Genomic DNA, 56,797 nt, shown 5'->3' with positions numbered 1-56,797 from the left:
TGGAACAGTGCGTGGCGCAAGGTGGTCAGCGCATCGCCCTGATAGATGTTGAAGATCCACAGGCCGCCGGCAATAAAGCCCACATACAAGGTCAGCATGCCGACAAAGAAGCGGAACTCCGGGTCCATGATGTAGGCGGCGACGCTGCGCCCGCGCCACACGGCAAAATGCAGCGCAAAGCTCACCGCCCCGAGGAAGATGAACAGGCAGGCAATCAGGTCGATTACCGCGCTGTCGAAATGCGCCATGCTGGCGTCGTACATGCCGAAGCCGCCGGTGGAGACCGTGCTGAAACTGTGGCCGATGGCATCGAACCAGCTCATGCCCGCCCAGCGATACAGCACGGCGCAGGCAATGGTGAAGGCAACGTAGATGATCCACAGGGCTTTTGCCGTTTCGGCAATGCGTGGTGTCAGCTTGGCCTCTTTCATCGGCCCGGGAATTTCTGCCTTGAACAACTGCATGCCGCCGACGCCGAGCATGGGCAGGATGGCGATGGCCAGTACGATGATGCCCATGCCGCCCAGCCATTGCAGTTGCTGGCGGTAATAGCGCAAGGCATTGGGCAGGTCTTCAATGCCGGTCAGTACGGTGGCGCCGGTGGTGGTGAGCCCCGAAATGGCCTCGAAGACCGCATCGGTCACGGTCAGATCCAGCGCCGGGCTGAGCAACAGGGGAACGGCGCCAATGCTGCCCAGCACGGCCCAGAACAGGGTGACCACCAGGAAGCCGTCGCGGGTCTGCAACTCGGCCTTGTGCCGCCACACCGGCAACCACATCAGCAGCCCGAGCACAAAGATGATGCCGAAACTGCCGAGGAACGCCAGCTCGCTGCCGTCCTGGTAATACCAGGCGACCACCACCGGCGGCACCATGGAGAAACTGAACACCATCAGCAGGATGCCGAGAATTCTGGCGATCAGCGCGTAATGCATGGCGGCCCGTCCGGATGCCTAGAAAAAAGTGAAGCCCACCTGGAACAGCTTTTCCACATCGATGATGCGGCGCCGGTCCATGAGGAACAGAATCACGTGGTCGTCCTGTTCGATGACGATGTCATCGTGGGCGATCAGTACCTTTTCACCACGCACGATGGCGCCGATGGTGGTGCCTTCGGGCAGGTCGATATCCTCGATCATGCGCCCCACCACTTTCGAGCTGCGCGCGTCGCCATGGGCAATGGCCTCAATGGCTTCGGCGGCGCCGCGACGCAGGGAATGCACACTGACCACATCGCCGCGGCGCACATGGGTCAGCAGATTGCCGATGGTGGCCTGCTGCGGTGACACGGCGATATCGATGTCGTGCCCCTGCACCAGATCCACATAGGCGGGGTTGCTGATCAGCGTCATCACCTTGCGCGCGCCAAGCCGTTTGGCCAGCAGCGACGACATGATATTGGCTTCGTCGTCGTTGGTCAGGGCGCAGAACACATCGGTGTTTTCGATATTGGCTTTCAGCAACTGATCGCGATCGGTCACCAGCCCTTGCAGCACCACCGAGCGTTGCAGATTCTCCGACAGCCAGGCGCAGCGATCCGGCATGCGCTCGATCAGCTTGACGTTGTAACGGTGCTCCATGCCCTTGGCCAGGCGATAACCGATGTTGCCGCCGCCGGCGATGACGATGCGCTTGTAGTTGTGCTCCAGTCGCCGCAGTTCACTCATGACCGCGCGAATATCGTTGCGCGCGGCGACGAAGAAGACTTCGTCGTCGGCTTCGATCACGGTGTTGCCTTCCGGCAATATCGGTCGGTTGCGGCGGAAGATGGCCGCCACGCGGGTGTCCACGTTGGGCATGTGCTTGCGCAGTTCGCGCAGTTCGTTGCCCACCAGCGGGCCGCCGTAGTAGGCGCGCACCGCCACCAGCTGCACGCGCCCGCCGGCAAAGTTCACCACCTGCAAGGCGCCGGGCAGATCGATCAGACGGCGGATGTAATCGGTGACCACCTGCTCGGGGCTGATGATCACATCAATGGGAATGGCGTCGTTGCGGAACAGCTTTTCCTTGTGCACGTAATTGGCCGCGCGAATCCGGGCAATCTTGGTGGGCGTGCGGAACAGCGAATAGGCCACCTGGCAGGCCACCATGTTGACCTCGTCACTGTTGGTGACGGCAATCAGCATGTCGGCGTCTTCGGCGCCGGCCTGGCGCAGCACATTCGGGTAAGAGCCGCGCCCGGTGACGGTGCGGATATCGATACGGTCGCTGAGTTCGCGCAGACGGTCGGCGTCGGTGTCGATGACGGTAATGTCATTGCGCTCGCCGGCCAGGTTCTCCGCCAGCGTGCCGCCCACCTGCCCGGCGCCGAGAATGATGATCTTCATCGGCGCGCGTCCTCAGTCTGCCTTGCGCAGGCGGGCCAGATAGAAACCGTCGTGCCCGCCTTCGCGGGGCAACCACTGCGCGCCTGCCTGCACTGCCACATCACCACTGACCTGTGCCGTGTCATCCCGTGCATCCCCCTGCCGGGCAAGGAAGGCGCTGACCTGTGCCGCATTCTCCTGCGTCAGTGTCGAGCAGGTGGCGTAGACCAGCAGACCCCCGGGTCTGATAAGCGGCCATAATGCATCCAGCATGCGGGCCTGTAAACCGGCCAGCGTCGGCAGGTCGGTGGCGCGACGATGCCATTTCACATCCGGCTGACGCCGCAGGATGCCGGTGGCGGAACACGGCGCGTCCAGCAGGATGGCATCAAAGGGCGTGCCGTCCCACCAGGCTGACGGCACAACCGCATCACCGGCGAGCACTGTCGCGTTCGCGCCCAGCCGCGCCAGATTGCTGCGCACCCGGTCCAGGCGCGCCGCATCGTTGTCCAGCGCGATCAATGTCGCGCCGGGAAAACGCTCGGCCAGTTGTCCGGTTTTGCCGCCCGGTGCGGCACAGGCATCCAGCAGGCGACCGTCGTCCGGTGCGTCAATGAGTTCGGCGGGCAGTTGCGCTGCTTCGTCCTGCACCGAGAAGACGCCGTCGTTGAAGCCGGGCACCGCGTTTACCGGTACCGCCTCGTCCAGATAGAAGGCATAGGGCGCCAGGCTGCCAGCATGATGCGGCAATCCGGCGGCTTCCAGGCGTTGTGCCAGCGCCGCCGCATCACCGTGCAGGCGATTGCCGCGCAACGTCATGGGCGCGGGCACGATGCTGGCGCGGGCCATGGCGGTGGCCTGATCGTCGCCCCAATCGGCACACCACTGTTGCCACAGCCAGTCCGGCAACGAGCAGGCGATGGCGACCGGCAAGGCGGCGCGGACCTCGTCGATCTCCGTGCGTCCGGCCTTGCGCAGCAGGGCGTTGCTCAGCCCGGCCGCCCAGGGGGCGTTCAGGGTCCGGCACAGATCCGGGTAGGCATTCACCACCGCATGGGCGGGGCGCTCGGTAAACCAGAGTTCATACAGGCCGCACAGCAATGCCAGCCGCACGCCCCGGGCACTGGGTTTGAGGGGCTTGTCCATGGCGCTGTCCAGCCAGTGGTCCAGCAGCCGGTAGTGGCGGCACACGCCAAAGCACAGATCACTGACCAGGCCACGGTCCGCCGGGCTGAGGCCGTCGCGGACTTCACCCAGGGCCTCGCGCAGGCTGCGGCCCTGCTCGTCGGCGGGCAGTATCTCGCCCAGCAGGACCACGGCCAGATGACGCGGATCTGTGGGCCGGGTGGGTCGGCGGGCGGCCGGGCGGCGGCCGGCAGAACGCGGCCCGGAAGCGTGTCGGGCAGTACGGGGTGAGGCGCTGCGCGGGTGGCGGCTCATGCCGCACCACCCAGGGTCTGCCCGGTGTGCAGCGCATCCGGTCGCCCGCGCAGCAGATCGGCGACGGGCATGGCTTTCTTGCCGGGCAGTTGCAGGGTGACCAGCCGAAGCACGCCCTGGCCGCAGGCCACATCCACGCCCGCCGGGCTGACGGCCACGACCGTTCCGGGGGGCTCCCGGCGTTGATCATGGATTGCTTCGCTGGCCCACACCCGCAGGGTGTCCCCCGCCAGCGTGGTCCAGGCCACCGGCCAGGGATTGAAGGCGCGCACCTGGTCGTGCAGCGCCCGGGCATCGCGCGACCAGTCCAGGCGGCCTTCATCCTTGGTCAGCTTGTGGGCGTAGGTCACGCCCTCTTCGGGCTGTGCCTCGGCACGGGCGAGCGCAGCAGGCAGGTCATCGAGCACCGTGACCAGCGCCTCGGCGCCCAGGGTGGCAATGCGCTGATACAGGCTGCCGCCGGTGTCCTCCGGCGTGATCGGTGTGCGGACCTTGTGCAGCATCGGCCCGGTATCCAGGCCCACATCCATTTGCATGATGGTGACACCGCTCTCGGTATCCCCTGCGGCGATGGCCCGATGCACCGGCGCCGCACCGCGCCAGCGCGGCAGCAGCGAGCCGTGCACGTTCAGGCAGCCATGGCGCGGGATCGCCAGCACGGCTTGCGGGATGATCAGCCCGTAGGCCACCACCACCATGACATCAGCCTCGAAGGCGCGCAGCTGCGCCTGGACGGCAGGGTCTTTCAGCTTTTCCGGTTGCAGCACCGGCAGCCGGTGCTGCTCGGCCAGTTGCTTGACCTCACTGGCGACCGGCTTGCGGCCGCGCCCGGCGGGGCGATCGGGCTGGGTCAGTACCGCCACGACCTGATGACCGCTGGCCAGAAGGGCCGCCAGCGAGGTGGCGGCGAAATCCGGCGTCCCGGCAAAGATAATGCGCAAGGGTCAGGCTCCCTGGGGTGATTGGAACGCGATTCGGGGATGATCAGGCGCGCTGGCGGTGGACCTTTTCCAGCTTCTTCCTGATCCGGTCGCGCTTCAGGCGCGAGATATGGTCGACAAACAGCTTGCCGTCCAGATGATCGATTTCATGTTGCAGGCACACCGCCAGCAGGCCATCGCATTCCATTTCGAAGGGTTCGCCATCGCGGCCCAGGGCGCGCACCTTGATGCGGTCCGGGCGCTCCACGGTTTCATAGAAGCCGGGCACCGACAGGCAGCCTTCATCGTAGGTCTTGGTCTCGCCGGTGAGCGGCGTCACTTCCGGGTTGATGAACACCATCGGCTCGTTGTGATCGTCGGACACATCCAGCACCAGCAGGCGCTTGTGCACGTTCACCTGAGAGGCGGCCAGCCCGATGCCGGGGGCGGCGTACATGGTTTCAAACATGTCGTCGATCAGTTTGCGAAGCTCGTCATCCACCTTTTCCACCGGCTTTGCTACCGTGCGGAGCCGGGGATCCGGGAATTCGAGAATATCCAGTAGCGCCATAGGGTGTGTCCAGTTGTTCCAGTAGTACTCGAAATTTGGTTGCTAAATATATGATCGTGTTGCTAATATCGGTTGAAATTCGTACAACGAACGGGTCGGCCTGTGGGGGACGATCCAGAACAATGATAAAAGGAATCCGGCAATGATGAAATCGCTGCTGCGCGCTGTATCTACTGCCGCTCTGCTTGCTGCATGGGGCTGGGCCAGTGCCCAGGTCGCGCTGCGCGACAACCACCCTGATGTCTACTACGTCAAACCGGGTGACACCCTGTGGGATATTTCCAGCACGTTTCTCAGCAATCCGTGGCAATGGCCGGAGCTGTGGCACGGCAATGACAAGATCGACAACCCGCACCTGATCTACCCCGGCGACGTGATCCGCCTGCGCATGGTGGAAGGTCGTCCGCAACTGGATGTGGAGCGTGCGGTGCGCGTGGCGCCGGATGAAGACGGCGTGGTGCGCCTGTCGCCGCAAGCGCGGATTCTGCCGCTGGCCACCGCCATTCCCGCCATTCCGCTGGGCAATATCCAGACGTTCCTGCGCGAAGCGCTGGTGCTCAGCCGTGAAGAGCTGGCCCAGTCGCCCTATATTGTCGGCGGCACGGACCGCCGCGTGATCTACGGGCAGGGCGATCTGGTGTATGCCCGCGATGTGGTCAGCCAGTGGGAAGACCTGATTCAGGATTACGGCTTCTACCGGGCTGGCGAGCGTTACGTGGACCCCGAGACCAACGAGATTCTGGGTTACGAAGCCCTGCAGATCGGTTCTGGTCGGGTGACGGCGCACGATGGCGAGATCCTGACCCTGCGTGTGCAGCGCTCCACCGAAGAACTGCGTGCCCAGGACCGGGTGCTGATCAGCCCCGAGCGACGCCTGCAATCCACCTTTTACCCGGCGGCGCCGGATGAGGAAGTGGGGGCTCGCATCATCCGCTTCTTCGACCGCCTGAACAGCGTGGCCCGCAACGACGTGGTGGTGATCAACCGCGGTTCCCGCGAAGGTCTGCGCGAAGGCCATGTGCTGGATATCTTCCAGCAGGGTGAGGCCGTACGCGACCGCGATCGCAACGAGATGATCCGCCTGCCGGATTCCAAGTCCGGCACCATGATCCTGTTCCGCGTGTTCGAGAAGGTCTCCTTCGGCCTGATCATCGAGTCCACCAAACCGATTTACATGCAGGACCTGGTGCGTAACCCGTCTACCCTGTAAGCCTGAACCTCTTCTGAACACCCGGGCCGCGCACGGATCGCGCGGCCTTCCACATTCTGAAGCATTGCTGGAGAGCACCATGGATGGTTTCACCCGGCGCCTCGCGCTGTCACTGGCCTTTGATACGGCCGCCCCCCGACTTGGCCCCCTGCTCAACGCCCACCGTGACGACCCGGTCAGCGATGCGGGCGACGGGTTGCCGGTTTCGCTGCTGGACGATGCCGGTCTGCCGGATCCGCAACGGTTGAACCCCTGGTTGCCCCCGGCGTTACGCCAGCGCCGGCCCGTGGCGACGGCCCGGTTGCACGGCTGGGCCGATCAGCTGCGCGCCGACGGTTGGCAACTGCTGGCGCTGACCGATGCGCACTATCCTGCCCTGCTGGCCGCCCTGCCCGATGCGCCGGGGCTGCTGTTCGTGCGTGGCGACAGCGCCTTGCTGCACGCGCCGCAACTGGCCATGGTGGGCGCCCGCAACGCCTCCCCGGAAGGGCTGGGCCATGCGCATCGCTTTGCCGCCGCGCTGGCGGAAAAAGGTTTCGTCATCAGCAGCGGCCTGGCCCTGGGCATCGATGCCGCCGCCCACGAAGGCGCCCTGAGCCGCGGCCATACCCTGGCGGTGATGGGCGGCGGCCCGGATCGCATCTATCCCCCGCGCCACGCGGCGCTGGCGGCGCGCATCGTTGAGCAAGGCGGTGCGCTGGTCACCGAATACCCGCCCGGCATGGCGCCGCGCAAGGAACACTTTCCGCTGCGCAATCGCATCATCAGCGGCTTGTCCCTGGGCGTGATCGTGGTGGAGGCCGCGCTGCGTTCCGGCTCGCTGATTACCGCCCGGCTGGCGGCGGAACAGGGCCGCGCCGTGTTCGCCATCCCCGGCGCGTTGAACAATCCCCTGAGCCGAGGCTGCCACCGGCTGCTGCGTGACGGCGCCCACTGGCTGGAGAGCCTGGACGATGTGCTGGCGCATTTCAGCGACTTCACCGCCCTGGCGGGCAGCCTGAACCCGCAAGATGGCGGTGCGCAGACGAGCCTGCCACTGGCGCCCGCCTCCGGCCTGCTGGCACACCTGCACAGCGGCGTGAACACCCTGGACGACCTGGCACGCCGCACCGGGCAGAGCGTGGCCGAGCTGGCCGCCGAACTGGCGCGGCTGGAGTTCAGCGGTCAGGTGCGTCGGGTGCCGGGCGGTTACGCGCGCTGCTGACGCTACCGTTTGCCCCACACGTTCCCCGGCTGCGGCGTTGGCATTACACTGGGCGCGACTTTTCTTCCTGCCCGAAGCGATGCCCACCATGTCTGAGACCGCAGTCCCCCCGTCTGTCGCCCTGGCCGCCCGCGTGGTGCGTGGCGGCGGCGTGATCGCCTATCCCACCGAAGCGGTTTACGGCCTGGGTTGCGACCCGGCCAATGAAGAGGCGGTGCTGCGCCTGCTGGAGATCAAGCAGCGCCCGGTGCACAAGGGGCTGATCCTGTTGGGCGCCGATGCAGAACAACTGCGGCCCTGGATCAAGGTGAGCGACGCGGAGCTGGCGCGCATGACCGAGCGCTGGCCCGGCCCGGTGACCTGGGTGGTGCCCGCCAGTGCGCGTGTGCCGGGCTGGGTGCGCGGTGAGCATGCCACTGTGGCGGTGCGTGTGAGTGGCCACCCGCTGGCCCGTGCCATCGCCGCTGCCGCTGGCACGCCGATCATTTCCACCAGCGCCAACCTCAGCGGCCGCCCCTCGGCGCGCAACCGCTTTCAGGTGGCGCGACAACTGGGCGACCAGCTCGACCTGATCGTCAACGGCGACTGCAACCTGGCACAGCGCCCGTCTGCTATCATTGACCTTGCCAGCGGCGCGCACCTGCGCCGCTGAGCCCGGGCCACCCGGGCACCGCCGACACCGCAACAAGAGATCACACCTCCATGCCCCAGATTGACCCGAACGCCGTCAAAGCCTATCTGCTCGACCTGCAAGATCGCATTTGCGCCGAGCTGAGCGAGGAAGATGGCGGTGGCCAGTTTGTCGAAGACAGCTGGACCCGCGAGGAAGGCGGCGGCGGTCGCTCCCGTGTGCTCACCCAAGGCGCCGTGATCGAAAAAGGCGGCGTCAACTTTTCCCATGTGTTCGGCACGCAACTGCCGCCGTCGGCCACCGCCGCCCGGCCCGAGCTGGCCGGGCGCAGCTTCCAGGCCATGGGCGTGTCGCTGGTGATCCATCCGCACAACCCTTACGTGCCCACCAGCCACGCCAACGTGCGTTTCTTCATTGCCGAGAAGCCCGGCGAAGCGCCCGTGTGGTGGTTCGGTGGCGGCTTCGACCTGACGCCCTATTACGGTTTTGAAGAAGACGTGCGCCACTGGCACCAGACCGCCCATGACGCCTGTGCGCCGTTTGGCGACGACATCTATCCGCGCTTCAAGCAATGGTGCGATGACTACTTTTTCCTGAAGCATCGCAACGAACCCCGTGGCGTGGGCGGGCTGTTTTTTGATGACCTGAACGCCGCCGGTTTCGATGACAGCTTTGCCCTGATGCGCAGCATCGGTGACGCCTACATTCAGGCCTACCGGCCGATCATGGCGCGGCGCAAGGACCAGCCGTTCAGCGAGCGTGAGCGCCAGTTCCAGCTGTATCGCCGGGGCCGCTATGTGGAATTCAATCTGGTCTATGACCGCGGCACCCTGTTTGGCCTGCAATCTGGGGGCCGCACCGAATCCATCCTCATGTCCCTGCCGCCGCTGGTGCGCTGGGATTATGACTGGCACCCGGAACCGGGCACGCCCGAAGCCGCGCTGTATGACCAGTTTCTGATTCATCGGGAGTGGCTCTGATGGCGCGCTACGCCGTATTCGGCAACCCCGTTGCCCACTCGAAATCGCCACAGATTCATCAGGCGTTCGCGGCCCAGCGTGGTGCTGAACTGGTGTATGAACGCATTGCTGCCCCGCTGGACGGCTTTGCCGAGGCGGTTGCCGACTTCTTTGCGGCGGACGGTGCCGGGGCCAACGTGACGGTGCCTTTCAAGGAACAGGCCTTTGCCCTGTGTGCAGAGCGCACCGAACGCGCCGAGCTGGCCGGTGCCGTGAATACTCTGTGGCAGCAGGACGGGCGGCTGCACGGCGACAACACCGACGGCGCCGGGCTGCTGGCGGATATCCGCGACAATCTGCGCTGGCCCGTGGCGGACCGTCGCGTGCTGATTTTGGGTGCCGGTGGCGCCGTGCGCGGCGTACTGGGCCCCCTGCTGGCGGCATGTCCGGCCAGCCTGACCATCGCCAACCGCACCGCAGACAAGGCCCACGCGCTGGCCGCACTTGCAAAAAAATCCAAAATTGGTGGCCCGCCGCCCCCGCTTATCGAAAGCTGCGGCTATGATCAATTGCATGACGGCTTTGATCTGGTGATCAACGGCACCTCGGCGGGCCTCAGCGGCGCCATGCCCGACCTGCCCGACACGCTGCTGACAGCGCATGGCCAGGCCTATGACATGGTGTACGGCAACGAGCCCACCGTGTTCCTGCGCTGGGCGGCGGCACGCGGCGCCGCCACCGCCGACGGCCTGGGCATGCTGGTGGAGCAAGCTGCCGAAGCCTTTGCCCGCTGGCACGGCTGGCGCCCGGCCACGGCCCCGGTGATGGCCGCCCTGCGCTGAGCGCCGTCAGGCTGGCTTGCCCGAAAAGGACTGCCCATGCACCGCACAAGGATTCGCCCCGCGTTAGCCCTGCTGTGTCTGCTCAGCGCCCCCACGGCCGCCCTGGCGAGCACGCTCAATATCGCCTGGGACAACGACCTGCTGACCGGCGAAGACAAGGGCTACACCAACGGCGTGCGGATCTCCTACCTGAGCAGCGCCGCCGAACGTAACGACACCTGCCGCCTGTGCCTGCCGCGCCGCGCCCGTGACAGCTTCGGCTGGTTGCCGGGCATCGGCAGCCCCGATCGCGACCATGCCCTGAGCGTGTCACTGGTCCAGCTGATGGTCACCCCGGAAGACATCGAGGCCGAGGCGCCACAGTTTGATGACGTGCCCTATGTCGGCCTGGCCGCCATCGAGGCCACCCTGTTTTCCTGGAATCGCCAGCACCTGGTGGGCTACGGCCTGATGGCAGGGCATACTGGCCCCGACTCCGGCGCCAAGCGCAGCCAGGAATGGGTGCACAAGGTGACCGGCAGCACCAACCCCAATGGCTGGGACAACCAGCTGGGTCCCGATGTGGTGGGCGGTGTTCACGCGCTTTACGCCAACCGGTTTCATACCAGCGGTCCGAACGGCTTCCAGAGTGAACTCGTGTGGTCGGCGGGTACCCGCCTGAGCAGCTTTATCACCAGCGCCGAAACCGGCCTGTTCTGGCGCATGGGGCATAATTTGCCGGGTAACTTCGTACCGGAATACGCCGGCCTGTCTTCCACCATCGGCCTGCCCGGTCTGCTGGATATTCCCGGCCGTGGCTGGTCCCTGTTTGCCGGCCTGATCGGTGAGGGCATCGCCTACAATTACATCGAAGATCGCGGCAGCGACTACGCCTTTCGCCAACGCCACTTCACCGGCGGCCTCAGCCTGGGCGGCTCCGTGCACACCGAAAACTTCCAGTTTGCCCTCACCCTGCGCGCCACCACCTCCCAGCAGGAAACCAACAAGGACCCCATGAGTTTCGGTACCCTGTCGTTCACCTGGCGGTTGTAGGGTTCACGCATCCTCGGCCAGATACTGGTCCTTCAGCTTTACGTAGTTGCCAGCTACATACGGCAGGAACTCCAGCTCCTCCTGCGTCAGCGGGCGCACCGACTGGGCCGGTTTGCCGCGATACAGGTAGCCCGGGCGCAGCGACTTGCCCGGGGGCACCAGAGAGCCCGCGGCCAGGATTACGTCGTCGCCGATGCGGGCGCCGTCCATGACGATGGCCTGCATACCGATCATCACCCGGTTGCCGATATGGCAGCCATGCAGCATCGCCTGGTGAGCAATCGTCACATCATCGCCGATAGTGAGCGCAAACCCACCCGGGTTAAACCGAGAGTCGTGGGTGATATGCAGCACGGCGTTGTCCTGCACGCTGCAGCGCGCCCCCAGCTCGATAAAGTGCATGTCGCCCCGGATCACCGCGCAGGGCCACACCGAACAATCCGGCCCCAGGGTCACATCCCCGATCACCTGCGCCGACGGGTCCACCCACACCCCTTCCCCCAGTTGCGGGGTCTTGCCAGCGAATGTGCGTACAGCCATGGGGACTCCTCCGGATAATGATCTCCGCTGCAAGGTAGACCGGGCGCCGCGCCCCGGCAAGCCCGGTCACATGACGAGCACGCCGCCGTGATAGCATGCTGGCTTGAACCCCGGGGCCCCTGACCCCATCCAAAGGGTATCGAAACGTCCCGATTTGCCGAGGAGCCCCGCATGTCCAGCAACCCCCTGATCGATTACCCCGGCCTGCCGCCGTTTTCTGCCATCAAGCCCGAGCATGTGGAGCCGGCGGTGGACGCGCTGATCGAATCCGGCCGGGCGCGGATCAAGGCGCTGCTGGCGGAGGGTGGCCCCTGGACTTGGGCCTCGCTGGTGCAGGCGCTGGATGAAGAAGATGACCGCCTGGGCAAGGCCTTCGGCCCCGTGGGCCACCTGAACGCCGTGGCCCAGAACGAAGCCCTGCGTAATGCCTACAACGCCTGCCTGCCCAAGCTGTCGGAATACGGCACCGAGACCGGCCAGAACGCCGACCTGTTTGCCGCCTACCAGAGCGTGCGCGACAGCGAGGAATACGCCCGCCTGACCCCCGCCCAGCAAAAGGACCTGGACGACACCCTGCGTGACTTCCGCCTGTCTGGCGTGGACCTGCCCGTGGAGCGCAAGGCCGAGTACATGGCCAACAGCAAGCGGTTGTCTGAACTGACCTCGCGCTTCTCTGACAATGTGCTGGACGCCACCCAGAGCTGGCGCAAGCACGTGACCGACGAGCGTGAACTGGACGGCCTGCCCGACGTTGCCCGCGCCGGCGCCGCCGACAAGGCCAAGGAAGAAGGCCTGGACGGCTGGATGCTGACCCTGGACTTCCCCTGCTATTACGCCGTGATCTGCCACGCTACGAACCGCGCCCTGCGCGAAGAGATGTACCGCGCCCACTGCACCCGCGCCTCGGAAGAAGGCCCGGATGCAGGCAAGTTCGACAACAGCGCCCTGATGCGCGAGATCCTGCGCCTGCGCCACGAACAGGCCCGCCTGCTCGGCTTCAACCACTATGCCGAAAAATCCCTGGCCACCAAGATGGCCCGCGACGTGGACGAAGTGCAGACCTTCCTGCGCGACCTGGCCCGCCGCGCCAAGCCCCAGGCCGAGAAAGAGCTGGCCGAACTCAAAGCCTTTGCGGCTGAAAACGGGGCCAGCGACCTGCAACCCTGGGATATCGGATTCTGGAGCGAACGCCTGCGCGAAGCCCGCTACAGCATCTCTGAAGAAGAGCTGCGCCCCTGGTTCCCCGCCGAAAAAGTGATCCACGGCATGTTCGCCGTGGTGGAGAAGCTGTTCGCCATCCGCATCCAGGCCAAAGACGGCGTGGACACCTGGCACAAGGACGTCCTCTATTACGACGTTGTCGATGAATCCGGCACCCTTATCGCTGGCTTCTACCTGGACATGTACGCCCGCACCGGCAAACGCGGTGGCGCCTGGATGGACGACTGCCAGGTGCGGCGCCGCCGCCTGGACGGCAGCCTGCAACTGCCCGTGGCGTATCTGAGCTGCAACTTCGCCCCGCCCGCCGGCGGCAAGCCCGGCCTGCTGACCCACGACGAAGTGACCACCCTGTTCCACGAATTCGGCCACGGCCTGCACCACATGCTGACCGAACAGGACGTGAGCGGCATTTCCGGCATCAACGGCGTGGCCTGGGACGCCGTGGAGCTGCCCAGCCAGTTCATGGAGAACTGGTGCTGGACCGAAGAAGGCATCCGTCTGATCTCCGGCCACTATGAAACCGGCGAACCCCTGCCCCGCGAAAAACTGGACAAGATGCTCGCCGCCAAGAACTTCCAGAGCGCCATGATGATGGTGCGCCAGCTGGAGTTTTCCCTGTTCGATATGCGCATCCACGCCGAATACAACGACCAGCTGGACATCCAGACCGTGCTCGACGAGGTGCGCGACGAAGTGGCCGTGATCAAGCCCCCCGCCTTCAACCGCTTCCAGAACGGCTTCGGCCACATCTTCGCCGGGGGCTACGCCGCAGGCTACTACAGCTACAAATGGGCCGAAGTGCTCTCTGCCGATGCCTACGCCCGCTTTGAGGAAGAAGGCGTGTTCAACCCCGACACCGGCCGCGACTTCCGCCAGCACATCCTGGCCATGGGCGGCAGCCAGGAGCCCATGGAGCTGTTCAAGGCCTTCCGCGGCCGCGAACCCAGCGTGGAACCCCTGCTGCGCCACAGCGGCATTGCCGCATGAGCGTGAAACGCCGCTTTATCGCCGGCGCCACCTGCCCGGAGTGCGGCGCCCTGGACAAGATCGTGCGTGTCCAGGACGGCGACAGCCTGTGGATGGAGTGCGTGGCCTGCGATATGCGCAAGGATCTGGACGCTGAACCGGCGCCCGCCCCGACATCGCCAGAGGGCGGTGATGGGGGCGGGAGCAGCCCGGTGGTGTGGAAATCGGGCAAATAGGCCGATGATGGCAAAGTGCCATCACTTGAAATAAATCTTCCTTCCGGTATTACTTACCTCACAGAAGAAATGAGACAGGGGTCACGCTGGGCGTGGCGCTTGTTTGTGGGGGGATCGTGCTTGGGGGAGTGCGATTTCTGGCGGTAGCGTGGGTGGGTTTGAATAGATGAGCATGCTTCCTGTCATTGTGCCCTCCGTCATGTTGGCAAGTTCGTTCTCTGTTTTTAGAGAGATATAAAAGCCATTTGGAGTGAATTGATATCTGGATAGGCTGCGGGCGTCGTTATTCAATATATGCTCCGGCGTCCTAATACCTGTTATGGAGCTCTGCCTTTTGCATTTAATTGGGCGTAGGTTTGTCCGGCTGCGTCGTGCCACAAGTCGGCTTCACCGGTATTGAAATTCACCGGCTCATCGCAGGCTCGGCAGTTCCGTTCCTGGTGGCAGTCGGAAAGTAAACGGTAATCGGCCACATCATCGCTATCGGCGTGGTGAGCCAGTAAGAGGATTTTGGGGCGGCGGCAAGCCATAGTTCTTGCCCCGCATTGTTCGGGCTGTGGCTCCGCTAGCGCTTCGCAAAGTGCTAATAGAAAGTCGGGAGCGTCGCAGCCATAACCAAGCGCAGCACTACACAGCCTTCGGCTGTCGGACGCGCGCAAGCTCGCGCCGGTGTGCGCGGCGTTAAGCGTAAATATCAATGAGCATTTTCAAATTCCAGCCAAGATGGAAAGAAGAACTGGTCGTTTCCGGGCCTGGTGGTTCGTTTGTTCTTGAGCTTCCGATGGGAATACTATCTGCTTATCTTCCAACAGAATCAGCATGGGAACGGAGGGCTCCGGCTTGGGCAAGAGATGTTTGGCCTCAGTTAAAGCAGGAGCTGGAGGAATGGTGTGCCGCTAATAAGGCTCAATTCATCATTGATGAATCTGCAGGTGTCTACTAATGAGTAAAGAGGCCCCCACACTTAACAAGTTGCATCAGTACGCGCCTGTGGCGCCGGACGTTCGTTCCTCGCATCGCTGTGCAAAGCGTTACGTCTACTGGGAAGCATCTGAATGCGGGAAGTAAGATCAAATTTGTACCCCTGTCGTCACTGCGACGAAACGGGTGTCTGCAAATCGGGGACGAATGGCTCGAGTTGTTTGGCTTGCGCGAAATATCACGAATTAAAAGGAAAGGAATTTGTTGGGCTAGCTTGTGGCACCTGTGGCGGGCTAGGGAAGTCGGAACCAATGACTGAGCGATTAGATAAGCGAACCAAGCCATTGCTAGCAATGGGTATTGTTTTTCTGGTTCTGCTTTTTGTTTTTGTTCTGGCTCTGAGTAGAAATCCGTATTTTACTGAATTCCTCGCTTTCGCAGGTACCTTGATTGGCGGCGTCACTGCCTTCTACTTCAACAGCCGGAATAACACATAAGAATGTGGTCAATGAAACGCGCAAATACGCTGCGCTTCATTGTTGCCCATTACCGTTGGCGTTATGCGATAAGGAGTCCGGGGTGAGAATCAGCGAAAGATTTAGTTTAGAAGCCACTCAGTTCGAGCTAGATTTTGTTGATATAGATACAGATTATGACACGCCTTTGTTTGTCGATCCATTTTTTCTTGGCTGCCGCACCGACTTGTGGTCTTTGAATGCCACACGAACACTTCGAAGCTTCTTCCAGACCTTTGTTAATTTTATTCGAGATGACGAAAGGAGGAGAGCGAGAGCTCTTTTTAATTATCTACACGAACCCAATGAAACATGTTTGGGCCTATCCAGGGGAAAGCCTCGTGGCAATGCTATTGGCTCCATCGACAGCGAGAAGCTTTTTAATAGCATCGCTCAGAGCAAGGCTGTGGCCACTGGAATTGTGGAGGACCTAGAAGATTTCCGTCTCTTTATTGACGGCATCGATAAAGACAAAATATCAGATATGACTACGAATATAATTCGTGGTCATCTTGTAACTTACACGCAAGAGCAGTGTAAGTTATGGGGGATCGCGTTACAACAAAACGTGCAGTCTGGATTCTATTGGGAGCGCGCTGCAAATGAGTGGAGAAATCGGCATGAATCAATGCTTGTTATAGAGGGGCGAAAGATACTATTAGTGCCTAAAGGAATTGTCTCCTACTCCAATAAATACACGCCTCAAAAGTATTACAATCAATTTGTTCTCGAATACCTGCAACATGAGCATCTTCGAAACTATTCAGCCCTTGTTCAACATCGCGTAAACGGTATGCCATATGTAACAAAGAAGTCCTTAAAGGAGTCCGGGGAGTCCGCCTATTCGAAAGACTTTCTTGCTACTTTTACAGATGCCCATCCTGAGGTTTTTCGTGATTTTAAAGAGTGGATCCAGCACACAGCTACAGCCATCTCTAACGAAGAATTAGACGATAGTGATCCCGCGATTATTGCGCAGTACTTAATCAGAAAGCTTGGTCAGATTGCCGCGGGTGGAGAAGGCGCAACCAGATATCATAGATTGGTGGTCGGCATTTTGGAGTTCCTTTTTTACCCTGATGTTGTCTCACCTATAGTTGAGAATGAGATCCATGATGGTAGAAAGCGGGTAGATATCACTTTTGATAATGCAGCACGCGGAGGGTTTTTCTATCGACTACATACCACTTATCAAACTCCCGCCCAGTTCATTTTTGTGGAATGCAAGAACTACTCCCGTGAAGTTGCCAATCCAGAGATAGATCAGCTGTCTGGCCGTTTCTCAATGAATTTGGGCAAGTTTGGTCTGCTTCTTTGTAGAACGGTAGATGATATGGATACTCTACTGGCAAGATGTAACGATACGTATGTGGATGGCAGGGGGATCATGCTTCCAATAATTGACGACGATTTAATCGTAATGCTCAACAAGGTTATAGAGGGTGTTCCAAACCCCTATGAGGAATTTCTATCCCAAAGATTCCGCGCAGTGGCATTAAATTGAGTACGCCTGACAAGCGCAATCAAGCAGAAAAAAATTCTGCCCGCAACGCGAATCCTATAGTATCGCGGGCGTTTAACTTCCCCGAGACCATTTTAAGGAGTTAAAATGGGAAAAATAGTAGCCTTGTATAACAATAAAGGCGGAGTATCTAAAACCACTACCAACTTTAACTTGGGAGCTTATCTCGCATCTACTGGAAAACGCGTCTTAGTAGTTGATTGCGATCCACAGTGCAACATGACTGAGCTTTTCTTGGCTGCGCGGGAGGATATTGATGATCCTGATTGTTCGTTGCCCGGAACATCAATTTATGAATCAATGCTACCGAGATTTAAGGGCCAGCAAGGTGAAATAAACCAGGCTGATATAGAACTTGTTGAGCATAATTTATATAAGTCATTATTTTTATTTCGGGGTGATCTAGAATTCTCGAGAGCAGAAACGTACTTCGGCACGGCCTGGAACCAAGCTGTTACCGAAAATATACATGAGAAAAACACTTACATTGTTGTGCACAGATTATTGCGTTCGCTGATTGACGCACGCGGATTCGATTACGTTCTGTGTGATGTTGGCCCTAGTACAGGTGCAATTACTAAAACTATCGTTATAGCATCCGATGAGATTGTTGTTCCACTTGTTCCAGATCGTTTTTGTTATCAAGCTGTAAAGTTGTTAGGTAATGTCATTAGCGAATGGATTGATCGCCATCGAATAATTTCTCAGTCTTTGGTGCCGTTTGGCATTGAACCCTTTGAAGGTAAGCCTAAATTGGCTGGAACAATTCTCCAGAACTTTAAGGTTCATGCAGGTGCAAGGGTGAAGGAGTCATATATAAAATGGCAAAAGAAAATATCAAATGAAATTTCTACATCTCTTTGCAAGGAAGGACTTTTTGAGCCAAAATTTGGATTTGACGTAGATAATCCATACGTTGCATCCATAAAGGACGTGGCGGTGTTGGCGCCGATTGCACAACTATTTGGAAGAGCCATATTTGATATTCAGCAAGAACATACAAAGGAGGCTTCAAGTGATGGCAGGATGTACTACGGCTCAGTTTGGGAGCCTTGGGTAGACAGGATGAACGATTATAAGCATGAAATTTCACTGATAGCAGAGTCAATTTCATGAGTTCTGAGTTTGTTTACACCGCGCTGCTTGATGTTCTCTCTTACCGCAACAGGCTAAATCAAGATGTACAGAGCGGTAAGGAAAGCTTTAAGGATGATTTGGTTCAATCCTTATCAATCTTCAATACAGTAAATAACGCCATTTTTAGTGTTCAGGCTATATCGGACACAGTTATCATTACTTGTAACAATCACGATAGGTTTGTGGAGTTTATTGCGCTACTAAAAAAGGTTTTTATATCCTTTATGGAGAGGGGTTTGTTTATTCGGGGAGGGGTGGCTTACTCAAAGCACTTTCACAGCGGTAGAATTACTTATAGTCACGCGGTTGCGCGAGCATACGAGCTAGAAAGCAAGGAAGCGATATACCCGCGCATAGTTATAGATAAGAATATTTTGGATATGTACGTGGCCGGAAGAGGGCTTCCAAAGATATTCGATGAAGGGTTCCTGGTTAAACAAAATGGCATTGTTTTCCTGAATATTGCTGATCCAAAGAACTGGGATAAAGTATATGGCATGGCAAGAGAAATATACTTAAGAGACATAGCGGAATTGGATGGAAATGAAGTTGCATTTCAAAAACATTCTTGGTTTGAACAGTATTTGTTTTCCTGCGATTGCGCGAGCCAAGGATTCGATCGCTATATACCTATGCCGGAGTTAATTTAATTGAAGAAGGCGTTACGTTACGCTGTCGTATGGCCTAGAGCACCGCATTCATAGGGCGATGAACATAACGTTCTTGGATTGCTGGAGGAGCTCCAAACGGCTCATACACAGGTTGTTGTGCTGTGGAGACGATGCACTTTCATTCGCAGGATTTATTTTAAGAGTAAGCACTTTGTGGGCCTGTCAGCATCGTTCAATCGCGACTCTTATATTCGAATGATAAGATCTGCCTCTATGACCTTTGAGGCCTCCGCTATGGAGGCCGGCTTCAATGAGCATGTCGCTGTTTCAGTTACGCCTGCAGAAGATCAAATTGGTATCTGGTCTGAACTAGAGAAGAGACTCCGGCGACCCCGTAAGGAAAAAGACGAAATTATTTTTTTGGAGGCAAAGAAAACATCAAGAGTCTAATAGATTAACTCCTAATCTTATGAAGACGCTGGCTGTTTCTTCCTCCACCATTTTCATGAAGGGTGATTCTTATAGCTGGGTAAGAGCCGCTCTGAGAGCTCAATCATTAGGCGCCTATGCATTTGAATCTGTTTAATTGTTGTGGAATGCAATATATGACTTGCTCTACTAAAAGCACAGACAAAGATGCGCTGAGCGGTTGCTGGAGCGATTAGCTTCGCTTCAGCACCCCCAAACGTAAAATTGAATGATATCGAAGGATTTTAAATTGGAAGACGAACATAGATCTTACTTGTTAGAGTTAGATTATGGTAACAGGAAAGGAGAAAGAGATTTCATAAAGGATATTTTGTCTCGGTATGACAGGGATGTCTTGGTTGGATCACTCATCTTCGTTAATAATAATCCATATCACTTCGAGTTGCTGTGGTTTCTAAACTTCGAAAAATCACACGAAGACTTTGACAGGTATTTGGCAAGTAAGTACCCATCCACAAAAAGAGCATACAACAGATTCGTTAAAGACATTATGGCCTCAATGCGAAATAAGTCATACAACTTTATTTCGTTAAATAACCCGGAAGACGTGGATATAAATATGACGTCTGGAACAAACGAAATATTCTTCTTCCCAGACAGAGAAGTGTTGTTCAGAACGTGGGGTAGGCCAATTACCATGAGTAAGTTCACTGTATTCTTATCGCATTCCAGTAAAGATAAAAAATTCGTGGATAATGTGTTTAACGAGCTCCAAAAATCTGAGATTCGAGCTTGGTATGACAAGGAGGAAATTGCCCCAGGAGATAGCATTACTGAGAAAATTAATGACGGGCTAAGAAAGTGCGACTTTGGTCTTATCTTCCTTTCGAGTAATTTTTTAAATGGGAAATCGGGTTGGACGATTGCGGAAGCAAATTTCTTCATGCAGCAGAGAATGAGAGATAAGTCAAAAAAATTCGCCATTATAAATATTGATATTGATCATGCTGAAATGCCTCCTCTTATGCAGGACTATAGATATGTTGACGCCTCAGACGTTGGGTTTATGGAGGAAATCAAAAGAGCCATTTTCCATCATCAAAATGAAGTGTAAGCAACACGTTAATTAAGAAGGTCGCGTGCTCATGCTTATCATGCGAGTGTTGGGTTCATGGCTATCGCTGAGATTCGACGATGTAGCGGAGCAAATATATGGTTGGGAGAATAACGCTTGTTGGAACGGTGCATAGAGAACTTGGAAAATGCAATGAAGCTCAGCTATTGGGGCTCTTGAAGGCGGTTGATCCAGACGTAATATTTGAAGAAATTCGTCCAGAAGATCATGATCGACTCTATAAAGACGAGGCTGCGAGTACGGTAGAAATAAGAGCGATTAAATCGTATATGAAAATGAAGGCAGTGCGACAAGTGCCCGTTGACGACTTCGCGACGCCACAAGGCTTGAAGGCAGGAGCTGACGAAATATTTGCATATGCCGAGCAAAGCTCCAAAGAGTACTGCAGAGCAGTATCGAATATTGATCGCATGGCTTTCAATCATGGTTATAACTTTTTGAGCGGTTTGGCGCAGATTGAGCTCCGAAACAAAGCGGATGCGTTATTAGAGACATGTATTTCCAGTTCTGGCAACGCACGTCTGCAAGGTCTTCTTTCGGCATGGTACATACAATTAAGAAATCGAGAGGAAGCAATGCTGGAAAACATTTACGGCTTCTGTCGTATGAATTCGTTCAGTAGAGGTGTGTACCTTGTCGGGGCTGGTCATATGTCATACATTGCCAGAGGGCTGGAAGAGCGTTTGGAGGCGGAACCCAAGCCTGTCGAGTGGTGCGTTTGGAGCGGGTAGCGCCGCTTATCACCAGATATGTTGCCGTGCCTTGATCTGCAACGGCTTTCGGGACCAAGTATTTCTATGAATCAGAGATCTCCAGCAGGGGGCAGGAGAGAAACCGTGACCGCCACACAAATATCAACAATCGGAAGTCGGCCATTAGCACCTTAGGGGCTGGGAATAGGGAAGATAACCGGAATATGTTGGTATGGTTCGGGCCGAATCGCCACCTTAAACACAATAATAATCGAAATATGAGGGCATGCAATGCGTAACATCCTGAACTTCATCCCGCCCCAAGTATTGGCAAGGCTTATTTACTCTTATCTGCTTATATCTCTTTTGCTGAAATTCTTTTTTCGTACAACGTACGGGCTGCTGATAATCGCTGTTCTTATATATTTTAATGCCGAATTGATTTTTGGGTGCTCTCCTCTGAACAGCGAAGAAATTTTTTCCGTCTTAGTTTCCTTGGAAAAAGAGTACAAGGTGGCACTGATATCCTCATCGGTAACAATTGTTGGTTTTGCGGTCGCCTTCCACACCGCTACCATAAACTGGCGTAGCCAGATGCGGTCCAATATCATGCTAGGTGTTGCCACCGAAATAGAAGATTTTTTCTCAAACGCATTAAAATCAATTACTACGGTGCAATTATATGCGGAGGAGCTAATTCGAGATGTAAGTGGAGTTCAGGCCGCGACGACTATGCAAGAGGCGGCGTTTATAGTGAATTTTAATATCAGTCGACAGCAGGAATTTTATCAGGCAAGACAAGCTATTTCGGAGTCTTCGATAGAGGTTCATAGATTCCTTGCTAGAGGCCACAATGCACTAGCGTCCAACTGGGGTGCGTTGCCGGCAATGCATAGAGCTGAGATGGCATTATCTGAAATAGCCACAAAAATGTGGATCTCTATCCCTAATATAGATGCTGGAGATACTCATAAGGTCCAGGCCTTTATAAAACAGGTTAGCCTGGAAGAGTGTCATTCTCTTATTAAATGTTGTGACAGAAATGCAAGGATAATAAGTTCTCTCTATGGTGGTGTAAGAGGTCAGCTCGAATCGACCATTATGGGGGTTAATGTGCCGATGTTCTTTAGCTTTTTGGCCCAGCGAAAAGGCATGATGAATGCTATCGAAAATCTGCATGAAAGTTTAAGATAAGGCATGGCGCCCAGTGCCACTAAAATCGAATTAAAAATTTCTTGTGTTGGATACGCTTTGCGATGGTTTTACATGGCGAACTTGAGTTATATGGTGCTCATAATGAAAGTAACACTTGATGGCTTGAATATTGGTAATTCATACGAACGCCCCTTTCTTGCCGAGCTGTGGGGGTACAAAGGCTTCCAAGCCATATCCCGCGGCGTAGTCACCCCATCCGGCACGAACTTCATCATCCTATTCGTGACCAAGGAAAAGCAGCAAGCCCTAACACAGTACAACGATTACCTCGACGGCGGCTTCTTGCATTGGGAGGGCGAGGAGAAGCATTCTTCGGATGCCAGAATCATCAACGCCAAGCAGAACGGCGATCAGATCCATCTTTTCTATCGAGACATCCACCACTCGCCTTTTGTTTATCACGGCGAAATCTCCCTGGAGAGCTTCCAGCTACACACTACCAAACCCAGTGAGTTCGTATTCTCTATAGGCTCTACAAATGAGTTGGCCGATCCCCTCGACGACATCGAGAAGCATAAGCAAGAATATGACGTTCTGGAGCAAACAGAGCGCGAGTCCATAGTCAAAAGCCGCATAGGCCAAGGGTTGTTCAGAGAACGCTTGATTCGGCTATGGGGTGGCTGCTCCGTTACGGGTCTATCGAATCTCTCGCTGCTTCGAGCGTCACACATCAAGCCCTGGCGAAGTTGCACCAACGAAGAACGTCTCGATCCTATGAATGGCTTGCTTCTGCATCCAACGCTGGATCACCTCTTCGACACAGGCTTTGTGACGTTCGAGGAGAGCGCCAAGATTCGCATTTCCGAACGGCTTTCCGAAGCCGATGCAAAGATCTTGCAGATCGACCCTTCAGTTCGTTTGAGGAAGGCGCCCGCCAAGATTGGTGACTATCTGGCATTCCATCGGGAGCATGTCTTCAAGAACCATTGAGTGGTCGTCATCGATGTACCCTGCTCACGACCACTCAAACACCAACACCTCATCCTTGCTGAACCGCTGCAAATGATCCGCCACAACCCCCTTCAGCTTGTCCACACCCGTCTGATCCGGGTGCTCAATACGGATCTCCAGCACCGCATCTGACGCCTGCAACCACGCCCGGGCGTCGTCGCTAAAGGGCACCAGCAACCGCCCCGCTTCCATCTCTACCTCAAACTTGTGCCCCCAATGCCGCCCCAGCCGGGTCAGTAGCCGCTGGGGTTGGGGTGTCTCCAGCCGTGCATGAACGGTCGCCATGGTCTGTCCCCCACTGTATCCACACATGCACCTTAGCGCCGCTATAGATGATATTGAATCTCATTAAACTTATGAATTTGATCAATTCCCCGGATGGTAAGAAGATCAGGAGTATTCAGCTGAGGGACAAGCGATGAACAAATGCGGGAAGTACTGGGACAAGGTCAGCGCCCTGGACGGCGAGATCTCGGCACTGCGGCAACAACTGGCCGATCTGGACAGGCATCTGAAATCCCCCATCCCCAACCCGGCCCTGCACGAACACCGCCAGGCGCTGGACACCAAACTCAAGGCGCTGGGCAGCAAGCGTAATGCCGCCGAGCTGGCGGCAGCGGCCTGTGAAGAGCGTGAGTATCAGAAAAAAGAGCCCATAGGTTAGGGGGCACGGACCGGGTCCGTGGCCCCCTTCCTTACTGGCAGGTCTGTTATTTTCTGCCTGATTTCCCCGGCAGGTCCGCAGCAGCAACCTCCACGGTGTAGACGTTACAACCACGCCGGTCGAGTCGCCCGGCCACCCAGTGCTTGCCATCCAGTGCACTGAAGCCGCCATGCGGCAAGCCGTCCCGCCATTTCTCGGGCAGTGTCATGCTGCCGATCACCGCCAGCCCGTCGTCCGTCAGGCGCAGCACATGCCCGGCGCCTTTGCTGTCGAGCACCCACACATCCACGCCGTTGCTCACCATGCTGGCGACGTCTGTCGGCACCTTGGTGGCGCCGAGTGAGCGCAACCGCCCCTGTTGCCAGGCCAGGATCTCCACGGTGTTCTGGCTGGCCAGCACCATATGTTGCCCGGCGAGTTGACCGCGATCGGGCTGGCCGCTGACTTCCGCACGATCAATGATCCGCGGCGCCTGCGGGTTGCGCAGGTCCAGCACTTGCAGGTGCCCGGCTTGCAGGCCCACCAAATAATGCCCGGGTTTGCCGTGGTACTGGTTCAGCGTCAGCAGGCCGTTGAAGGCCGGGGCCTCGATGGGCATGGGTTTGCTGGCGGGCGATGCGGTGTCCAGCAGTTGCAGGCCCTGGCGGTCGCTGATCACCAGGCGTGCGCCCAGCGCGCCCAGGCTTAGCGGTGGCTCGCGCAGTGCCATCGGGTCGCCGCCTTGCAGGCCGCCTTTCTCATCCAGGCTCAGCAGTGTCAGGGAGGCGCCGGAGGTCAGTGCGATGCGCCCACCGGCGGCGGTCACATGGTCAACGGGCGTGTCCTGTGTCCAGCCGGCGGGGCGTGATACTACCCAGCGGCGCATATGGCCTTCGAAGGTGTGGCCTTTGGTGTCGCGGATATCCAGGGCCAGTGTGGGCGCTTCGCCGTGGGCCACCGGGGCCATGATGCGGTCGCTGCCGCCCAGCAGCTTCTGTTCCAGCAGGGCGCCGGTGCCGCCGTGAATGCGGGCGCCGCCGGGGGGCAGGTTCATCAGGTCCATGCTCAGCCAGTCCTGGCACAGGCACATGGGCTGTTGCGGGGGTGGGCAGCAAATGGGCTCGACACCACCCCAGATGCCCTGGAAGTCCTGGTTGATCTTGTCGATGAAGTCCAGCGCGCGGTTGAGATCGTCTATCCGGAAACACAGGCGTGTGCCGCCCAGCCCGAAGGCGGCGAAATCGAGCCCGCCGATCACGGTGCCGGGTGGCATATAACCGCGAGCGGCAGAACGGACCCGGGCGGTAATGGCGACGTGGTGCTGGGCGCCGTCGGGTTGCGTGTTCAGTGTCAGCGTGGCGTTATGCCAGGCGTCCAGTTCGTTGGCGGCGAAGGTGACGGTGACCTGGCGCTGTTCGCCTGCCGGAATCAGATCCCCGGACTGGATACCGGACAAGCTCCATTGGCCGCCAGCACCCGCCAGTTGCACGTTGCAGACGCGCACGGCGCCGGTGCCGGTGGCCTGCAAGGTGATCACTTTGGACACGCGCTGGTCGCGGGCGCCTTCGCACCAGTTGCGGCGTTCGCTGGCGTCCATCTCCAGGGTATCCGGCAGCGGGGCCAGCGTGGCATTGCCCTGGTACAGCGACAGCGCCACCCGTTTTTCCCCCGCGTTGGTGCGAATCACGAGTTCGGCTTCGTGATACCCGTCGCCTGCGCCAGTAGCTCGGCCGACACGTATCAGGCGCTGCTGACCTGCCTGAAGGACCACGCTGTGCTGGCCGCTGACAAAGCGGAAGGCCTCGGCATCGTCCCCTTCCAGGGTATGGTGGTTGGCGGTCAGTGGCGCATGGGTGTCGTCGCTGGTGGCCGGGTTGGAAACGATCACGGTGCCGTTGGAGATGCCGCCAGTGCATGCCGGCCCGAGCGCCAGGCTGTCAGTGCTCACCTGCATCAGCGGATCGGCGATGGCGCTGGCCTCGCCCTGCCCGAGAAAGTCCACGCGGGCATCGGCGGTGCGTGCTTCGAGCACATGCAGCGCGCCGGTCGGTCCGTCGCCACTGGAAAAGCTGGCCGGCTTCAGGATTTCCACATTGCCCTGGCCGTCATCGCCGATGGCGCTGTCGATAAAACCGAATATCCCGTCAAGGAAGCTGCCGAAGGAGGAATCCAGCTCCACATTCTCCAGTGTCCAGTCGGCCACTACGCGGGAATTGCCGGCGCCCGGGTTTTCCACATTGAAGGTGGCGGTGGCGTCGAAGGTAAAGCCCCAGGTACCGATGGTGGCATCGTAGCTGCCGTAGCCGGAAATATGGATGCCGTTGCTGTCGATGCTGTCCAGTTGCTGGCCGGTGTTCTCAACGCCGCTCACTTGCGATGAGAGATCAATCTGCTCGACAAAGCGCGCAATCGGCCAGCGGCTGACGGACAGCCCCCAGTCCTGATCGCCGAACAGCAGATTGGCGGTGTACTGCTGCCGGAAAGTATCGACATTGATGCCGGGCTCGCCCTGGCCGTCCAGGCGGATATTCAGGCCAATGGCGAGTGAACCGTCGGGCAGTGCCTTGATGGCGCCAGCGGGATTGCCCAGCGTAAGGGTCTGCCCGCCCATGCTGAGGCCGCCCAGCTCGAACGGGAAGGTGAACTCGAACTGCGAGATGTCGATGTCCAGATTGAACAGATCGATCAACTGATCAATGGCTGGATCCAGCGAGGTGCGAATCACCAGCCGCGTTGCGGTGGACGCTTCGTTGTCCACGGCCAGTCGCAACCACAGGTCGATGGTGTCCACCGGCTGTGTCGCGGTCGTCATGCTGTTGCCATACAACAGTTCACCGCTTGCGCGCTCGATGGTGACGACGGCAAAGCTGGTGTGATCGCTGTTGCGATGAACAAACTTCACATCGCGATAGCGAAAGTTCAGATTGTCGTAGCGAAAAGCGCCCTGCGATTCGGGCAACGGGATGGCCAATCCACCGGATGCATCACCGAGATTGGGCAGTGTTGCGGCGTTCAGGTTGCCGTCCTCACCGGCACGGGTATACGCCTCGCGAACAATGACTTCTTTCAGAAAATTACGGGAGAGTTGAAGTACGGCATCAACGCCATAGTTGTTCAGATACATGCTGCCTCCTTGAGCCTGTGTCTGTAGTGAAGGGTCTGTATTGTGAAGCCCTGGAAAACCACCAGGGGAAGGCCATCTTCAAGCGGGGTTTACGGGCGGGTCAAACACAAAGGCGCCATATGCCGTGCATTTACCCTGATTGGGTGATGCACGGCTAGCCGGAATGAGGGATGACCTTGTTACGAACGTGCCAAAGGTTCGGGCGTTCTGGCGACAATGGCTTCGGCCAATGCGGTCACGGACAAAGGCGCGCTGCCTTCTGCTTTATTGCTCAAGGTCACAAATGCGTTCTGCCCTCCCCTGACCGTACCGGCAATCACTTTCGCCAGCGCGCTGCGCGTCGCCAGATCCGGGTCCACCATCTTGTCGAAGGGCGCGTATTTGTCGCGGGCCTGTTCGTACCCGTAGGCGCCATGAATCGGATTGACGTTCCAGCGGCACACCAGCGGGCCGGGCCACAGGGCGCGCAGGATCGGCAATTGTTCGTCGATGGGCGGCATCTTCGGGTGCAGGCCCAGGCAGTAGGTGGCGCCGGTGTCTTTCAGGGCGGCGGTGAAATCGGGGGTGAGCCATTCCGGGTCCCGCACTTCCACCGCCACCACGGCATCGGGAGCGCTGGCGGTCAGGTCTGGCAGGGCGCGCAGCAGGCGATGCAGGGCCTGAATCAGCCCGGCGATCTCGCCGCGCCAGGTGGCGGGCAGCGGGCTGATCTGGAACACCAGCGCGCCCAGCTTGGGCCCCATCCCGGCGAGTGCTGGCGTCACAAATGTCTCCAGCGCCGTGGCCGGGTCCAGAAACAGCGGGTTGGTCTCCTGCCCTTTGCCGCCCGCGCCACGCACCTGCGCGTCGGTCACTTGCGCGGGCGCCTTGATCACAAACCGGAAATCATCCGGCACCTGGGCGGCATGCTCGGCGTATTGCTCGCGGGTGAGCGGCGTATAAAAACCGCGATCCACCCCCACGGTGTTGAACAACGGGTGCGTGGCATAGGCGGGCAAGCCGTCCCGCGAGAGCTGCGCTTCGCTGTAGACCTTGTCCCACACCAACGTGGCCCAGCCGGGGTAATGCCACGACGAGGTGCCCAGGTGAAGCCCGGCGGGCAGCTTCGCCGCGAGCTCTTTCAACGTTGCAGCATGCCGAGCCGGGCGCACTGCCCCACCGGGTGTGTCCGGCATGTCTGTACTGTCGGGGAACAGGGAAGATTGCATGGGCCTATGGTAGCGGGTTGTTGCGCCCCGGAGGAACTTGCCGCGCTGTGAGGAGTATGAAATAACGTAGGTGCAGCATCGCTGCAAGGGGAATAAATCAAGGGGTAATAACAAGAAAGGGAAGATCATCATGACCAAGGAAACGCAACACGCGTCCCCGGAGGACGTGCTGAACAAGATCCAGACGTTCATGATCGAGCAGATCAAGGCGGGGGCTGACAAATTCGCCATCACGGCACGCCTGGAAGAAATGGGCGTGGCCCGCGACCAGGCCGCAGATATCGTGAGCAATTTCTACGATGACATCATGCGTGCCGCCAAGGCCGAGGCTTTTTCCTCAGATGTCATGCCGGTAGCGATTCTTGCTGCCGCGTTTGCTGCTTTGCTGGGCGGTGCCATCTGGGGCGCGCTGGTAATTTTTACCGGCTACGAGGTGGGATATGTCGCCTGGGGTCTCGGGCTCCTGTCTGGCGGCATGGTGGTGCTGGCCGCGCAGGGCAGGAAGGGCCGACCGTTGCAGATCGTGGCTGTGATATCGAGCCTGGCGGGTATCGCCATCGGCAAATATGTCGGCTTCCATGATGCCCTGCAGGGCTATGCGCTGGTGGAGTTTGGCGCTGAAGTGGCGGCGAGCCTGACGTTGTTCTCGGGGGCCGTGTTCAGCCTGTTTGTCGAGAATATTGGCTCGATGTTGGGCGGCTTCGATGTTCTCTGGGTGCTGCTTGCTGTCATCACGGCCTGGCAACTGCCCAAAGGGATGGGTATCACGCCGCAAAGGCAGGCATAGCACACTATTCATGCGGGCGAGACTGCATGGCATGCAGTCTCGCGGCAGGCACGCTACCATCTGCCGTGAGCGAATTCACAGCAAGGACGTGCCTATGCTCCGCCCTCTCTGCACCACCGGTCTCACTGTCGCCACCCTCTTCTTCGCTTTCTCCCTCACGCCCAGCCTAGTGCCGCGTCCGTTTGCGGCGCAGGGGCTGATTTCCGGGCTGTCGTTTACGGCGGGGTATGCGCTGGGCGTGGCGGGCCTGTGGTTGTGGGTGTGGCTGGGTATTCCCCAGTGGCGCGGGCGGGCGGCGTTCTGGTTCCGGGTGGGTACGGCGGCGCTGTGTGCGCTGGTGGCGGTGGTGTTCCTGTGGCGGGCGGCGGGCTGGCAGAACGATCTGCGGGCGTTGATGGGCATGCCGGAGGATGTCGGGGTGCGGCCGCTGGGCGTCGGGGTGATCACGGTGCTGGTGTTTGTCGGGCTGTTGTTCGTGGCGCGCTTGTTCCGGCTGGTATTCGGGGTGATCGCAAGGCAGTTGCGGCGGGTGATTCCGCCGCGTATTGCCCACGGCGTGGGTCTGGTGCTGGCGTTCATGCTGTTCTGGTCGGTGGGCAACGGGGTGCTGTTCTCCAAGGCGCTGCGTGGGGCGGATAACAGCTATCACCAATGGCATATCACGGTGCAGCCGGAGCAGTCGCCGCCGCAGGAGCCGCTGCGCACCGGCAGTGAAGACTCACTTATCAGTTGGGAGGCATTGGGCCAGCGGGGCCGGGATTATATTGCCGGCACCCCGTCGGCAGCGGCCATCGAGGCCGCTACGGGCGAGGCTGCACAGACGCCGATCCGGGTCTATGTGGGCCTGGGCGCGGCGGAAACGCCGGAGCAACGGGCCGAGTTGGCGTTGCAGGAAATGCTGAGGGTGGGCGCCTTCGAGCGCTCTACCCTGCTGCTGATCACGCCCACCGGCACTGGCTGGGTCGATCCGGTGGCGCAGTTGTCGGCGGAGCATCTGTTGGGCGGTGATGTGGCGTCGGTGGCGGCGCAATATTCCTATCTGCCGAGCTTCCTGGCGTTGCTGGTGGAGGGCGAGTACGGGGTGCAATCGGCGCGGGCGCTGTTCCAGGCGGTGTACGGGCACTGGCGCACCCTGCCGGAGGATGAGCGCCCGGCGCTGTATCTGTACGGGTTGAGCCTGGGCGCGCTGAACGGCGGCCGGGCGTTCGATGCCCACGATATCATCGGTGATCCCTTTGCCGGCGCGCTGTGGAGTGGGCCGCCGTTCCGCAGTGAGGTCTGGCGTGATATCACCGCCGAGCGGCAACCGGACTCGCCGATCTGGCGGCCGCGCTTTCGCGATGGGTCGGTGGTGCGCTTCATGAATCAGGAGGGCGGGCTGGAACGGGGTGAGGCGCCCTGGGGGCCCTACCGCATTGCCTACCTGCAATATGCCAGCGATCCAGTGACCTTTTTCAGCCCGGATCTGTTCTGGCGTAGTCCGGACTGGCTGCAGGACCCGCGTGGGCCGGATGTGTCACCGGCGCTGCGCTGGTTCCCGGTGGTCACCGGGTTGCAGGTGCTGGCCGATATCTCGGCGGGTGAGGCACCGCGGGGGTTTGGTCATGAGTACGCCATGGGCGATTACCTGGCGGCCTGGGCTGCCTTGATGGGCCTGGAGCACTGGAGCCCGGCGCGTCTGGCACGGCTGGCGGAGGCGCTGGAAGCAACGCGCTAGCCGGGTGGGGTTGCGGGGGGAGCGTGAAGCGGGTCGGCTGCCAGTAACGTCAAACCGCCGCCCCCAGAGAGGGCGGCGGGTCGGGTTGCCGCAGTGATGCGTTACGCGGTCAGATCAAAGCGATCCGCGTTCATCACCTTGGTCCAGGCGGCGACGAAGTCCTTGACGAACTTCTCCTTGCTGTCGTCCTGGGCGTACACCTCGGCGTAGCTGCGCAGGATCGAGTTGGAGCCCAGCACCAGGTCCACGCGGGTGGCGGTCCAGCGTGCCTTGCCGCTTTTCCGGTCGCGGATCTCGTACAGGTTCTTGCCGGTAGGCACCCAGCTGTACGCCATGTCCGTCAGATTGACGAAGAAGTCGTTGGTCAACTGGCCGGCCCGGTCGGTCAGGACCCCGTGCGCGGTGCCGCCGTGGTTGGTGCCGAGCACGCGCATGCCGCCGATCAGCACGGTCATTTCCTTCGCGGTCAGGCCGAGCAACTGGGTGCGGTCGAGCAGCATTTCTTCCGGCTGCACCACATAGTCCTTTTTCAGCCAGTTGCGGTAGCCGTCCGACAGTGGCTCCAGATACTGGAAGGAGTCGACGTCGGTCTGCTCGTCGGTGGCGTCGCCACGACCCGGGGCGAAGGGCACCTTGATGCTGTGCCCGGCGGCCTTGGCCGCCTGCTCGATGCCCAGGTTCCCGGCCAGCACGATCACGTCCGCGATGCTGGCGCCGGTGTCAGCGGCAATCGGCTCCAGCGCTTTCAGCACCTTGGCCAGGCGTTTCGGCTCGTTGCCTTCCCAGTCTTTCTGCGGGGCCAGGCGGATGCGCGCGCCGTTGGCGCCGCCGCGCATGTCAGAGCCGCGATAGGTGCGGGCGCTGTCCCAGGCGGTGGAGACCATCTCGGCAATGCTCAGGCCGCTGTCGGCGATGCGCTTTTTCACCGCGTCCACGTCGTAGTCCTGCTTGCCGGCCGGGACCGGGTCTTGCCAGATCAGGTCTTCTTTCGGCACTTCCGGGCCGATATAGCGCACTTTCGGGCCCATATCGCGGTGGGTCAGCTTGAACCAGGCGCGGGCGAAGGCGTCATCGAACGCTTTCGGGTCCTTGCGGAAGCGCTCGGCGATCTTGCGGTACTCCGGGTCCATCTTCAGCGCCATGTCGGCGTCGGTCATCATCGGCATGGTGCGGATAGACGGGTCTTCCACGTCCACCGGCATGTCCTCTTCCTTGATGTTCACCGGCTTCCACTGGGAGGCCCCGGCCGGACTCCTGGTCAGCTCCCATTCGTGATCGAACAGCATGTCGAAGTAGCCGTAGTCCCATTTGGTCGGGTTCGTGGTCCAGGCACCTTCAATACCGCTGGTGACCGAATCCCGGCCGATACCGCGGCCGACCTTGTTGTTCCAGCCCAGGCCCTGCTCTTCCACGTCGGCGGCTTCGGGCTCGGGCCCCAGGTTGTCGGCACTGCCGTTACCGTGGGCTTTGCCCACGGTGTGACCGCCGGCAGTCAGGGCTACGGTTTCTTCGTCGTTCATGGCCATGCGCTCGAAGGTCACGCGCATGTCCTTGGCGGTTTTCAGCGGGTCGGACTTGCCGTCCACGCCTTCCGGGTTCACATAGATCAGGCCCATCATCACGGCGGCCAGGGGGTTTTCCAGCGATTCGCGGTCGCCGTCGTAGCGGCTGTTCTCGCCCGCGGTGCTGGGGGCCAGCCATTCTTTCTCCGAACCCCAGTAAATGTCTTTCTCCGGGTGCCAGATATCTTCACGGCCGAAGCCGAAACCGAAGGTCTTGAAGCCCATGGATTCATAGGCCACGTTGCCGGCCAGAATGATCAGGTCGGCCCAGCTGATCTGGTTGCCGTACTTCTTCTTGATCGGCCACAGCAGGCGGCGGGCCTTGTCCAGGTTGCCGTTGTCGGGCCAGCTGTTCAGAGGCGCGAAGCGCTGGTTGCCGGTGCCGCCGCCCCCGCGGCCATCGGCCACGCGGTAGGAGCCGGCAGCGTGCCAGGCCATGCGGATCATCAGGCCGCCGTAGTGACCCCAGTCGGCGGGCCACCAGTCCTGGCTGTCGGTCATCAGGGCGTTCAGGTCTTTCTTGAGGGCGGCAACGTCCAGCTTGCTGACCGCTTCGCGGTAGTTGAAGTCTTCGCCGAGCGGGTCGGTCTTGCGGTCGTGCTGATGCAGGATGTCCAGATTCAGGCTGTTGGGCCACCAGTCCGTTACCGAGCGACTGGTGTCCGTAATCGCGCCGTGCATAACGGGGCATTGACCCGTTGTCTTCTCTCCACTCATTTCCGTTCTCCTTTCCCGGGCTCAAAATGCGTTACCAACACCTACCGACTATAGGGAAATAATCAGGTGGCTTCTGCATCTGTGCGGCTATATTTGTTGAAGGAGGCGATAGGCGCAGGTTATCGCCCAGTTGCCTGTCAGGTGATGGATGCGTGAAGGGGTGACGGGCCCAATCGGGACATGGTGGTGACGGGAGACGGGGGGGATTGTCAGTGGGTGGCAGCCGCCAATTCTGGTACGATGGCTCCGAAAAGGCCCCGGGTATGCCCGGCGGCCACAATATAACGATAAAACAGCTTCTTTTGTGATGTCAGGACCTGTCGCATTTCTCGATTCAGAAGGCGTTCGCCATCTCGGCCTCGCGCGTCTGACCCTGTTGTCCCGCTACCGGGGGCTGGCGTTGTTGTGTCCGCAGGACCATGAGCAGCTCTTCCGGCATGAACTGGCGGCCGCGCTGGAGGCAGGCGGTGTGTGCGCCACCCTGGGCGCCGGGCAGGAGCTGGCGGCCGTCTGTGCGGTCATGCCGCTGGCCTGGGATTCGGCGCATTTCGGCATGCCGATGGCCAATCTGCTGGTGGCGGCAGCGCCTGACTGCACCCGGGAGCGCCTGTCTGCCCTGCTCAATGCGGCCCTGTCCAGAGCGGCGGCCATGCAGCCGTTGCGGCATGTGTCGGTGGAACTGGATATCGATGACTACAACGGCCTGAACGCGCTGCTCGCCATGGGCTGCGAAGTGGTGGACATCAAGCGTTACTTCCGCTGGTCGTCATTGAAAGGTGTGCGCAAACCGAAGTTTCTGTCGCGGGTGCGTGCCTATGCGCCGACGGATCACGCCCGGGTAATGCAGCTGCTGGAGGCGGCCCGCTTCGAGAGCCGCTTCTCCCGTGATGCCTTGCTGCGCGAGCAGGATGTGAGAACGTTGTATACCTGCTGGTTTGAACAGTTGCTGGCACGGGCTGACGACGACGTGATGGCTCTGGTGTTCGAAAAAGCGGGCCGCGTGCAGGCCTGTGGGGTGATAGCGGAACGGGATCTGCGCCCGGCGGGCGTGCCGGTGCAATTCATGGACCAGGGCCTGTATGTATCAGGCCCACAGGGTGTCGGCGGTTATTACCCGGTCATTTATGCGCTGGCGGAGCGCGCCCTGGCGCGCTATGACACGGTGCAGACGTGCGTGTCCCTGAATAACTACCCGGCGGTGCGCGTGCTGGAGCGGATGAGCGCGGGCACCCCGGCGACGCGATACGCTCTGCGGATGACGTGGGATCGGCCACAGGTTGAAATGACAAGGGTGCGAGCAGTATGTCCCTGAACAACAGCGTTGAGGCGGGGCCCATGGCGGACCCCTTGCTGACGTCGGATGGTCGCTATTACGACGTGAATTTTTTCGAGTACCGGCCCGGCCAGCTCCCTTCGGATGTCCTGCCCACTTCGTTCATCCTGTGCGAGGCGCTGGCCACGCTTCCGTATCCGGCGTCGGCGCGGCAGTTCCTTCTGGATGTGCGGGCGAAGATCGGCCTCAACAAGGCGTTGTGGGGTGTCAGAAAAGCAGGCGATGTGTATTCGCTGGAGTTCTATTTCTATTACCCCCGCGCGAACCCCTGCAATCGGTTGTCCAACGTGGTCTCGGTGGCGTCACGGTACTTTGCACCCGGGCTGGACGTGATCGCGGTGGAAGGCGAAGAGCAGTACTACCTGACGTCGGTGAATATGGATGGCGAGCACGTTACTGACGTGACGGTGTATGAGTCTGTGATTTCCGATCCCGACGCTGCCTTTTTCTTTGCCGACAAGGGCCTGACGATTGACGAGGTGACGCCAATCTTCCACTCCTACAGCCTGGCTTCGGGCGGCAAGGAAAAGAAGAGAATAAACACGTACTTCGGTTTCTTCGATCCGAACTCTCTGCATCAGGTGATGCGCAAGGTCCACGACGTGGCCTGCGAGCAGTTCCCCGACGAAGACCCGCTCGTGGCCTATGAGTTTTTGCAGTATGCGGGCCGATACTTTCGGCATGGTATCCGGTGTCGGGCGCTGGTGGCCTCCAAGGTCGGTGGCATGGGGGTGTACCTGCTGGGGCTTGATATCGATGAGCTGATCAACGTCCTCGAAATCCATGACTATGATGAAGCCTTCATCCGTTCGATCAGACAGCATGCACGGCAACTTGCGCATGTGAAGATTGATATGGGTATGGATTTTCATATCCGCGACGGGAGGTTTGTTGTCAAAAAGACAGCATTCTGGGGCAGTGTCTAGCGAGCCGCTTGTCATTCTGACCACGTCCGATGCGGACCTGACCGTGATGTGCGCCTTTGCTGAGGCCTTGAGCGAGGCCCTGAGCAAGCCCCTGAATGAGCCCCTGAATGAGCTCCCGAGTGAGTCCGCCAACGAGACGCACGGTGTCGTCTGGCGCGTGGTGGATGGGCTGCAAGCCTATCCGGGAGCACCGGCCGAGGTGTGTGCGGCCCTGCACGGCCTGGCGCTGGACTGGCAGGACCCGGGGCGGCCGCTGTCACAGGCCGAGGCGGTCTTTTTCGGGCTGCGCGCCTCGCGCGGTACCCGCGTGCTGCTGATGGCGCCGGACATGATCGATAACATCCGGGACCTCCCGCGATTTCTGGAAAAAATGGACCAGGGCTTCGAGGTCGTCGCCGGCTGGCGTGCTTCCAGGGTGGGTATTTCGGCGCTGCGTCGTATGCTGACTGTCAGCTTCAACCGGCTGGTGGCGCGGCTTTTCAGCTTGCCCCTGCATGACATCAATACCTGTATGGGCCTGATGTCCGGCAAGGTCGTGGATTCGCTCGTGGACGCGCCGGAAGGCTGCCCGTCTCCGGCCCTGAATACGGCGTGCACCTTTCGGGACCGTCTGGCGGAAATTCCGATTACGGTCCGTGAAATACCCGGGCGGAAAAGCGCCTACACCGTGAGGACGAGATTCGCCATCGGGGTGATGCGTCTGCGGGAAGTGATACGCTTTCGTGCCTGGATCAGGGCACGGCATGCTGGAAAGTAGACGCCTATGCTGGATTACCACGACATCTTCGAACTTGCCCGCCACGACGCTGTGCGTTCAGCCTATGAGCGCTTTCTGGCCTTGCGTGATCCCGCTTACCCGGACATGAACTATATGGGCCTGAATTTCAGGGAGGGCGGCATTTCCAGCCTGAAATTCTACTTCACGACCTACAAGCGCGTGACGCCTGAGGACGTCGAACATTTTCTTCCCCATGCGCAAGACTTCCTGCGCTACTACCGGCTCTGGGACCCGGCCACTGTCCGTTCGGCCGAACATACGGGGTGTGCATTTACCGTCAAGTTCAAGGGGAGCAAGGTGCCCGAGGTGGGCTTTCATTATCGGCTCAGGCCCACGGCCGAGGCGTACGCGCTGATCGGTGAGCCACAGACCCTGCCCTTCGCTGGTCTGGATCTCGGCGCCAGGCCGGGTATCAATTACGAGTACGGCGCCGATGGCGCCGTAAGCCGAAGACGTTATTACTATCTGGAAAAGCAGGCGCACAAGGACTATATCGCTCGTCGCTTCAACAAACCCTTCGCCGCCCACAGCAGGTTGTGTGAGCTGACCGAGTTCGACGGCGGCAGCAAGGTCATCCTGTGGACGCCGGATTACACGCCGGAGTATCTGGCCAGGCCGGTGTATTTTGACGAGTATGCGCACAAGGTCGTGAACCGGCTGCGTGAGGAGCTGGGCCTGGTCAGTGCCATGGAGGGTTTCTACGAGCAGGACGGTGCCGTGTCCACGTACTTCTTCAACACGCTCGGTCCGAAAACGGGCAACATCAATGAAGGCCCGATCAATTTCCATATGGATACGTTGAAACTGTTTATCCGCTGACCGGCAAGAAATCCACCATCAGATTGAAACGAACGCTGTCAGAATGGTTGCGGCTTTCGTGTGGCAGGCTGTAGTCGAACAGGGCGGTGTCACCGCGTTTTTCGAGTGTTCGCTGATGCCCATCGCAGATCAGTTCACAGGCGCCGCCCTGCAGATCGTTCAGCAGCAAATGAAAGATCTGGCGACTGCGGCTGTGGGTATGCAGCCCCAGATGGGCCCCCGGATCCAGCGCCGAGATGCACGCATAGGCGATGCCCTCGACATCGTCCAGAAGGCGCAGTGTATGGCGGAAGGCCGCGTGCGCGGCGGTCAGTGCATGCCCCGGCTTGTACAGTGCCAGCATGGTGTAACTGCCCTGCCGCAGATCGTAGCCCACGGCATCCGTATTGATGGCATTTTCCCAGGTCCATTGGTTGGACGGGTAATCCATGGCCATGTCGGTCAGCAAGGCGTGTCGTATCTCGGCATTGTCGGCCAGGGCCTGATCCAGTTCCTGGCTGATCGCGGACACGTTGTCGACAAGCCGCATGAGATAGCGGTGCCTGGCAGCATCCAGAAACATTATTCTTCTCTCCACAGACAGCTCGCCACAGACAGCTCGCCACAGACGGCATGCGGGGCCAGATGGAGGGCTAGTTTGCCTCAGTGTGTCGCCGCAGGATATCCCCACTTCAGTTCCAGCGGAGTGCAGCTGCCGGTCAGGCGGGAACGAAGTGTGACAGTGCGTTGATCGCCGGGCTCCAGGTCTTCTGTCGGACGCGGCAATGCCAGGATATCGCCGGGCGCGGCGTTGGCCGGGCCCTCCAGACTCAGGATTCGCACCATGGCGTGGCTGTCATCCAGGTGCTCGACGCTGACCTGGGCGTTGACCGGGTCACTGTAGGTACAGGGGCCGCCGACCACGGGCGTACAGCCGGCAAAGGTGGCGATCAGGCCGGTGAGCAGGCCGCTGAAAAGGGTACCGGTGATGATGGCGTGGCGCATGGCAATAATCCGGTTGCTGTGATCTGGGGTGAGAGGGACAGCGGCGCTACCGTGGGCACCCGGTTGGCCCCAGCGCCTGCCCGGGGGTGTCAGTTCGGTCAGATGGCGAGTAAGGCGCCAACTGTTACATTGTTCAATGTAATAATCATAACAGCCTTGCAGGAGCCGCTTATGTTAGGGCGTTTGGACCCGGATCGGGTACTCAGATTGAAGAAATGGGGTTATCTGGCGTTCTGGCTGACGGTGCTGCCGATCTTGCCGATGAGCGCCATGATCGGCCGCGAATCCGGCACCCAGGATTACTGGGCCTGGTTCATCTACGTTGTGGTCTTCGGCATCATTCCGATTCTGGATTACATCGTTGGCAAGGATCCGTCCAACCCGGATGAGGCCGTGCAGGTGCCCGCCATGAGCGAGGAGCGCATCTACCGGGTGCTGACGCTGCTGATGGTGCCCATCTGGCTGGGCGTGCTGCTCTACAGCGGCTGGGTGTTCGTCAACAACGACTACAGCTGGTTCGGCATGCTGGGCTGGATCGTCTCTATCGGCACCATCGGTGGGGTGATCGCCATCAATCTGGCGCACGAGCTGATCCACAAGGACCCGAAGATCGAGAACTGGGCGGGCGGGCTGCTGCTGGCCAGCGTGACCTATGCAGGCTTCAAGGTGGAGCATGTCCGTGGCCACCACGTCACCGTGTCCACGCCGGAAGATGCGTCGTCGTCCCAGTATAATCAGGGCGTCTACACCTTCCTGTTGCGCGCCTTCCCGCACAATTTCATCAACGCCTGGAAGCTGGAAGCGGCTTATCTGAAGCGCAAGGGCAAGGCGGTCATCAGCCGGCATAACGAACTGATCTGGTGGTATGCGATTTCGGCCGGGCTGGCGGTGCTGTTCGGGCTGTTGTTTGGCTGGATGGGCGTGCTGTTCTTCCTGGGTCAGAGCTTCGTGGCGGCGTTCACGCTGGAAGTGATCAACTATATCGAGCACTACGGCTTGCACCGCCGGGTGCTGGAAAACGGCCGCTACGAGCGCGTGACCCCGGCGCACAGCTGGAACTCCAACTACTTCCTGACCAATCTGGCGTTGTTCCAGTTGCAGCGGCACAGCGACCACCATGCCTACGCCAAGCGGCGCTATCAGGTGTTGCGGCATTACGAGGAAAGCCCGCAGTTGCCGGGGGGCTATGCGAGCATGTATGTGCTGGCGCTGATTCCGCCGCTGTGGAAGAAAGTGATGAATCCACGGGTGGAAGCCTATTACCAGGGTGAGATGGATCAGTTGTTCCGTACCACGAAGCGGGTCAACAACATCGTCTGAGGCGCAGACGCAGTGATGGGGCCAGGCCCCGTCACTGCACCACCTCGAACCGCAACACCCCCAGCAACTGTCCGCCTTCCGTTATTACCTTCACCTGCCAGCGCCCGACCGGTTGCGCCGGGAACAGTCGTTTGCGTGTCCATGCCCGATAGCCTGCTTCGCGCCCGCCGGTGATATCCAGCGCGATACGATCCACCTCCTGCCCTTCATGACGCCAGACATGGTAGATCCGCTCGTTGAGCCCGCGTGGCGCGTGGATGGCGGTGTAGGCAAACAGGCCGTTGTCGCGCAGCACCTCGGCAGACACCGTCCGCACGGCCAGTCCGGGGGTGCGGCGGTCGCGGTCCATCTGGGCGCTGACTGTCATGTCGGCCAGCCGCAGCGTGGCGGGCGGCACCCAGAGCTGCGCCAGCCACATGGCCGCGCCCAGCCCGAACAGCATCAGGCCGAGCAGCGGCACCCGCCACAGGGTCTGCAGCGGCACCGTCTGCGACAGGCTGGGGAACGACAGCAGCAGGGTGATGGCCATGGCCAGTTGATAGCTCTGTGCGGTGGTCAGATGGATGATGATCGGCAGTGCGGTGAGCAGCACCGCGAACAGGGTCAGGCTGTGAAAGCCCAGGTACAGCCAGCGGCGTTTGCTCAGCCAGTTGTAATAAAGCGGGTCGATGATCGACACCAGGGCGCCGAGCATCAGCAGGCCGGTAAAGATCAGCTGGCCGCTGTCCCAACTGGTGCTGAAGAAGAAAAACGGCAGGACAAAGAACAGGCTTTCCTGATGCACGAGCTGGGTGGCGAACTTGAGCACCACCGGTGGCAGATCAAGCCCGAAGCGGCGTGCCAGTCCGTCGCGCAGTACGTTTTCCAGGGTCAGCCAGATCCAGCTGACCAGCATCAATGCAGCGATCACCCGGGCCAGTTCGGCCTGTCGGTCCACCAGAATGAAACTGGCGACCCCGGAAACAAAACCCACCGCCGCCAGGGTACCGGGATAGCGCTCGGCCAGTGCGATCAGGCGCAGTATCAGTGGTTTGAGTAACAGGGCCAGTTTGCCGGGCATGGGGTCAGATGTCTGGTGATGGAGGCTACAGGCTATAGCAGCCCGCCCGGTGTGTCGGGGGGCTTTAACAATAATTTCCAGACCCGTTAGCGCTGGACCCGACCCAACGCCTCTGCCAGCCGCGCCACGGCGCCGTCTACATCCTGCAACTTGTCCAGCCCGAACAGCCCGACCCGGAAGGTCTTGAAGCCGGGTGGTTCATCGCACATCAGGGGCACGCCAGCGGCGGTTTGCAGGCCCTGGGCGATAAACGCCTTGCCGGTGTGGAGGGCGTCGTCGTCGGTGTGGCACACCACCACCCCGGGGGCTTCAAACCCGGGCGCGGCGACGCTGCGGAAGCCGTGTTCAGCGAACAGGGCGCGGACCTTGCGGCCCAGTTCCCGCTGGGCGGTATCGAGCGTCTCCAGGCCCAGCTGGCGCGTTTCCAGCATGGTGTCGCGGAAGCGCGTCAGCGCATCGGTAGGCATGGTGGCGTGATAGGCATGGCCGCCGTTTTCATAGGCTTGCATGATCTGGTGCCACTTTTTCAGATCGCAGGCAAAGCTGCTGCTGGTGGTCGCTTCCAGACGCGCCAGGGCGCGTTCGCTGAGCATCACCAGGGCGCTGCACGGCGAACTGCTCCAGCCTTTCTGCGGCGCGCTGATCAGTACGTCGACGCCGGTGGCCTGCATGTCCACCCACAAGGCGCCGGAGGCGACGCAGTCCAGCACCATCAGGCCGTCATGGTCATGCACGGCATCGGCCAGCGCGCGGATATAGTCGTCCGGCAGCAGCATGCCGCTGGCGGTTTCCACATGCGGGGCAAACACCACGTCCGGGCGCGCGGCGCGGATACTGGCCACCACCTCGTCGACCGGCGCCGGGGCCCAGGGGGCCTTGGGTTCGGGGGTGACCGGGCGTGCCCGGTGCACGATTTCTTCGCCGGGGATATCGCCCATGTCGAAGATCTGGCTCCAGCGATAACTGAACCAGCCGTTGCGCACCACCAGGCAGGTGGCGTCGTTGGCGAACTGCCGCGCCACCGCTTCCATGCCGTAGGTGCCGCCACCCGGCACCACCACCACGCCGGCGGCGCGGTAGACCTCACGCAGGGTGCTGGCGATATCGCGCATCACCTGCTGGAAGGTCTGCGACATGTGGTTCAGGGCACGGTCGTTGAAGACCACGGAATATTCGAGCAGCCCGTCCGGATCGACTCCGGGAAACTGGCGCGACATGTCTGGCTCCTGTGTTCGTGAAACGCGGGTTTCGATAATGCCGGTTTTGCCGGGCCGGGGCCAATGCTGGCACTCTGCCGGCGTTTATCCGCGCCTGCGTGTCAGACGTCGGCGTAGCCTTCGGCGCCCTTGAGCCAGCGTTTGACCAGGGCCTCGGCGGTGTCGGGGTGTTCCGTGAGCAGGGTGTCGGCCACCTCGCGTGCCGGGCTCATCAGGGCCTCGTCGCGCATCAGGTCGGCAATGCGGAACGCCAGGTCGCCGGTTTGCCGGGTGCCCAGCCATTCGCCGGGCCCGCGCAGGCGCAGGTCTTCTTCGGCAATGCGGAAGCCGTCGCCGGTCTCGCGCATGACGGCCAGGCGTTTTTTGGCGGTGTGTGACAGGGGCGTCTGGTAGAGCAGCACGCAGTAACTCTTGCCGCCACCACGCCCGACGCGCCCGCGTAGCTGGTGTAACTGCGACAGCCCCAGGCGTTCGGCGTTTTCCATCACCATCAGGGTGGCGTTGGGTACGTCCACGCCCACTTCGATCACCGTAGTGGCCACCAGAAGCTGGGCTTCGCCACGGGAGAAACGCGCCATGCGTTCGGCCTTGTCTTTGGCCTTCATGCGGCCGTGCACCAGTTCGACATTCAGGTCTGGCAGGGCCTCCTTGAGGTCTGCCCAGGTGGCCTCGGCGGCCTGGGCTTGCAGGGCATCGGATTCCTCGATCAGGGTGCAGACCCAGTAGGCCTGGGTGCCCTTCATGGCGGCGGCATGCACGCGGGCGATCACATCCGGGCGGCGTCCGGCGGGCAGGGCCAGGGTGTCGATGGGTTCGCGTCCCGGTGGCAGTTCGTCGATCACTGACGTGTCCAGATCGCCGTACAGACTCATGGCCAGGGTGCGGGGAATGGGCGTGGCAGTGAGCACCAGTTGATGCGGCACCTGATTGCCCTCGCGGCCTTTTTCCCGCAGGGCCAGGCGCTGGTGCACGCCGAAGCGGTGCTGCTCATCAATGATGGTCAGGCCAAGACGCTGGAAGCCCACGGCCTCCTGGAACAGGGCGTGGGTGCCCACCACCATCGGCACCTGGCCCTCGGCCAGCCGGGCCTGGGTGTCGCGGCGCTGCTTCGGGGTCAGGCTGCCCGCCAGCCAGGCGACCTCGATATCCAGCGGTGTCAGCCAGTGGCGAAAATTGTGCAGATGCTGTTCGGCCAGCAGTTCGGTGGGCGCCATCAGGGCCACCTGATAGCCCGCCCGAATGGCCATCAGGGCGGCGGCGGCGGCCACCAGCGTCTTCCCGCTGCCGACATCGCCCTGCACCAGGCGCAGCATCGGCGACGGGATGGCCAGGTCGGCGGCGATCTCGTCGATCACGCGCCGCTGGGCGCCGGTCAGGGTGAACGGCAGGCTGTCGCGCAGCCGGTGCACCAGGCGGTCGTCGGTAAACACGGGCGCGCTGTGCGCCTTCTGTCCGGCGCGGCGGCTGAGCATGCCGAGTTGATGCGCCACCATCTCTTCCATCACCAGCCGTTGCACGGCCGGGTGGCTGCCGGTGAGCAGCATGTCCACCGGATCATCCGGTTGCGGGGCATGCAGTTTCAGCAGTGCCTCGCGCAGGGTCGGCAGGCGGGCGCTGTCGAGCATGCTGGGCGGCAACAGGTCGCGGGGCGGGTAGCGCTCCAGCAAGGTGAGCGCCTGGCGCATGAGGTTGCGCAGGGTTTTCTGGTGTACCCCTTCGGTGGTCGGGTAGACCGGCGTCAGGCTCTTTTCCAGGGGCGGCAGTTCGTCGCCCACGGCCAGTTCGTATTCCGGGTGATAGAACTCCAGCCCGGTGCCGCCCGCGCGCACTTCGCCGTACACCCGCAGGCGGGCGCCCCGGGTCAGGTTGTGCTTCTGGGCGGCGGTGAAGTGGTAGAAACGCAGCGCCACCATGCCGGTGCCATCGCTGAGTTTGCACAGCAGGCTGCGACGGCGGCCGAACATCACGTCGGCGGCCAGCACCTCGCCTTCGATCACCACATGCTGTTCCGGGCGCAGGCGGCCGATGGGCTGGATGCGGGTGCGGTCCTCATAACGGAACGGCAAGTGAAAGAGCAGGTCCTCCACCGTATGCAAACCGAGCTTTGCCAGCCGCTCGGCACCACGCGGGCCCACCCCCTTGAGGCCGCCCAGCGGGCGGGCCGCCAGCTCACTCATGTTGTGCTACCCATGCTGTGGCGCGGGATCAGGCGGCAGCGTCGCGGCTGACCAGACCTTCACGGGGCACGGCCTGGCGCAGCACTTCAATGGCTTTCGGTCGCGGGAAGCTGTCGCGCCACACCAGGGCGATGGTGCGGGTGGGTACGGGTCTGGCGAAGGGACGCACGACAAAGGTATCGTCGCGGTAGCCGTTATGCCGCAGGGCAGAATCCGGCAGCACGGTAATGCCCAGTCCGCCTGCCACCATGTGCCGCAGGGTCTCCAGTGAGCCGCCCTCGATCTGCACCAGGTTCTTCTGTTTTTCCGAGTCGATGGCCGGGCACAGTTCCAGTACCTGGTCGCGGAAGCAGTGGCCTTCGCCGAGCAGCAGCAGGGTTTCTTCCAGCATCTGTTCGGGGCGGATTTCCTTCTGCTTTTCCCAGGGGTGGCCAGCGGGCAGCAGCACGGAGAAGGACTCTTCATACATGTGGGCGCGCACCAGGCCGCCGCCGGAGAACGGCAGGGCCACGATGATGGCGTCCAGCTCGCCGCGCTCCAGCTTGCCGCGCAGCACGTGGGTGTAGTTTTCCTCGATGAACAGCGGCATGTCCGGCGCGGCCTTGCGCACCTTGGGCACCATCGCCGGGAACAGGTAGGGGGCGACGGTAAAGATAGCGCCAACGCGCAGGGGCGCGCCCAACTGGTCGCGCTGGTGATCGGCCATCTGTTCCAGCAGCTCGACTTGCTCCAGCACCCGCTGGGCCTGGGCGATGATCGGCTCGGCGTCGGGGGTGACGCGCACTTCCCGTGGGCGGCGTTCGAACAGGCTCAGGCCCAGATGCTCTTCCAGCTTGCGGATGGCGGCGCTCAGCGTAGGCTGGCTGACGTGGCAGGCGTCGGCGGCGCGGCCAAAGTGTTTTTCCCTGGCCAGGGCCACCAGATAGCGAAGTTCGGTCAGTGTCATGGCGGATTCCGTTGCCGTGGCTGATAATCGGTAATGACTATTGGTAATGTATCTTTAATAGCGGCAACAGGGCAATGTTATGGCACATATTCTCATCGCCGGGCTGGGCGATCTGGGGCGGCAACTGGCGGCATTGTTGCAGACCGACGGGCACCGTATCAGCGGTATTCGTCGGGGCAGTGAGGCGCCGTCCGGGGTGGATCTGTACGCGCAGGATCTCAGTCGTGACCCGGTCATGTTGCCGCCCGATCCGGTGGATCTGTTGTGTGTGATCATGACGCCCGCCGGGCGTGACGAGGCGGGCTACCGCCAGGCCTACATCACCAACCCGCTGCGTCTGCTTGATGCGCTGGCGGTGCAGCAGCCGTTGCCGCCGGTGCTGTTTGTTTCCAGCACGGCGGTGTATGGCGAGGAGCAGGGTTGGGTGGATGAGGACACGCCGCCCCGCCCTGTCCGCTTCAATGGCCGCTTGCTGCTGGCGGCGGAAGAAGAGCTGTCGGTGCGTACCCTGGCCACCAGCGTGCGCTTCACGGGGATCTATGGCCCGGGCCGGACGCGCCTGCTGACGCTGGCGCGGCGCGTGGCCGAAGGTGAGGAAGCACTGCCGGAAGCGCGTTACGGTAACCGCATTCACAGTGCGGACTGTGCGGGATTGCTGGCGCATCTGGCGCGCCGCTGGCTGGCCAACGATGCACCGCCGGGTGTGGTTATCGGCACGGACGAGGCGCCGGTGAGCAACCATGAGGTGCTGGCCTGGCTGGCGGCGCAGCAGGGGCTGTCGCTGCCGGTGCCGACGGATGCCGCCCCCGGGGGGCGCCGCGTGCGCAGCCAGTACCTGGCCGCGGGTCACTACCCGCTGCGCTACCCCGACTACAAGGCGGGCTACGCCGGCAGGCTGGGCTGAGCGCAGCCTGCCGGTGTTGTGGGTTATTCGAGAATCAGAATGCCGTCCATTTCCACCTGGGCGCCTTTGGGCAGCGAGGCGACGCCGATGGCGGCGCGGGCCGGGTAAGGCTCGTGGAAGTACTGCGCCATGATCTCGTTAACCAGTGCGAAGTGGCTCAGGTCGGTGAGGAAGATATTCAGTTTGACGATATTCTGCAGGGTGCCGCCGGCGGCGTCGCACACGGCGCTGAGGTTATCGAACACGCGCCGGATCTGGCTCGCCATGTCACCCTCCACCAGGTTCATGGTGGCCGGGTCCAGCGGAATCTGGCCGCTCAGGTAGACGGTGCTGCCGACCTTGATGGCCTGGGAATAGGTGCCGATGGCGGCGGGCGCCTTGTCGGTACTGATCACGGAACGGTTGGGCATGATGGGTCTCGGTGCGTGATAGCGGTTGCAAAGGGATGATGGTACTGCCTGGGTGGCGGCCCGTCACGGGCCGTGTCAGCCGGTCAGGCGGCTGATGCGAATGACGTTTTCCAGTTTTCGCAGGCGCTTGATCAGTCGTGCCAGATGAATCCGGTCGTGCACGGTGATGTTGGCATTGATTACGGTGACGGTGGCGTCTTTCTCGGCCATGGTAATGGTTTCGATATTCGAGCCCAGCTCAGAGAAGGTGGTGGCCAGGGTGGCCAGCACGCCCTTCTTGTTGACCAGCTCGACGCGCAGGCCCGCGGTAAAGTCCTGCGCCACTTCCTTGTCCCAGTAGAGTGCAATGCACTTTTCCGGATTGCTGCGCATTTCATTGAGCATGTTCTTGCAGGTATCGCGGTGAACCACAATGCCGCGGCCCGCACTCAGGTGGCCGATAACGGCGTCACCGGGCAGCGGGTGACAACATTTGGCGTAACTCACCAGCAGGCCTTCGGTGCCGCGAATCGCCAGCGGCTTGCGGTCCTGGTCGTTCTGTTCGTTCTCGCGCTCTTCGCCATCATCACGGCTTCCGGCGAGTTTGCGCGCGACCAGTGGCGCCAGGCGATTGCCCAGGCCGATATCTTCGAGCAGATCATCCAGCGCGGCATAGCCGTTGCTGGCCAGCTCTGAGACGACGCGTTCAATGGGCAGCTGGTTCATGGTCAGGCCGTAGCCAGCCAGGGATTTCTCCAGCAGGCGCTCGCCCAGGTGCACGGAATCCTCGCGGCGCTGGTGCTTGAGGAAGTGGCGAATATTGGAGCGCGCCTTGCCGCTGATGACGAAATTCAGCCAGGCCGGATTGGGGCTGGCATTGGGCGCGGTAATGATGCGCACGGTCTGACCCGATTCCAGCGGCGTGGACAGCGCCGCCAGCTTGCCGTCGATGCGCGCGGCCACGCAGGTATTGCCGACTTTGGTGTGCACGGCGTAGGCAAAATCCACGGGCGTGGCGCCCACCGGCAACTCCTTGATTTCGCCTTTGGGTGTGAACACATAGACCTCGTCGGGAAACAGGTCCACTTTCACGTTCTCGATGAATTCCATCGAGTTGCCCGCCTTTTGCTGCATTTCCAGCAAACGGCCCATCCAGGCCTGGGCGCGGGTGTGCGTGGGCGTGCTGCCGGTGGGGTCTTCCGCCTTGTACAGCCAGTGGGCGGCAATGCCGTTGTTGGCCATTGCTTCCATTTCTTCGGTACGAATCTGGATTTCCAGGGGAATGCCGCTGCGCGCTTTCAACGTGGTGTGCAGGCTCTGGTAGCCGTTCGCCTTGGGAATGGCGATGTAATCCTTGAAACGCCCGGGAATGGGTGTGAAGTAATTATGCACGGCACCCAGTACGCGGTAGCAGGTGTCCACCTTGTCGACAATGATGCGGAATCCGTACACATCCATGATTTCGTTGAGCGGCTTGTGCTGCTCTTTCATTTTCATGTAGATGCTGTACAGGTGTTTTTCGCGGCCGAGAATGCGCGCCTGGATGCCCTCTTCTTCCAGGCAGTGTTCGATGCTGGACTTGAGGGTGGAGAGAATTTCCTTGCGGTGCCCCCGGGCCGCCTTGACGGCCTTGGCAATCAGGTCGGCGCGCATCGGGTACATGGCATTGAAACCCAGATCCTCGTACTCGACGCGGATGTTGTACATGCCCAGCCGGTTGGCAATGGGCGCATAAATTTCCAGGGTTTCGGTGGCGATGCGTTTGCGCTTTTCTGACGGCATGGAGTGCAGGGTGCGCATGTTGTGCAGCCGATCAGCCAGCTTGACCAGAATCACGCGGATATCGCGGGTCATGGCCAGCATCATCTTGCGCAGGTTTTCGGCCTGCTGCTCGGCCTTCGATTCGAACTTGATCTGGGCGATTTTCGAAACGCCATCCACCAGCTCGGCCACTTCCGGGCTGAACAGATCCGCCAGTTGTTCCTTGCTCACGCCGGTGTCTTCGATCACATCATGCAGCATGGCGGCCATCAGGCTTTCATGGTCCATGTGCATGTCGGTGAGGATGTTGGCGACGGCCAGCGGGTGGGTAATGTAGGGGTCACCGGTACGGCGGTACTGGCCTTCGTGGGCGCGTTCGGCAAACTCGTAGGCGTGCACGACCTGGGCGATCTTGTCGTCGTCCAGATAGCTCTTGAGCCGTTTTACCAATGTGTTGATGGTGGCCAATAGGGCGCCCGCTGGTTGCCTGAATGTTACGCTCGGTGACACTTCAAGCCTAAGTCTGCGGCGCTGCTTTGTCTACGGCAGCTTCTTACAAAAGCACCGTGAGTGGTTGAAAAACCGGGGAAAACTGCTGCGCCGGGCCAGAGGGTGGCCCGGCGCGGAAGGATTACTCGCCGAACGAGTTGGTCAGCAGGGCCAGCTCGTCGATCTCGCCGCTGCGGTCCACGACTTCGTTGTCAACCGAATCGCGGGTAACAAAGCCTTCAGCGATCTCACGCAGGGCCACCACGGACGGCTTGTCGTTCTCCCAGGCGACACGGGGCTCTTTGCCGCCGGTCTGCAGCTGGCGGGCGCGCTTGCTGGCCACCAGGACCAGTTCAAAGCGGTTGTCGAGCTTTTCCAGGCAGTCTTCTACAGTAACGCGGGCCATGTCTTACCTCGTTCATGATGGGTCGGCGGCGAGCCGGGCATTCTACCCGTTTGCGTCCGCCTTGGACAACAATTCACCAAGGCGGGCGGCCTGGGCGCGTTGCTGGGCGCTGATGCGCAGCCGGTGACTGCGCAGGATGGCGGTCAGATCGGCCAGGGCGTGGTCGAAGTCGTCGTTCACCACCAGGTAGTCGAACTCGCCGTAATGGGCCATTTCCGCCTGGGCGCCCGCCAGGCGCCGGGCGATCACGTCGTCACCGTCCTGGCCACGGCCACGCAGGCGGCTTTCGAGCTCGGGCAGCGAGGGGGGCAAAATGAAGATGCTGGCGGCATCGGGCATCAGATGGCGCACCTGCTCGGCGCCCTGCCAGTCGATCTCCAGGATCACGTCTTCACCGCCGTTGAGGGTGGCATTCACCCAGTCGGCGGAGGTGCCGTAGAGGTTGCCGAACACCTCGGCGTGCTCCAGAAAGCGCCCCTCGCCCACCTTTTCCAGGAAGGTGTCGCGATCGGTGAAGTGGTAATTGACCCCGTCCTGCTCCCCGGGCCGGATCGGCCGGGTCGTGTGAGACACCGAGATGCGCACATCCGGCAGGGCATTCACCAGCGCGGCCACCAGGCTGGTCTTGCCGGCGCCGGAGGGCGCGGAAACGATGAACAGGGTGCCTCGGGCGGTGGCAGGAGTCATGGGCATGTCGGGTCCGTAACGGCTGGGGGCATGTGCCGGGGCATTATAGGCGGCTCACGCGGCGGCGTCACACCAACAGAAAACGGCGCCCGAGGGCGCCGTTCATGGGTACATGCGGCAGGGCTCGCGCCGATCAGAGATCGAAGCGGTCCAGGTTCATCACCTTGGTCCAGGCGGCGACAAAGTCGCTGACGAATTTCTCGTCAGCGTCGTTGCCCGCATACACCTCGGCGATGGCCCGCAGTTCACCGTTGGAGCCGAAGATCAGGTCCACCGGGGTGGCGGTCCACGTCTGCTCGCCGCTGCGGCGGTCACGGCCGATGAACAGACCTTCCTGTTCGCTGGAGCGCTCCCAGCGAGTGGACATGTCCAGCAGGTTGACGAAGAAGTCGTTGCTCAGGGTGCCGGGACGGTCGGTCAGGACACCGTGCTGCGAACCGTCGGCGTTGGCGCCCAGGGCGCGCATGCCACCCACCAGCACGGTCATTTCCGGCACCGTCAGGGTCAGCAGGTCAGCGCGATCCACCAGCATTTCCGTGGGTGAGCGGTAGCTGCGGCCGTCGAAGTAGTTGCGGAAGCCGTCCGCGCGGGGCTCCAGCGGCGCGAAAGATGCGGCGTCGGTCATTTCGGCAGTGGCGTCTGCCCGGCCCGGTGTGAAGGGCACTTCCACCTTATGGCCGGCGTCGGCGGCGGCTTTCTCGACGGCAGCGGCGCCGCCGAGCACGATCATGTCGGCGATGGACACCTGCTTGCGGCTGAAGCGGCGGTCATTAAAGTCCGCACGGATGCCCTCGAGCACTTCGAGTACGTGTGCCAGTTCATCCGGATTATTCACGGCCCACTCGTTCTGGGGCGCCAGGCGAATGCGCGCACCGTTGGCACCGCCGCGCAGGTCAGAACCACGGAAGGTGGAGGCCGACGCCCAGGCCACGCGTACCAGTTCCTGCACCGACAGGCCCGAGTCCAGAATCTGCGCCTTCAGGCGATTGGCATCGCGGCGACTGATCAGCGGATGGTCTACGGCCGGGATCGGGTCCTGCCAGATCAGATCTTCGTCGGGAAGGTCTGCGTTCACGTAGCGCGAGCGCGGGCCCATGTCGCGGTGGGTCAGCTTGAACCAGGCGCGGGCGAAGGCGTCCGCATACTCGTCCGGGTTTTCCTTGAAGCGCAGGGAAATTTCCCGGTAGATCGGATCTTCGCGCAGCGACAGGTCGGTGGTGAACATGATCGGCGCGTGGCGCTTGCTCGGGTCGTGCGCATCGGGCACCAGATTGGCAGCCTGCCCGTCCACCGGAATCCACTGGATGGCGCCCGCCGGGCTGCGGGTCTGCTCCCACTCGAAGCCGAACAGGTTATCCAGATACTGGGTGGTCCAGGCAATGGGGTTCACCGACCAGGCGCCTTCCAGACCGCTGGTGATGGTGTCGGCACCCTTGCCGGTGCCACAGCGGTTGACCCAGCCCAGTCCTTGCTCCTCGATGCCGGCTGCGGCCGGTTCCGGGCCAAGACAGTCGGCGGGGTTATGCGCGCCGTGGGCCTTGCCGAAGGTGTGGCCGCCGGCAATCAGGGCCACGGTTTCTTCGTCGTTCATGGCCATGCGACCGAAGGTTTCGCGGATGTCATGGGCCGCCGCGATCGGGTCCGGGTTGCCGTTGGGGCCTTCCGGGTTCACGTAGATCAGACCCATCTGCACAGCGGCCAGCGGGCCGGACAGCTCACGGTCGCCTTCGTAACGTTCATCATCAAGGAAGGCGGTTTCCGGACCCCAGTAGACCAGATCGGGCTCCCAGTCATCTTCGCGGCCGCCAGCAAAGCCATAGGTTCTGAAGCCCATGGATTCCAGCGCCACGTTGCCGGTGAGCACCATCAGATCTGCCCAGGACAGGCTGTTGCCATACTTCTGTTTGATCGGCCACAGCAGGCGGCGGGCGCGATCCAGATTGACGTTGTCGGGCCAGCTGTTGAGCGGATCGAAACGCTGCTGGCCACCGACGGCACCACCGCGACCGTCAGAGATACGATAGGTGCCGGCACTGTGCCAGGCCATGCGAATAAAAAAGGGGCCGTAGTGACCATAGTCGGCGGGCCACCAGTCCTGGGAGTCGGTCATCAGGGCTTTGATATCGGCCCTGACCTCATCCAGATCCAGCTTTGCGAACGCGTCAGCGTAATGGAAGTCCTGGCCCAGCGGGTTGGACTCGGCAGCATGCTGACGCAGCGGGCGCAGGTCGAGCATGTCAGGCCACCAGTACTGGCTGGACATTGAGCCGCGTGAGCCGTGATCAGCGCCGGTGACACCGGCAGGTTTGGACGCCAGCGCGGGCGACGAGGCCAGCGCGGCGACCGCAAGCAGCGATAAGGTTTTCTTGAACATCTCATAGGTCCCTGGTCGTTGAAGACCAGGAAAATATATTCACGCCATAGCGGAATGTTGCATTTTTATTACCTATGGATCAGATACGAAATCCTTATTCGATCTTCAGACTTTGCGGAAGAACAGCGCCGGGCTGATGCCGAAGCGCTGGCACAGCGCGTCAATGTGGTTGCGGGTGAGGCTGCGTTCGCCACGCAAGATGCGGGACACCAGTGATTTGGAGCCAATATCCGGCAGGTCGGCGACACCCAGGCCATGTTGCTCCATGAGCAGGCGCAGCGTACTGATGGCCGGGTCAAGGCCAGCTACTGCGGTGTTGAACTGCTCGAATTCCGGTGCGCTGTTTTCCCAGCGCTCGATGGCTGCCCCCAGCACTTCTATCAGCGGCTTCTGGGCATCGTAATCCTCAATCAGCTCGTCCATCAGTTCCAGCGCGGCGGCGTAGTCGCTGTCGCTGCTGATATGGCTGATGTAGCGCGCCTCGCGGAACAGCGCGGCCGCCATTTCCTTGATTGCTGCATGCGAAGTCATGTCAGTCACCCTGTTTCGCGTAGCGCTTGCACAGTGCGTCATATTCGCCATGTGGCACGATGTGTTTGACGTACATCCGGTTGTCGCGGAATTCGATAAAGGCGATCAGGCGAAGATTGTTGCCGCCGATATCGATAACCCACCACTTGTCCTTGTGCCGGAAGTTGTCCAGTGATGGAAACACTGCCCTCAGTGCTGCCGGTGTGTCGAACTCGCCGGTCCGAAGCACCCGGTACAGGCGCTGAAGTGCCTCGGCATCATTGGGGTGTCGTCGTGCCGCATCATTGAACGGCTTCCTGGATATGACATGCATATAACAATCCTTGTCGGCATGATCAGGAGGATAGCAGGAGTTGCCAAAATGTCAACTTTGTGGTGCCCTGGCTTCCCTGCCAGTCGTTTTATTCAATATTCTGGATCTGCTCACGCATCTGCTCAATCAGCACCTTCAGTTCCACCGCCGCTTGGGTGGTTTCCGTGTCGATGGACTTGGAGGCCAGGGTGTTGGCCTCGCGGTTGAGTTCCTGCATCAGGAAGTCCAGGCGACGGCCGACGTGGCCGCCCTGCTCCACCGCGCGGCGGACTTCAGTGACGTGAGCTTCAAGGCGGTCGAGTTCTTCGGCCACATCCATTTTTTGCGCCAGCAGGACCAGCTCCTGTTCCAGCCGATCAGGATCAGGGCTGGCGACCACATCTTCGACCCGCTTTTTCAGGCGCTGGCGCATGGCCTCCTGAATGCGTGGCAGGGCGGCGCGGGTGCGGGCCACTTGCACCAGGATGCCGTCCAGGCGCTCGGTAATCATGTCTGCCAGGGCGGCACCTTCCCGGGCGCGGGTTTCCACCAGGCTGGTCAGGGCCTCATCCAGCATCGCCAGGGCGGGTTGTATCAAGGTGCTGAAATCGGCCTCGCGGGTCTGCAGGACGCCGGGCATACGGATGACCTCGGTGGGGCTGACCGGGGCCGGATGCTTGATCAGGGCGCCGATCCGGTGCAGGGCGTCGCCCAGTTGGGTGACCAGCGCTTCGTCCAGGCTGATGGCCGCCTCGCCGGCTTCGGCCTGATAGCGCAGCCCCACCTCGATCTTGCCGCGATTCAGCCGCTTGCGGCACAGCTCGCGCACCGGGCCGTCGAGTTCGCGGAAGGCATCAGGCAGGCGCGGGGTGACCTCCAGGTAACGGTGGTTGACCGACTTGAGTTCCCAGACCAGCGTGGTGCGCTGTGCGTCGATATGCCGGTCGAGACGGGCAAAGGCGGTCATGCTCTGGATCATCGGGTCACGCTCCCTGTTCTGTGGTGGTCGGGGTGGATGGCAGGCTGCCAGTCTAGCGGGCGGGGCCGCCATCGGCCACGGGGATTGACCCGAGGCTGTGCTAGAATCGGCGGCTCATCGGCTTGCGGACCCCGCAGGCCACCGTTATGAAAGGTTTCAAGGAGTCATGATGCGCCCTTCTGGCCGTGCCCCGGATCAGCTACGCGAGATCCGTTTTACCCGTGAATTCACGCGCCACGCTGAAGGCAGCGTGCTGGTGGAGTTCGGCGATACCCGGGTGCTGTGCACCGCGTCGGTGGAAGACGGCGTGCCGCGTTTTCTCAAGGGCAAGGGTCAGGGCTGGATCACGGCCGAGTACGGCATGCTGCCGCGCTCGACCCACACCCGTAACCAGCGCGAGTCGGCGCGCGGCAAGCAAGGCGGACGGACGCTGGAAATCCAGCGGTTGATCGGTCGGTCGTTGCGTGCGGCCGTGGACATGAAAAAGCTGGGCGAGAACACCATCCTGATCGATTGCGACGTGCTGCAGGCCGACGGCGGCACGCGCACGGCGTCCATCTCCGGGGCCTGTGTGGCGCTGGTGGATGCGCTGACCTTCCTGCTCAACAACAAGCGTGTGAAGGAGGACCCGCTGGAGTGCCTGGTGGCGTCGGTGTCGGTGGGTCTGTACAAGGGCCAGCCGGTGCTGGATCTGGACTATATCGAGGACTCTGCCGCTGACACGGACATGAACGTGGTCATGACCCAGCATGGTGGCTTTGTCGAAGTGCAGGGCACGGCAGAAGCGGCACCCTTCACCTTCGACGAGCAGCAATCCATGCTGAAGCTGGCGGACGCGGGCATTCGCGATATCGTGCAGCGCCAGCAGGCGGCGCTGGGCTGGTAAGGGCGGAGTCGGCATGCAGGCATATCAGCAGCAGTTCATCGAATTTGCCCAGGCGCGCGGGGCGCTGAAATTCGGCGAGTTCACGCTCAAGTCAGGCCGGGTGAGCCCCTACTTTTTCAATGCCGGAACCTTTCACACGGGGGAGGCGCTGGCGCGGCTGGGGCGTTTCTATGCGGACGCCATCGTGGCCTCCGGGGTCGAGTACGACATGCTGTTCGGCCCGGCCTACAAGGGCATCCCCCTGGTGGCGGCGGTGGCCGTGGCGCTGGCGGAGCACCATGGCATCGACAAGCCCTGGGCCTTCAACCGCAAGGAAGCCAAGGATCATGGCGAAGGCGGTCTGATTGTCGGCGCCCCCCTTTCCGGGCGGGCGCTGGTGATTGATGATGTGATCACGGCGGGTACGGCCATTCGTGAAGTGGCGGCCCTGTTCGAGGGTTCCGAGGCGCGCATGGCCGGGGTGGTGGTGGCGCTGGATCGTCAGGAACGCGGCCAGGGGGACAAGTCCGCCATTCAGGAGGTGGAACACCGTCTCGGGGTGCCGGTCCACAGTATTGTCAGTATGGGCGATATCATCGCCTGGCTGGCAGCGCGCGACGATGCGCGGCTGGCAGCGATGCAGGCTTACCGCCAGCAGTATGGCGTGAACTGATACAGAATGATGATGTTATGAAAACGACCTTCGGGGTGTGGTTGGGAATTGTGTTGCTGGTGCTCGCGCCGGTATCGCTGGCGCGCAATCAGAAAGCGCCGGAGGCCGAGGCGTTACCCCCCGGTGCCATCTATCGCTACACCAACCCTCAGGGCAGTATGGTAATGACCCATACACTCCCTGAAGAGGGTCTGTATGCCGGTTACGAGATTGTCGATGCCCAGGGGCGGGTGATCCGCAAGGTGGAGCCCGCGCCGACGCCAGAGCAGCAGGCGGTGATGCGGGCGCAGCGTGAGCAGGCACTGGATGCCGAACGCCAGAGCCAGCGCGACCGGGAATTGCTGCGCATGTATGCGGCACCGGATGATGCCGAGCGCGCCCGCGACCGGCAGATTGCGGCGCTGCAGCTGAATATCGACTATGCCCGTGGCAACATCACCCAGACGCGCTCCCGGCTGGATCAGGAAATCAGCAATGCGGCGCGTATCGAGCGCAGCGGGCGCGAGGTGCCGGAGAACACCGCCGTGGTGATCGAGCGCTACACCCGCCAGATCAACGACCTGGAAGCAGAAATTGCCCAGCACGAAGCGGATATCGAGCAGGTGCGTGAGAATTTCGCTCCCATCATCGAGCGGCTGCGCCTGATTACTGGCGGCTGAGGGCCGTCGTTCAGGCCTCGCGAAAGATCACCGCAGCCAGCAGCGGCCACTGTTCACCCCATCCCTGCGTCGGCAATTGCCGGAATCCGGAACGCACGAACTGGGCAATACGGCCTTCCGCCACGGCCAGCAGCAGGTTGGCGGTGGCGGTGGGCGTGGTTTCGGTGCGCAGGCCCTGTTTGAACTCGGCGTCACGCAGCAGCTGCCGCAGCTGGCTTTCCACCCGCTCGAAGAACTGCTGGATACGCTGGCGCAGGCGCTCGTTCTCGCCGGTCAGGGCGTCGCCGGTCAGCATCCGGGTGATGCCGGGGTTGCGTTCGGTAAAGCCCAGCAGCAGGTCCATGATGCGCTTGACCTGGTCGAGGGCATCCGGCGTATCGCTGACAATCCGGTTGACGCTGGTAAAGATGGCGTCTTCGACAAAATTGATCAGCCCCTCGAACATCTTCGCCTTGCTGGGAAAATGCCGGTACAGCGCGGCTTCGGAGACCCCCACCTCCCGCGCCAGCCCGGCGGTGGTGATGCGCCCGCCCGGCTCGGCTTCCAGCATGTGTGCCAGTGCTTGCAGGATCTGCTCCTTGCGTGACACTTTCTGTTCGTTCATATCCCCTTCCCGTATCTACTTGCGGGTAATCAGTGTCCCGATCCCCTGATTGGTCAGAATTTCCAGCAACACCGCATGCGGCACGCGCCCGTCGATAATGTGCGCTGAATGAACGCCCCCCCGGACGGCCTCCAGCGCGCAGGCTATTTTCGGCAACATGCCGCCGTAAATGGTGCCATCGTCGATCAATGCCTGAACCTTCTCGGCGTTCAGGCCGGTCAGCGTGTTGCCGGACTTGTCCTGCAAGCCGCTGATGTTGGTCAGCAGGATCAGTTTCTCGGCCTGCAGGACTTCGGCCACCTTGCCGGCGACCAGGTCGGCGTTGATGTTATAGGAGATACCGTTCTCGTCCACGCCAATCGGTGCGATGACCGGAATGAAGTCGCTGCCGGAGACCATGTTCAGGACCCGGACATCAATGCCCTGCACTTCCCCGACGTGGCCGATATCAATGATCTCCGGGGCTTTCAGCGCCGGGTCGTCGGTCTTGCCGTGCAGTACCATCTTGCGCGCCAGGATCAGTTCGCCATCCTTGCCGGTCAGGCCAATGGCCCGGCCGCCATTGCGGTGGATCAGGTTGACGATTTCCTTGTTCACCAGCCCGCCGAGCACCATCTGCACCACGTCCATGGTCTCGCTGTCGGTGACGCGCATACCCTG

54 protein-coding genes (2 of these 54 running past the window's edge) are annotated in these 56,797 nt (G+C 60.9%); 28 read left to right on the top strand and 26 right to left on the bottom strand.

Annotated elements, in window-relative coordinates; genetic code table 11:
* The 5 genes in view from DKW65_RS12685 to def are tightly spaced (at most 43 nt apart) and all read right to left on the bottom strand, a layout consistent with a single transcriptional unit that may run on beyond the window.
* On the bottom strand, positions 1–935 hold the 5' portion of the coding sequence (locus DKW65_RS12685) for a TrkH family potassium uptake protein (protein ID WP_111657786.1). The gene continues 520 nt to the left of window position 1, outside the view; the window shows 935 of its 1,455 coding nt (coding positions 1–935); its start codon is at positions 933–935; the stop codon falls past the left edge of the window.
* An 18-nt stretch (positions 936–953) separates the two neighbouring features.
* The gene (trkA, locus tag DKW65_RS12680; protein WP_111657785.1) at positions 954–2,327 is read right to left on the bottom strand and encodes a Trk system potassium transporter TrkA; all 1,374 of its coding nucleotides are present in this window, start codon (positions 2,325–2,327) and stop codon (positions 954–956) included.
* A gap of 12 nt (positions 2,328–2,339) precedes the next feature.
* A complete protein-coding gene (rsmB, locus tag DKW65_RS12675; RefSeq protein ID WP_111657784.1) occupies positions 2,340–3,746 on the bottom strand; it encodes a 16S rRNA (cytosine(967)-C(5))-methyltransferase RsmB in 1,407 nt (468 codons plus the stop codon).
* A complete protein-coding gene (gene fmt, locus DKW65_RS12670; RefSeq protein WP_111657783.1) occupies positions 3,743–4,687 on the bottom strand; it encodes a methionyl-tRNA formyltransferase in 945 nt (314 codons plus the stop codon). Before fmt ends, rsmB begins: the two co-directional genes overlap by 4 nt.
* A gap of 43 nt (positions 4,688–4,730) precedes the next feature.
* Positions 4,731–5,237, bottom strand: coding sequence for a peptide deformylase (gene def / locus DKW65_RS12665; RefSeq protein ID WP_111657782.1), 507 nt, complete (start codon positions 5,235–5,237; stop codon positions 4,731–4,733).
* Positions 5,238–5,379: 142 nt separating this feature from the next.
* Between def and DKW65_RS12660 the strand changes: the two genes are divergently transcribed.
* The 6 genes from DKW65_RS12660 to DKW65_RS12635 all read left to right on the top strand — a co-directional run bounded on the left by DKW65_RS12660 (position 5,380) and on the right by DKW65_RS12635 (position 11,115).
* Positions 5,380–6,447: a LysM peptidoglycan-binding domain-containing protein gene (locus DKW65_RS12660; protein ID WP_111657781.1), complete on the top strand. Its 1,068-nt coding sequence runs from the start codon at positions 5,380–5,382 to the stop codon at positions 6,445–6,447.
* A gap of 79 nt (positions 6,448–6,526) precedes the next feature.
* Positions 6,527–7,651 (top strand): DNA-processing protein DprA, encoded by a 1,125-nt coding sequence (gene dprA / locus DKW65_RS12655; protein WP_111657780.1) that lies wholly within the window; start codon positions 6,527–6,529, stop codon positions 7,649–7,651.
* 88 nt (positions 7,652–7,739) lie between these two features.
* The gene (tsaC, locus tag DKW65_RS12650) at positions 7,740–8,303 is read left to right on the top strand and encodes an L-threonylcarbamoyladenylate synthase type 1 TsaC (RefSeq protein WP_111657937.1); all 564 of its coding nucleotides are present in this window, start codon (positions 7,740–7,742) and stop codon (positions 8,301–8,303) included.
* Positions 8,304–8,353: 50 nt separating this feature from the next.
* A complete protein-coding gene (hemF, locus tag DKW65_RS12645) occupies positions 8,354–9,262 on the top strand; it encodes an oxygen-dependent coproporphyrinogen oxidase (protein WP_111657779.1) in 909 nt (302 codons plus the stop codon).
* On the top strand, positions 9,262–10,083 hold the full coding sequence (gene aroE / locus DKW65_RS12640) for a shikimate dehydrogenase (RefSeq protein ID WP_111657778.1): 822 nt from the start codon (positions 9,262–9,264) through the stop codon (positions 10,081–10,083). Before hemF ends, aroE begins: the two co-directional genes overlap by 1 nt.
* Positions 10,084–10,119: 36 nt before the next feature.
* A complete protein-coding gene (locus tag DKW65_RS12635) occupies positions 10,120–11,115 on the top strand; it encodes a lipid A deacylase LpxR family protein (protein WP_162925862.1) in 996 nt (331 codons plus the stop codon).
* Between the two features lie 3 nt (positions 11,116–11,118).
* Here DKW65_RS12635 and DKW65_RS12630 read toward each other — a convergent pair whose 3' ends face one another.
* A complete protein-coding gene (locus tag DKW65_RS12630) occupies positions 11,119–11,655 on the bottom strand; it encodes a gamma carbonic anhydrase family protein (RefSeq protein WP_111657777.1) in 537 nt (178 codons plus the stop codon).
* A 171-nt stretch (positions 11,656–11,826) separates the two neighbouring features.
* On the opposite strand from DKW65_RS12630, the gene prlC reads away from it, so the two are divergent.
* From prlC to DKW65_RS12580, 10 genes are all read left to right on the top strand, one after another.
* Positions 11,827–13,863, top strand: a complete 2,037-nt coding sequence (gene prlC / locus DKW65_RS12625) for an oligopeptidase A (protein WP_111657776.1) — start codon at positions 11,827–11,829, stop codon at positions 13,861–13,863.
* A complete protein-coding gene (locus tag DKW65_RS12620; RefSeq protein ID WP_245932511.1) occupies positions 13,860–14,078 on the top strand; it encodes a YheV family putative metal-binding protein in 219 nt (72 codons plus the stop codon). The genes prlC and DKW65_RS12620 overlap by 4 nt, the downstream gene beginning before the upstream one ends.
* A 697-nt stretch (positions 14,079–14,775) precedes the next feature.
* Positions 14,776–15,021, top strand: coding sequence for a hypothetical protein (locus DKW65_RS12615; RefSeq protein WP_111657774.1), 246 nt, complete (start codon positions 14,776–14,778; stop codon positions 15,019–15,021).
* Between the two features lie 557 nt (positions 15,022–15,578).
* Positions 15,579–17,018, top strand: a complete 1,440-nt coding sequence (locus DKW65_RS12605) for a hypothetical protein (protein WP_111657772.1) — start codon at positions 15,579–15,581, stop codon at positions 17,016–17,018.
* A 105-nt stretch (positions 17,019–17,123) separates the two neighbouring features.
* Positions 17,124–18,152, top strand: coding sequence for a ParA family protein (locus tag DKW65_RS12600; protein ID WP_111657771.1), 1,029 nt, complete (start codon positions 17,124–17,126; stop codon positions 18,150–18,152).
* A complete protein-coding gene (locus DKW65_RS12595) occupies positions 18,149–18,823 on the top strand; it encodes a hypothetical protein (RefSeq protein WP_111657770.1) in 675 nt (224 codons plus the stop codon). The genes DKW65_RS12600 and DKW65_RS12595 overlap by 4 nt, the downstream gene beginning before the upstream one ends.
* A gap of 679 nt (positions 18,824–19,502) precedes the next feature.
* Positions 19,503–20,327: a toll/interleukin-1 receptor domain-containing protein gene (locus DKW65_RS12590; protein WP_162925861.1), complete on the top strand. Its 825-nt coding sequence runs from the start codon at positions 19,503–19,505 to the stop codon at positions 20,325–20,327.
* Between the two features lie 98 nt (positions 20,328–20,425).
* Positions 20,426–21,079, top strand: coding sequence for a hypothetical protein (locus DKW65_RS15925; RefSeq protein WP_162925860.1), 654 nt, complete (start codon positions 20,426–20,428; stop codon positions 21,077–21,079).
* Positions 21,080–21,331: 252 nt separating this feature from the next.
* Positions 21,332–22,234 (top strand): hypothetical protein, encoded by a 903-nt coding sequence (locus DKW65_RS12585; protein WP_111657768.1) that lies wholly within the window; start codon positions 21,332–21,334, stop codon positions 22,232–22,234.
* A 102-nt stretch (positions 22,235–22,336) separates the two neighbouring features.
* Positions 22,337–23,185, top strand: coding sequence for an HNH endonuclease (locus DKW65_RS12580; protein WP_162925859.1), 849 nt, complete (start codon positions 22,337–22,339; stop codon positions 23,183–23,185).
* A gap of 24 nt (positions 23,186–23,209) precedes the next feature.
* Here the strand turns inward: DKW65_RS12580 and DKW65_RS12575 are convergent, their stop codons facing one another.
* Positions 23,210–23,491 (bottom strand): DUF2218 domain-containing protein, encoded by a 282-nt coding sequence (locus DKW65_RS12575; protein ID WP_162925858.1) that lies wholly within the window; start codon positions 23,489–23,491, stop codon positions 23,210–23,212.
* A gap of 133 nt (positions 23,492–23,624) precedes the next feature.
* Here DKW65_RS12575 and DKW65_RS12570 point away from each other — a divergent pair, with 133 nt between their 5' ends.
* Positions 23,625–23,870, top strand: coding sequence for a hypothetical protein (locus tag DKW65_RS12570; RefSeq protein ID WP_111657765.1), 246 nt, complete (start codon positions 23,625–23,627; stop codon positions 23,868–23,870).
* A 46-nt stretch (positions 23,871–23,916) separates the two neighbouring features.
* Here DKW65_RS12570 and DKW65_RS12565 read toward each other — a convergent pair whose 3' ends face one another.
* Together DKW65_RS12565 and DKW65_RS12560 are read right to left on the bottom strand one after the other, a co-directional pair.
* Complete coding sequence (locus DKW65_RS12565) at positions 23,917–26,973, bottom strand: hypothetical protein (protein ID WP_111657764.1); 3,057 nt, start codon at positions 26,971–26,973, stop codon at positions 23,917–23,919.
* A gap of 179 nt (positions 26,974–27,152) precedes the next feature.
* Positions 27,153–28,181, bottom strand: a complete 1,029-nt coding sequence (locus tag DKW65_RS12560; protein WP_111657763.1) for a DUF72 domain-containing protein — start codon at positions 28,179–28,181, stop codon at positions 27,153–27,155.
* Between the two features lie 130 nt (positions 28,182–28,311).
* On the opposite strand from DKW65_RS12560, the gene DKW65_RS12555 reads away from it, so the two are divergent.
* Both DKW65_RS12555 and DKW65_RS12550 read left to right on the top strand, forming a co-directional pair.
* Positions 28,312–28,968, top strand: coding sequence for a hypothetical protein (locus DKW65_RS12555; RefSeq protein ID WP_111657762.1), 657 nt, complete (start codon positions 28,312–28,314; stop codon positions 28,966–28,968).
* Positions 28,969–29,062: 94 nt separating this feature from the next.
* Positions 29,063–30,685 (top strand): alpha/beta hydrolase, encoded by a 1,623-nt coding sequence (locus DKW65_RS12550; protein ID WP_111657761.1) that lies wholly within the window; start codon positions 29,063–29,065, stop codon positions 30,683–30,685.
* Between the two features lie 101 nt (positions 30,686–30,786).
* Here DKW65_RS12550 and katG (DKW65_RS12545) read toward each other — a convergent pair whose 3' ends face one another.
* Entirely contained in the window at positions 30,787–32,964 is a 2,178-nt protein-coding gene (gene katG, locus DKW65_RS12545) for a catalase/peroxidase HPI (RefSeq protein WP_111657760.1), read from the bottom strand.
* Between the two features lie 307 nt (positions 32,965–33,271).
* Between katG (DKW65_RS12545) and DKW65_RS12540 the strand changes: the two genes are divergently transcribed.
* The 4 genes from DKW65_RS12540 to DKW65_RS12520 are packed head-to-tail and all read left to right on the top strand — an operon-like array spanning position 33,272 to position 36,820.
* On the top strand, positions 33,272–34,276 hold the full coding sequence (locus DKW65_RS12540) for a hypothetical protein (protein WP_111657759.1): 1,005 nt from the start codon (positions 33,272–33,274) through the stop codon (positions 34,274–34,276).
* The gene (locus tag DKW65_RS12535) at positions 34,267–35,223 is read left to right on the top strand and encodes a hypothetical protein (RefSeq protein WP_111657758.1); all 957 of its coding nucleotides are present in this window, start codon (positions 34,267–34,269) and stop codon (positions 35,221–35,223) included. The genes DKW65_RS12540 and DKW65_RS12535 overlap by 10 nt, the downstream gene beginning before the upstream one ends.
* Positions 35,216–35,980 carry a glycosyltransferase family protein gene (locus DKW65_RS12525; protein WP_162925857.1) on the top strand — a complete coding sequence of 255 codons (765 nt, stop codon included), beginning with the start codon at positions 35,216–35,218 and terminating at the stop codon, positions 35,978–35,980. The genes DKW65_RS12535 and DKW65_RS12525 overlap by 8 nt, the downstream gene beginning before the upstream one ends.
* A gap of 6 nt (positions 35,981–35,986) precedes the next feature.
* On the top strand, positions 35,987–36,820 hold the full coding sequence (locus tag DKW65_RS12520) for a hypothetical protein (protein WP_111657755.1): 834 nt from the start codon (positions 35,987–35,989) through the stop codon (positions 36,818–36,820).
* Here the strand turns inward: DKW65_RS12520 and DKW65_RS12515 are convergent.
* Positions 36,810–37,382, bottom strand: coding sequence for an aspartyl/asparaginyl beta-hydroxylase domain-containing protein (locus DKW65_RS12515; protein WP_111657754.1), 573 nt, complete (start codon positions 37,380–37,382; stop codon positions 36,810–36,812). The two genes, DKW65_RS12520 and DKW65_RS12515, sit on opposite strands and share 11 nt — an antisense overlap.
* Positions 37,383–37,462: 80 nt before the next feature.
* Positions 37,463–37,804 (bottom strand): hypothetical protein, encoded by a 342-nt coding sequence (locus tag DKW65_RS12510; protein WP_111657753.1) that lies wholly within the window; start codon positions 37,802–37,804, stop codon positions 37,463–37,465.
* A 171-nt stretch (positions 37,805–37,975) separates the two neighbouring features.
* Between DKW65_RS12510 and DKW65_RS12505 the strand changes: the two genes are divergently transcribed.
* On the top strand, positions 37,976–39,124 hold the full coding sequence (locus tag DKW65_RS12505; protein ID WP_111657752.1) for an alkane 1-monooxygenase: 1,149 nt from the start codon (positions 37,976–37,978) through the stop codon (positions 39,122–39,124).
* A gap of 31 nt (positions 39,125–39,155) precedes the next feature.
* Here DKW65_RS12505 and DKW65_RS12500 read toward each other — a convergent pair whose 3' ends face one another.
* The 4 genes from DKW65_RS12500 to DKW65_RS12485 form a co-directional block, all read right to left on the bottom strand.
* Complete coding sequence (locus DKW65_RS12500; protein ID WP_111657751.1) at positions 39,156–40,184, bottom strand: DUF5924 family protein; 1,029 nt, start codon at positions 40,182–40,184, stop codon at positions 39,156–39,158.
* An 86-nt stretch (positions 40,185–40,270) separates the two neighbouring features.
* Complete coding sequence (locus DKW65_RS12495) at positions 40,271–41,401, bottom strand: aminotransferase class V-fold PLP-dependent enzyme (RefSeq protein WP_111657750.1); 1,131 nt, start codon at positions 41,399–41,401, stop codon at positions 40,271–40,273.
* Positions 41,402–41,502: 101 nt separating this feature from the next.
* Complete coding sequence (recG, locus tag DKW65_RS12490) at positions 41,503–43,578, bottom strand: ATP-dependent DNA helicase RecG (protein ID WP_111657749.1); 2,076 nt, start codon at positions 43,576–43,578, stop codon at positions 41,503–41,505.
* Positions 43,579–43,606: 28 nt separating this feature from the next.
* Positions 43,607–44,524 carry a LysR substrate-binding domain-containing protein gene (locus DKW65_RS12485; protein WP_111657748.1) on the bottom strand — a complete coding sequence of 306 codons (918 nt, stop codon included), beginning with the start codon at positions 44,522–44,524 and terminating at the stop codon, positions 43,607–43,609.
* Between the two features lie 79 nt (positions 44,525–44,603).
* On the opposite strand from DKW65_RS12485, the gene DKW65_RS12480 reads away from it, so the two are divergent.
* Positions 44,604–45,428 (top strand): NAD-dependent epimerase/dehydratase family protein, encoded by an 825-nt coding sequence (locus DKW65_RS12480; RefSeq protein ID WP_111657747.1) that lies wholly within the window; start codon positions 44,604–44,606, stop codon positions 45,426–45,428.
* Positions 45,429–45,451: 23 nt separating this feature from the next.
* Here DKW65_RS12480 and DKW65_RS12475 read toward each other — a convergent pair whose 3' ends face one another.
* The 8 genes from DKW65_RS12475 to DKW65_RS12440 all read right to left on the bottom strand — a co-directional run bounded on the left by DKW65_RS12475 (position 45,452) and on the right by DKW65_RS12440 (position 53,336).
* A complete protein-coding gene (locus tag DKW65_RS12475; protein ID WP_111657746.1) occupies positions 45,452–45,838 on the bottom strand; it encodes a RidA family protein in 387 nt (128 codons plus the stop codon).
* 75 nt (positions 45,839–45,913) lie between these two features.
* Positions 45,914–48,046 carry a bifunctional GTP diphosphokinase/guanosine-3',5'-bis pyrophosphate 3'-pyrophosphohydrolase gene (gene spoT / locus DKW65_RS12470; RefSeq protein WP_111657745.1) on the bottom strand — a complete coding sequence of 711 codons (2,133 nt, stop codon included), beginning with the start codon at positions 48,044–48,046 and terminating at the stop codon, positions 45,914–45,916.
* 163 nt (positions 48,047–48,209) lie between these two features.
* Entirely contained in the window at positions 48,210–48,473 is a 264-nt protein-coding gene (gene rpoZ, locus DKW65_RS12465; RefSeq protein WP_111657744.1) for a DNA-directed RNA polymerase subunit omega, read from the bottom strand.
* Positions 48,474–48,515: 42 nt separating this feature from the next.
* Entirely contained in the window at positions 48,516–49,160 is a 645-nt protein-coding gene (gene gmk / locus DKW65_RS12460; RefSeq protein ID WP_111657935.1) for a guanylate kinase, read from the bottom strand.
* A 133-nt stretch (positions 49,161–49,293) separates the two neighbouring features.
* Positions 49,294–51,534 carry a catalase/peroxidase HPI gene (gene katG, locus DKW65_RS12455; RefSeq protein WP_111657743.1) on the bottom strand — a complete coding sequence of 747 codons (2,241 nt, stop codon included), beginning with the start codon at positions 51,532–51,534 and terminating at the stop codon, positions 49,294–49,296.
* 105 nt (positions 51,535–51,639) lie between these two features.
* On the bottom strand, positions 51,640–52,065 hold the full coding sequence (locus DKW65_RS12450; RefSeq protein ID WP_111657742.1) for a helix-turn-helix domain-containing protein: 426 nt from the start codon (positions 52,063–52,065) through the stop codon (positions 51,640–51,642).
* A 1-nt stretch (position 52,066) separates the two neighbouring features.
* Complete coding sequence (locus DKW65_RS12445; RefSeq protein WP_111657741.1) at positions 52,067–52,378, bottom strand: type II toxin-antitoxin system HigB family toxin; 312 nt, start codon at positions 52,376–52,378, stop codon at positions 52,067–52,069.
* Positions 52,379–52,466: 88 nt separating this feature from the next.
* The gene (locus DKW65_RS12440; protein ID WP_111657740.1) at positions 52,467–53,336 is read right to left on the bottom strand and encodes a YicC/YloC family endoribonuclease; all 870 of its coding nucleotides are present in this window, start codon (positions 53,334–53,336) and stop codon (positions 52,467–52,469) included.
* Between the two features lie 169 nt (positions 53,337–53,505).
* Between DKW65_RS12440 and rph the strand changes: the two genes are divergently transcribed.
* The 3 genes from rph to DKW65_RS12425 are packed head-to-tail and all read left to right on the top strand — an operon-like array spanning position 53,506 to position 55,533.
* Entirely contained in the window at positions 53,506–54,222 is a 717-nt protein-coding gene (gene rph / locus DKW65_RS12435) for a ribonuclease PH (protein ID WP_111657739.1), read from the top strand.
* Between the two features lie 13 nt (positions 54,223–54,235).
* Positions 54,236–54,874 (top strand): orotate phosphoribosyltransferase, encoded by a 639-nt coding sequence (gene pyrE, locus DKW65_RS12430; protein WP_111657738.1) that lies wholly within the window; start codon positions 54,236–54,238, stop codon positions 54,872–54,874.
* A 17-nt stretch (positions 54,875–54,891) separates the two neighbouring features.
* Positions 54,892–55,533 (top strand): hypothetical protein, encoded by a 642-nt coding sequence (locus DKW65_RS12425; protein WP_111657737.1) that lies wholly within the window; start codon positions 54,892–54,894, stop codon positions 55,531–55,533.
* A 10-nt stretch (positions 55,534–55,543) separates the two neighbouring features.
* Here the strand turns inward: DKW65_RS12425 and slmA are convergent, their stop codons facing one another.
* Positions 55,544–56,137, bottom strand: a complete 594-nt coding sequence (gene slmA, locus DKW65_RS12420; RefSeq protein WP_111657736.1) for a nucleoid occlusion factor SlmA — start codon at positions 56,135–56,137, stop codon at positions 55,544–55,546.
* 15 nt (positions 56,138–56,152) lie between these two features.
* A protein-coding gene (gene argB / locus DKW65_RS12415) for an acetylglutamate kinase (RefSeq protein ID WP_111657735.1) crosses the window boundary here: on the bottom strand, positions 56,153–56,797 show its 3' portion. Its footprint extends 252 nt past the window's final position; 645 of the gene's 897 nt are visible here — the last part of the coding sequence; its start codon lies beyond the right edge, outside the window; the stop codon is at positions 56,153–56,155.

The organism is Isoalcanivorax indicus, assembly GCF_003259185.1.
Taxonomy (GTDB): domain Bacteria; phylum Pseudomonadota; class Gammaproteobacteria; order Pseudomonadales; family Alcanivoracaceae; genus Isoalcanivorax; species Isoalcanivorax indicus.
This window is presented reverse-complemented; position numbering and strand designations above follow the sequence as displayed.

Coding starts and splice junctions, on each gene's coding strand:
- trkA (WP_111657785.1), bottom strand. CDS start 2,327: ATGAAGATCATCATTCTCGGCGCCGGGCAGGTGGGCGGCACGCTGGCG.
- rsmB (WP_111657784.1), bottom strand. CDS start 3,746: ATGAGCCGCCACCCGCGCAGCGCCTCACCCCGTACTGCCCGACACGCT.
- def (WP_111657782.1), bottom strand. CDS start 5,237: ATGGCGCTACTGGATATTCTCGAATTCCCGGATCCCCGGCTCCGCACG.
- DKW65_RS12660 (WP_111657781.1), top strand. CDS start 5,380: ATGATGAAATCGCTGCTGCGCGCTGTATCTACTGCCGCTCTGCTTGCT.
- dprA (WP_111657780.1), top strand. CDS start 6,527: ATGGATGGTTTCACCCGGCGCCTCGCGCTGTCACTGGCCTTTGATACG.
- tsaC (WP_111657937.1), top strand. CDS start 7,740: ATGTCTGAGACCGCAGTCCCCCCGTCTGTCGCCCTGGCCGCCCGCGTG.
- hemF (WP_111657779.1), top strand. CDS start 8,354: ATGCCCCAGATTGACCCGAACGCCGTCAAAGCCTATCTGCTCGACCTG.
- aroE (WP_111657778.1), top strand. CDS start 9,262: ATGGCGCGCTACGCCGTATTCGGCAACCCCGTTGCCCACTCGAAATCG.
- DKW65_RS12635 (WP_162925862.1), top strand. CDS start 10,120: ATGCACCGCACAAGGATTCGCCCCGCGTTAGCCCTGCTGTGTCTGCTC.
- DKW65_RS12630 (WP_111657777.1), bottom strand. CDS start 11,655: ATGGCTGTACGCACATTCGCTGGCAAGACCCCGCAACTGGGGGAAGGG.
- prlC (WP_111657776.1), top strand. CDS start 11,827: ATGTCCAGCAACCCCCTGATCGATTACCCCGGCCTGCCGCCGTTTTCT.
- DKW65_RS12620 (WP_245932511.1), top strand. CDS start 13,860: ATGAGCGTGAAACGCCGCTTTATCGCCGGCGCCACCTGCCCGGAGTGC.
- DKW65_RS12615 (WP_111657774.1), top strand. CDS start 14,776: ATGAGCATTTTCAAATTCCAGCCAAGATGGAAAGAAGAACTGGTCGTT.
- DKW65_RS12600 (WP_111657771.1), top strand. CDS start 17,124: ATGGGAAAAATAGTAGCCTTGTATAACAATAAAGGCGGAGTATCTAAA.
- DKW65_RS12595 (WP_111657770.1), top strand. CDS start 18,149: ATGAGTTCTGAGTTTGTTTACACCGCGCTGCTTGATGTTCTCTCTTAC.
- DKW65_RS15925 (WP_162925860.1), top strand. CDS start 20,426: ATGGTTGGGAGAATAACGCTTGTTGGAACGGTGCATAGAGAACTTGGA.
- DKW65_RS12585 (WP_111657768.1), top strand. CDS start 21,332: ATGCGTAACATCCTGAACTTCATCCCGCCCCAAGTATTGGCAAGGCTT.
- DKW65_RS12580 (WP_162925859.1), top strand. CDS start 22,337: ATGAAAGTAACACTTGATGGCTTGAATATTGGTAATTCATACGAACGC.
- DKW65_RS12575 (WP_162925858.1), bottom strand. CDS start 23,491: ATGGCGACCGTTCATGCACGGCTGGAGACACCCCAACCCCAGCGGCTA.
- DKW65_RS12570 (WP_111657765.1), top strand. CDS start 23,625: ATGAACAAATGCGGGAAGTACTGGGACAAGGTCAGCGCCCTGGACGGC.
- DKW65_RS12565 (WP_111657764.1), bottom strand. CDS start 26,973: ATGTATCTGAACAACTATGGCGTTGATGCCGTACTTCAACTCTCCCGT.
- DKW65_RS12560 (WP_111657763.1), bottom strand. CDS start 28,181: ATGCAATCTTCCCTGTTCCCCGACAGTACAGACATGCCGGACACACCC.
- DKW65_RS12555 (WP_111657762.1), top strand. CDS start 28,312: ATGACCAAGGAAACGCAACACGCGTCCCCGGAGGACGTGCTGAACAAG.
- DKW65_RS12550 (WP_111657761.1), top strand. CDS start 29,063: ATGCTCCGCCCTCTCTGCACCACCGGTCTCACTGTCGCCACCCTCTTC.
- katG (WP_111657760.1), bottom strand. CDS start 32,964: ATGAGTGGAGAGAAGACAACGGGTCAATGCCCCGTTATGCACGGCGCG.
- DKW65_RS12540 (WP_111657759.1), top strand. CDS start 33,272: ATGTCAGGACCTGTCGCATTTCTCGATTCAGAAGGCGTTCGCCATCTC.
- DKW65_RS12535 (WP_111657758.1), top strand. CDS start 34,267: ATGTCCCTGAACAACAGCGTTGAGGCGGGGCCCATGGCGGACCCCTTG.
- DKW65_RS12520 (WP_111657755.1), top strand. CDS start 35,987: ATGCTGGATTACCACGACATCTTCGAACTTGCCCGCCACGACGCTGTG.
- DKW65_RS12515 (WP_111657754.1), bottom strand. CDS start 37,382: ATGTTTCTGGATGCTGCCAGGCACCGCTATCTCATGCGGCTTGTCGAC.
- DKW65_RS12510 (WP_111657753.1), bottom strand. CDS start 37,804: ATGCGCCACGCCATCATCACCGGTACCCTTTTCAGCGGCCTGCTCACC.
- DKW65_RS12505 (WP_111657752.1), top strand. CDS start 37,976: ATGTTAGGGCGTTTGGACCCGGATCGGGTACTCAGATTGAAGAAATGG.
- DKW65_RS12500 (WP_111657751.1), bottom strand. CDS start 40,184: ATGCCCGGCAAACTGGCCCTGTTACTCAAACCACTGATACTGCGCCTG.
- DKW65_RS12495 (WP_111657750.1), bottom strand. CDS start 41,401: ATGTCGCGCCAGTTTCCCGGAGTCGATCCGGACGGGCTGCTCGAATAT.
- recG (WP_111657749.1), bottom strand. CDS start 43,578: ATGAGTGAGCTGGCGGCCCGCCCGCTGGGCGGCCTCAAGGGGGTGGGC.
- DKW65_RS12485 (WP_111657748.1), bottom strand. CDS start 44,524: ATGACACTGACCGAACTTCGCTATCTGGTGGCCCTGGCCAGGGAAAAA.
- DKW65_RS12480 (WP_111657747.1), top strand. CDS start 44,604: ATGGCACATATTCTCATCGCCGGGCTGGGCGATCTGGGGCGGCAACTG.
- DKW65_RS12475 (WP_111657746.1), bottom strand. CDS start 45,838: ATGCCCAACCGTTCCGTGATCAGTACCGACAAGGCGCCCGCCGCCATC.
- rpoZ (WP_111657744.1), bottom strand. CDS start 48,473: ATGGCCCGCGTTACTGTAGAAGACTGCCTGGAAAAGCTCGACAACCGC.
- gmk (WP_111657935.1), bottom strand. CDS start 49,160: ATGACTCCTGCCACCGCCCGAGGCACCCTGTTCATCGTTTCCGCGCCC.
- katG (WP_111657743.1), bottom strand. CDS start 51,534: ATGTTCAAGAAAACCTTATCGCTGCTTGCGGTCGCCGCGCTGGCCTCG.
- DKW65_RS12450 (WP_111657742.1), bottom strand. CDS start 52,065: ATGACTTCGCATGCAGCAATCAAGGAAATGGCGGCCGCGCTGTTCCGC.
- DKW65_RS12445 (WP_111657741.1), bottom strand. CDS start 52,378: ATGCATGTCATATCCAGGAAGCCGTTCAATGATGCGGCACGACGACAC.
- DKW65_RS12440 (WP_111657740.1), bottom strand. CDS start 53,336: ATGATCCAGAGCATGACCGCCTTTGCCCGTCTCGACCGGCATATCGAC.
- rph (WP_111657739.1), top strand. CDS start 53,506: ATGCGCCCTTCTGGCCGTGCCCCGGATCAGCTACGCGAGATCCGTTTT.
- pyrE (WP_111657738.1), top strand. CDS start 54,236: ATGCAGGCATATCAGCAGCAGTTCATCGAATTTGCCCAGGCGCGCGGG.
- DKW65_RS12425 (WP_111657737.1), top strand. CDS start 54,892: ATGAAAACGACCTTCGGGGTGTGGTTGGGAATTGTGTTGCTGGTGCTC.
- slmA (WP_111657736.1), bottom strand. CDS start 56,137: ATGAACGAACAGAAAGTGTCACGCAAGGAGCAGATCCTGCAAGCACTG.